The sequence below is a fragment of the Pseudomonas sp. GLN_2 genome (assembly GCF_043106005.1).
In the GTDB taxonomy this organism is placed as follows: domain Bacteria; phylum Pseudomonadota; class Gammaproteobacteria; order Pseudomonadales; family Pseudomonadaceae; genus Aquipseudomonas; species Aquipseudomonas alloputida.
In genome coordinates this window covers 55,690-110,640 of the sequence record NZ_JBICMC010000022.1, presented here as the reverse complement: position 1 = coordinate 110,640, position 54,951 = coordinate 55,690, and the positions used below count along the sequence as shown (strand labels likewise).

The window sequence follows — 54,951 nt, the reverse complement described above, 5'->3', positions numbered from 1 at the left end:
GCCCTTTCGCGACACAAGGCCGCTCCCACAAGCCGGTGTTCAGCCTCAGCCCAGCGCAGTGTCGAGAAACATCATCACCGCAAACCCGCCCATCAACCCTGGGTAATGGAGCCGGGTGCAGCGCTGGGCATCAAAGTCGAGCCGGCGCTGGAAGCCCTGAAAGTCGCCGTACACATCTGCAGCCTGGCGCAGTCCTTGTGGGAGCGGCCTTGCGTCGCGAAAGGGCCGCAAAGCGGCCCCAAAACCTCAAGGCTTGCGCTTGCGCGGCCCACCATTGAAGCTCGGCACCTTGCGTACAGCCTTCACCGCCGGTTCCGCGCTGCCGGCTTCAGTGCTGTCCATCCAGCGCCCCAGCCCGCGCTTGGCGCTGTTTTCTTTCGGCTTCTTGGGCTTCTTCGGTTTCTTGATAACCTGCCCACTGGCATCGGTCATCGGCACCCGGTGCTCGGGGATGAAATCTGGCTCTTCGTGACGCGGCAGGGTCTGCCGGGTCAGCACCTCGATAGCCGCCAGCAGTTGCACTTCATCCGCACACACCAGCGAAATCGCCTCGCCCTTGTTGCCCGCCCGCCCGGTACGCCCGATGCGGTGCACGTAGTCTTCGGCAACGATCGGCAGGTCGAGGTTGACGACCAGCGGCAAGTCATCGATATCCAGGCCACGGGCCGCCACATCGGTCGCCACCAACACTTGCACCTCACGGGCCTTGAAGCTGTCCAGCGCACGCTGGCGGGTTGCCTGTGGGCGATCACCGTGGATGCCGTCGGCATTCACACCTTCGGCCAGCAAGCGCTCCACCAGCTGATCGACGCCATTGCGGGTCTTGGCGAACACCAGCACCTGCTTCCAGCGCTGCTTGCGCAGCAGGTGGCAGAACAAGTCGGCCTTGCGCTTCTTGTCCACAGGCACCAGCCACTGCTTGACGCTGGTGGCCGTGGCGTTGCGCGGGCTCACTTCGATACTGAGCGGGTCATTCAGCGCCAGCCCCGCCAGCATGCGAATCTGATCGGAGAAGGTGGCGGAAAACAGCAGCGTCTGGCGCTTGCGCGGCAGTGCCGCATACACCGACTGCAGCTCTTCGGCAAAGCCCAGGTCCAGCATGCGGTCGGCTTCATCCAGCACCAGGGTCTGCACCTGGTTGAACTTCACGGCGTTCTGCCGGAACAGGTCGAGCAAGCGGCCAGGGGTAGCCACCAACAGGTCGACACCCCGGCGCAGGCGCATCATCTGTGGGTTGATACTGACCCCGCCATACACCGCGTAAGTACTCAGCGGCAGGTTCTCGGCGTATTCGCGCACGTTGTTATGCACCTGCTCGGCCAGCTCGCGAGTGGGCACCAGCACCAAGGCGCGGATCGAGTTGCTGGCCACCTTCTCGCCCTCCAGCGCCAGGCGCTGCAGCACAGGCAGGGCAAAGCCTGCGGTCTTGCCGGTACCGGTCTGGGCTGCGGCCATCAGGTCGCGGCCGGCCAGCACGGCGGGGATGGCTTTGGCCTGCACCGGGGTCGGGGTGGTGTAGTCCAGTTGCTGCAGCGTGCGCAGCAGCGGTTCGATCAGGCCGAGTTTGGCGAAATTCATGGCAATACCGTCAGGGGGTTCAGCGAAGGCGGCAAGTTTACCGCATCGCCCCTGCCTACTTGCAGATTTCACCTTTCAACGGTGGCACAGGTTCAGGCGCCTTGCGCCACTGCGGCAGGCCGATCAGCACCACCGCGCCGATGATCACTGCCATCGCCACACACTCCTCCGCGCCAATCTGCTCACCGGCAAAGACGATCCCCAGCAGCACCGCCACCGCCGGGTTGACGTAGGCGTAGCTGGTGGCCGCTGCCGGGCGCACGTGCTTGAGCAGGTACATGTAGGCACTGAACGCCAGGATCGAACCGAAGAACACCAGGTAGGCCAGCGCCCCCCAGCCAGCGGCGGTCGGCAGCTGTGTCATGCGTTCGCCCGATAGCACACTGCCCAGCAACAGCACCGCCCCCCCGACCAGCATTTCCGCTGCGCTGGCCATCGGCCCCTGGGGCAGCGGCAAGGTCTTGCTCCACACCGAGCCAAACGCCCAGGACGCCGCCGCGAAGATGATCAGCGCTGCACCTATCGGGCTTGCCTGCAGGTTGGAGCCCAGGTTCAGCAGGCCGATGCCCACCAGCCCAAGGGCTATCCCCGCCCACTCCAGCTTCGAATTGCGGTGCCCGAACAACAGGCCGAACAGCAAGGTGAACAGCGGCACCGTCGCCACCGCCAAAGCCGCCACGCCCGAAGCCACGCCGGCATGCTCGGCCACGGTCACCCCGCCGTTGCCGCAGCTGAGCAACAAGAAACCGATCGCCCCTGCCGCCCGCCATTGTGGCCAGGTAGGTGCCGGCACGCCGCGCCAACGCAGGAAGCCGTACAGCAGGCCACCGGCGATCAGGAAGCGCACACCGGCCATGAGCATCGGAGGCCAGCTCTCGACGCCGATGCGAATGAACAGGTAAGTGGAACCCCAGACCAGATAAAGGGCCAGGAAGGCGCCAATCAGCAACAGCGGGAAACGACGGGAGGCAGGCATGGGGAAAACTCGAAATCCGTTTACGGGTGCCTCAGTTTAACGGCCTGCCTGGGTGAAGGTACGTTACAGAACGGGTGCAAATGAGCGGCACAATTCTGGTGCATCCGGTGTGGCTGGCTTATCGCCTGGGACGATCACCTGCCAGCCCCTGACTGTACTTGGCCAGCGCTTCGCGCACTTTCGCAGCCGGCGTCTTCTGCAGCCGGCAAAGCAGCTCGTGCGACAGTTGCTGAACTCCGTGGTCCTGGTGCAACACACCCGCCAGATGCTGCAGCAGGTTGGCGGCCATTTCGGCATCGGCCATGGCCCGGTGCGCGGTCCCCGTGTCTGGCAACCCAGCCCAGCGTGTCAAAGTGCCCAGCTTGTGGTTCGGCGCGGCGGGCAGCAGGCGCCGTGACAGCAACAAGGAACACGCGAAAGGCTGGCTGCGGCTGCGGCCAATACGGCTCAGCTCGTAGTCCCAGAACTTCTGGTCGAAAGCAGCGTTGTGCGCCAACAATGGGGTGCCGCCGACGAACTCGGCCACCTCGTTCATCACCTTGTCCACCGGCGGCGCACTGCGCAGCATGGCGGTGGTGATGCCGGTCAGCCCTGCGACGAAGGCCGGCACCGGCACGCCTGCATTCATCAGGCTCTGGTAGCGCTCGACAATGCGCCCACCCTCGAGCATTACCACCGCCACCTCGGTGGCACGGCAGCCGGTACCGGGGGAAATGCCGGTGGTTTCAAAGTCGATGACAGCGATACGTTCCATGAAAAGACCTTAGTGTTTGAGCAACAGCGCGCCTTCGATGGGCACGTAGCGGGTGGCAGCCCGGATCAGTGACAACGCCGTCAGCCCCGGCACGCCATACACCACCGCTTCGGTGCCATGGCGCTGGATGACCCGTTCCAGCAGCAGGTCGAAATCACCGTCGCCGGAGGCCAGCACCACCTGGTCGACCCGGCTGGCCGCGTCGATCACATCCAGGGTAATGCCCACATCCCAGTCACCTTTGGCCGAGCCATCGCTGCGCTGGATGAACGGTTTGAGGCGAACCTCGAAACCGAGGTTGCGCAAGATCTGCTGGAACTGCTGCTGTTTGCTGTCGCCACGGTCGATGGCATAAGCCACGGCCTCGACGATCTGGCCTTCGCGGCTGACATCGGCCCACAGGGCGGTGTAGTTGAAGTGGCAGCCGTGAGCCTGGCGCACGGTGTAGTAGAGGTTCTGCACATCGGCGAACAACGCGATCTTTTTCACCTGGGAACCTCATTTTTGGCCTGGAGTGCTGCGGGGGCTGCTGCGCAGCCCTTCGCGGGCACGCCCGCCCCCACAGGTCTCGCGCGTACACCTGTGGGAGCGGGCGTGCCCGCGAAGGGGCGCAAGCAAAGCGCCCCCGGAAATGCCAGCAGTATGCCAGACCTGTCAGACGTAAGAATCGTCGTCCGAGAAGAACCCGCCGTCATCGCTGCCGAAACCACCCTCGGCGTATCCACCCTGGTCACTGCCCCAGCCACCGTTGTCAGCGACTTGCTCCTGCCCGCCCTGGTCGTTCCAGCCGCCACTGTCGCTGGCTGGCGCCGGTTCTTCCTTGATGACCTCGACCACTTCTTCCGGTTGCGAGTTGTGGTTGAACAGGCTGCTGATCCCCTGCGCCAGCAGCACACCACCGGCTACACCGGCGGCGGTCTGCATGGCCCCGCCAAGGAAGCTGCTGGCCCCGCTGCGCGCAGGCGCCGCACCATAGCCAGGCTGCGGCGCCTGAGGTTGGCCAAAACCAGGTGCCGACGGCTCGCGCCAGCCACCACCGGATGCTACAGGGGGCGCCGAAGGACGCTGTGGCTGCACCGCCGGGGCTGCGTTGCGCCCACCCGAACCAAAGATGCTGGACAAGAAACCACCCCCGCCATTGCTCGGCGCACTGCTGGCGGCTTGTGCCGCCTGAGCCTGGGCACGGGCCTGCTGCAGCTCGGCTTGCAGCTGCTTGTTCTGTTCGTCGAGGCGCTTGATCGCGGCCTCCTGCACCAAAATCGCCTGGGCCATGTAGTAAGGCGCCGCCGGTTGCTGACGCACGTGCTGCTCGATGCACGCCTGGGCTTGCGCGTCACGCGGCTGGCTCGGGTCTTCGGCTTGCTTGAGGCGGCCGAACAGGCCGTCGATCAGGGTTTGTTCTTCAGTGTTCATGGGGCGACCTCGTGGGGTAGCGGGACATCGGACAGCGTCAAAGATGGGGCGTACAGGCGCGGGATTCAATCACTGCTGCGGTGAAACTTTTTTCAGCAAGTGACAGCCCCAGGCCTGCTTTGGGCTAAAGTTAGGCCCCTGTTTTTACTGCCATGCGATGTTGACTGATGAATCCGCTGAGCGTTTTGCGCGACTCCTTGTACTTCTTCCGCCGTCACCTGCCAAACATCCTGCAGCTGTGCCTGCCGCTGGTGGTGGTGGAAGCCCTGGTCACCCAATTGCTGTACCGGCAGTTGGGCGACCAGGCATCACCGGCCTACGGCATGCTGGTCAGCCTGTTGTTCTACCCGCTGTACAGCGCAGCCCTGATCCTGTATCTGGACACGCGCAGCAACGGCCAGGAAATCGCCAAGCGCGACCTGTTCGCCCGCGCCCTGCAGCTGTGGCCGCAACTGGCCCTGCTGATCCTGATCAGCTCGTTACTGATCATGGCCGGCCTGGCGCTGTTCATCTTCCCGGGGGTGTGGATCATGATCAACCTGGTGTTTGCCGAGTACCTGCTGGTGCTGCGCGGCCGGCCGGTGGTGCAGGCGATGCGCGAAAGCGCAAGCATGACCACCGGGCATTTCATGCGCATCATGATCTGCGTGGTCGGCGTGCTGGCACCGATCTGGCTCATCGACGGGCTGCTTTTGATGGCCTTCCCCGAGCCATCACCTGGGATGGAACTGGCCATGGACAGCCTCAGCGGCTTCCTGCAGCTGTTCAGCACCGTGGTGCTGTACCGCCTGTTCATGTTGCTGGAAGGTGAAGCCAGCACCTGAGGCCACCGGGGGCGGCCTGCCACACTCAGTGTTGTGCATCAGCTCCCTCTCGGCTTGGCCCTCGCCGTAGCCTCGGCCACCAGAGGGTCGTCCGGCCAGTAATGCTTCGGATAGCGCCCTTTCAGGTCTTTCTTCACCTCGGCATAGGTCGTGCGCCAGAAGCTGGCCAGGTCCTGGGTCACCTGCACCGGCCGACGTGCCGGTGACAGCAGGTGCAGCTTGACCTGCTGCCGGCCGTTGGCGATGCGCGGGGTATCGGCAAGGCCGAACAGTTCTTGCAGACGCACGGCGAGAATCGGCGGGGTTTCGCTGTAATCCAGGCGGATGTTCGAGCCGGACGGTACGGCCAGATGCGCCGGGGCCTGTTCTTCCAGGCGTTGCGGCAGCGGCCAGGGCAGCAGGTTGCGCAGCATCGACGGCAAGTCCAGCGCGGCAAAGTGGCTGAGGCGCGATACTTTGCTCAGGTAAGGCTGTAACCAGTCTTCCAGGCTGGCCAGCAGGGCCTCGTCCCCCAGGTCAGGCCATTCGCTGTGGCCATCCTTCTGCAGGTCGAGCTGACGCAACAGCGCCACACGTGCCTGCCATTGCCGCAGTTCCGGCGTCCAGGTCAGCAGGTTCAAACCTTTGCGCCGGACCAGGCCAAGCAGCGCTCGGGCCCTGGCTTCATCATCCAGCCCGGGCAGCGGCTCGCGGCTGAGGACCAGTTCGCCAACTTTCACCTGGCGCTCAGCGCGCAACACCTGCTCGCGCTCGTCCCAATCAAGGATATCGACCCGCTCGACCTGTTCGGCCAGCACACCCTCGAGCAACGCCGGATCGAATTCGGCTGCCAGATAGATCCGCTCCTCACGCTGCCCCTGGCGGCTACCCAGGTCGGCGATCACCAGCCATGGGCACTTCATCAATGCATCGACTTCGCCAAACAGGGCCGCACGGCCGTTGGCGAGCCGATACTCCGCCCCGCCCGCCCGGCGCTGCTGGGCGACCCGGTCGGGGTAGGCCAGCGCCAACAGGGCGCCCAGCCAGCGTGGGTGGTCCGGGTCGGCAACCGGTGCACCGACCTTGCCACGCAACAGGCCACGGTATTGCCGGGCCAGCTGACGAGCACGCTGCACACCCCCCTGGCCGCCACGCGCAGCCTTGCTCTCACCGCTGACCAGCGCAAGCCGGCTGTGCAAGTCGGCACCACCGCCACGCTGGATGTCCCGCTCCCCCAGCAGTGCAGCCACATCGCAGGCCATCTGTGCCAGGCCCAGGTCCTGGCCGCGCAGCAACAAGTGCGCGATGCGTGGGTGAGCCGGCAGTTCGGCCATGGCCTGGCCATGTTCGCTGAGGGTGTCGCGGCTGCCCGGCCGGAAGGCGCTGAGTCGCGCCAACAGGTCCTGTGCCTGGGCGTACGCTGCAGCTGGCGGCTGGTCGAGCCAGCGCAACTGCTCGGGGGTTACACCCCAGCGCGCCAACTGCAGGGCCAGCCCGGCCAGGTCGGCCTGGAGAATCTCGGCACTGCCATGGGCGGCCAGCTGGTCATGCTGGGCCTCGGACCAAAGGCGGTAGCACACGCCGGGTTCCAGGCGGCCGGCACGCCCAGCGCGCTGGGTGGCACTGGCGCGGGAAATGCGCTGAGTGTCCAGGCGGGTCATGCCGCTGCCGGGGTCGAAGCGCGGCACTCGGGCCAGGCCTGCGTCGATCACCACGCGCACGCCATCGATGGTCAGGCTGGTCTCAGCGATGTTGGTGGCCAGCACCACCTTGCGCGATCCCTTGGGCGGCGGATCGATAGCGGCACGCTGGGCATTGAGGTCGAGTTCGCCATGCAGCGGGCACAGCAGAATCTCGGGGCGCGCGCCCAGTACCTCCTGAAGGCTTTGGTGAACCCGGCGGATCTCGGCTTGCCCAGGCAGGAACACCAGCACGCTGCCGGCCTGGTCAGCCAGCGCATGCAGCACGCTGTCCACCACCCGTGGCTCGATGAACTCGCCTGGCTGGAACGGCCGCCCCCAGCGGATATCCACCGGATGCATGCGGCCTTCGCTGCTGACCACCGGGGCATCGTGCAGCAACCGCGACAGGCGCTCGCCTTCCAGGGTCGCGGACATCAGCAGAATCTTCAGTGGCGGGTCGTCACGCAGCAACTCGCGGCCGTTAAGGCTCAGCGCAAGTGCGAGATCGGCATCCAGGCTGCGTTCGTGATATTCGTCGAAAATCAGCAGGCCCACCCCTTCCAGCGCCGGGTCGGCTTGCAGGCGGCGTGTGAGGATGCCTTCGGTCACCACTTCAATACGGGTTTTCGGGCCGACCTTGCTGTCCAGACGGATGCGGTAACCCACTGTTTCCCCAACCTGCTCGCCCAGCTCGCTGGCCAGCCGTTCGGCCGCTGCCCGCGCAGCCAGGCGCCGTGGCTCGAGCATGAGGATGCTCTGCCCGGCCAGCCACGGTTCGTGCAGCAGCGCCAGTGGCACGCGGGTGGTCTTGCCAGCGCCAGGCGGCGCTTCAAGCACCACTTCGTCACGGTTTTCCAGAGCCTGGCGCAGGGCGGGCAAGGCAGCATCAATGGGTAATGAAATCATGGTGGTCCTCGAACAGTCTCGCGAGTATAACGGCGAACCCAGCCTGCTCTATCATGGTCTTAACATCAGGTGCAGGCGCTTCGCTTGTCCTGCTGAACACCTTTTCGGAGATTTACATGCGCATCTCGACCCGCGTCATCGGTGGCGCCCTCATCGCCACCCTGCTGACCCAACTGACGGCCTGCGGCACCATTTTCTACCCGGACCGGCGCGGCCAGATCGGCGGCAAGATCGACCCTGTGGTTGCCGCCATGGATGCCATTGGCATCCTGTTCTATGTAATCCCGGGGCTGATTGCCTTCGGTATCGACTTTGCCACCGGCGCCATCTACTACCCAGGTGGCCGCACTGCCCAGGTTGACCCGGCCAAACTGCAAGAAGCCGTCAGCCCGGATGGCAAGGTCGACAACCTGAAGCTGCAAGCCATTCTGGAAAGCGAACTGGGCCAGCGCCTGCCGCTGAACGACCCACGGCTGATCCAGCACCGCGGCAGCATCGAACAACTGGCCAGTATGGGCCTGGTACCGGCAGCCTGAGCCACACGGACGCTGACCACGGATGATCACTACTCCGGCTGAACACCAGCGCCTGCTCCGCCTGGCCACGCGCGCGTCACTGGCGGTGGCCAGCATCCTGGTGCTGAGCAAGGCGCTGGCCTGGTGGCTGAGCGGTTCGGTGAGCCTGCTGGCCGGGCTGACCGACTCGGCACTGGACGCCGTGGCCTCGTTCCTCAACCTGCTGGCGGTGCACTACGCCCTGCGCCCTGCCGACGATGATCACCGGTTCGGCCATGGCAAGGCCGAGGCCTTGGCCGGTATGGCGCAGGCGCTGTTCATCGGTGGCAGTGCGGTGCTGATCGGGGTGCAGGCGGTCGAGCGTCTGTCCACCCCGCAACCGCTGGGTGATACCTCAATCGGTATCGCGGTGATGCTGCTGTCGCTGGTGCTGACGGTCGCCCTGCTGGCGCTGCAGTACAAGGTCATCCGGCTCACCGGCTCTACTGCGGTACGGGCAGATTCCCTGCACTACCGTTCTGACTTGTTGCTCAACGGCAGCATTCTGCTGGCCCTGTTGCTGGCGCGTTTTGGCTGGCCGCAGCTGGATGCGCTGTTCGGCCTGGGCATCGCCTTTTACATCCTCTGGAGCGCGCTGCAAATTGCCCGCGAAAGTACGGCGATCCTGATGGACAAAGCGTTACCCGGCGACGTTGGCGAGGACATGGCTGCGCTGGTGCTGGCCGTTGCAGGCGTGAAAGGCGTTCATGACCTGCGCACGCGCGTGTCGGGCAACCAGTGGTTTGTGCAACTGCACCTGGAACTGCCGGGGCAACTGCCGCTGCATGAGGCGCACAGCTTGTGCGTGGAGGCCTCGCGGGTGATCCGCCAGCGTTACCCACAGGCGGACGTGATGGTGCATGCCGACCCGGTATGAGGTAACCCCCATGCCCCACCGATTACGCAATCCCTTGTAGGCGCGGGTTCATCGCGAAAGGGCCGGGCCGGCTGGCCAATTTCCACCTGCCGATCACCGTTGCCGCCGCTACCGTATTCGCGGGTCAACCCGCCCCTACACAGTTCCGTGCAGGGTTCAGTTGATGCTGTAACCTCGACCACTGAAGCAAGCCCCCAGCGCCCGCTGGTAGTGGCTGAGCACAGTGGCCGCCGGTGCGTACGTCGCCGTCGCCGGGTCGAAGCCTGACTGGCTCACCGCCCAGCGATGGCACTGGTAGCGGTCCTGCTCCTGCTGTTCCTGACCCTGGCCATACATCGGATAGGCCTCCACGTCATACCCGCCATTTGCCGGGGCCACCGGCACGGGCGACGGCACGCCGACCGGCGGATTGACCACCACATATTCCTGGCTGTCTGCCAGGTACTGGTAATAGGTATCGGCCACCAGAAAGAACAGCGCACCACCCAACCACACTTCCCGCGCATAAGGCGGCAGGTAATTGACCCGCACGCCGTACGGCGGGGTCACCACGATGTAACTGCCCCCGTGCGGGCGGTACCAGTACCCCCCCGAGTAGAAATAATCAGCGCCCCGGTAGGGCACTTTCCAGTAGCGGTCAGAAAAATGGTCCACCGTGTGCCCCGGGCGATACTGCGGCCCAGGCCCCCAGCCATTGCCGTGGCCATCCGGGCGCCCGTGCCAGTCGCCACCGGGCCGTTGCCCCGGGCCACCGGCTTGCCAGTGGTGATCATCACCGTGGCGGCGGGGAATGTCCTGGTAATACCCCTGGCGCGGCGGTTGGGTCTGGCGCACTTCGTCGCGCGAGTTGAGCGAGCGCCCCGGTCCACCCTCACCTTGCACCTGCTGGCCACGTTCACCGGGCCCTTCGCCGGGCCCTTCAGCCAAGGCCCCAAGGCTGATGCTCAAACCCAGCAAACCAACACCTGCCAACTGCCAGATGCGCGACGTCATGGTGTTCCTCTCGGTAGAAAAAACTGCAACCAACGCCAGTCTACCGCGCCCACCACACAGGCCAATTAAAATTCCCGACATGAAAAAAGGGAGGCCACAGGGCCCCCCTTCAGGAATTGTCGTCCGTGCTCGGCACTTGTGGCGCCGGCTCACCTCACACCGTCTTCTGGAAGGTGTGTAGCCCGGGGGCCTGCAGATCCTGTTGGATGGCTGGCCGCGACCGCCCGCCTAGGGCGCGTCGCCGTGGACTGATGTCCGGGCAGTGATTCTGGTGATAAAGATACCGGACGGGTTGCGACAGAGGATTGCGAAGATTGCTCAGATAAATAGCACTTGCGCAATTTTTCACCCTGGATTGATAATTCGCAGCAATCCGAACAGAAAAGGCAAATGCCATGAGCAAACTTGACCGCTACGACCTGAGCATCCTCGCCGAATTGCAGCGCGATGCGCGCATTTCCAACCAGGAATTGGCCGAACGCATCGGCCTGTCGCCATCGCCATGCTCGCGTCGGGTCAAGCAACTGGAGGACGACGGCTACATTTCGCGCCAGGTGGCCCTGCTCGACCGCAAGAAGCTGGGCCTGAGCCTCACCGCCTATGTGTTGATAGGTATGGACCGCCACACCCCGGAGCGCTTTGAAACATTCGAGGCCGCCATCCGCAACCTGCCACAGGTGCTCGAATGCAGCCTGGTCACCGGCATGGATGCCGACTATCAGTTGAAAGTGGTGGTGCCGGACATGGACCACTACCAGAAACTGCTTCTAGGCAGCCTGACCCGCATCGAAGGCGTCACCAGCGTGCGTTCGAGCTTCGTGCTCAACCAGGTGTTGGCCAGCACCGAGCTGCCATTGACCCACCTGCGTTAATTGCTTACCCAGCCGACGTATAATCGGACGCTCAACCCGCCTGGAGAACACCGATGGATCCCGCCGTATTCGAAGAATGGATGATGATCATTCTGGTCACCGTGTTGATCGGGTTCATGGGCTTCATCGTCTGGGACCTGGCGAAAAAGTCCAAGGCAGGCAAGTTCGGCACGCTGATCCTGTTCTTTGTGCTGGGGCTTGGGGTGCTGGCCTTTATCATCAAGAGCGTGGTGGTGGGCTTTCTGGAAGGCGTATAAAACATTTCAGGGCCATTCGCGGGCCCTGACCTGAACTAAAGCTTGGCAGGGACCTCCCGCCAGCAACCCTGCCCCAGCCCATCCAGCGCCCAGTCACCGATGCGCACGCGCACCAGGCGCAAGGTCGGCAAGCCCACTGCTGCCGTCATCCGCCGCACCTGACGGTTACGCCCTTCGCGAATCACCAGCTCCAGCCAGCCGGTCGGCACGCTCTTGCGAAAGCGTACCGGCGGGTTACGCGGCCACAGCTCGGGTTCTTCCAGGCGCCGCGCCTCAGCCGGCAAGGTCGGCCCATCATTCAGCGCCACACCATCGCGCAAACGCTGCAACTGCTCGTCACTCGGTTCGCCTTCCACCTGGACCCAGTAGGTCTTGGCCAGCTTGTGCTTCGGGTCGGCAATCCGTGCCTGCAACCCGCCATCGTTGGTCAGCAACAGCAAGCCTTCACTGTCACGGTCCAGCCGCCCGGCCGGGTACACGCCCGGGATGTCGATGAAGTCCTTGAGCGTCGCGCGCCCTTCACCGTCGCTGAACTGGGTCAGCACGTCGAACGGTTTGTTGAACAGGATCAGGCGAGGCTCGGCAGGTGGCGCCTTGGCCTGGCGACGTGGGCCGGCGGCAGGCCGCGCCTGGGGGCGGCGCGGCTTGTTACGGGGTGGCAGTGACATGGATCCTCAGCGGAACGGCGGCTCATCGAAGCTGCGCAGTTTACGCGAGTGCAGCGAGTTCAGCTCGGTGCGCAGCAGGTCGAGGGCGGCAATGCCGATCTTCAGGTGCTGGCTGACCGCCCGGTTATAGAAGGCGTTGGCCGAACCTGGCAGTTTGATCTCGCTGTGCAGCGGCTTGTCGGACACACACAGCAAGGTGCCGTAAGGCACGCGCAAACGGTAGCCCTGGGCAGCAATGGTGCCGCTTTCCATGTCCACCGCCACGGCACGCGACAGGTTGATCAGCGGGCGTTCCTGGGCCCAGCGCAGCTCCCAATTGCGGTCGTCGTAGGTCAGCACCGTGCCGGTGCGCAGGCGCTTTTTCAACTGCTCGCCACGCTCGCCAGTGACCTGAGCGGCGGCCTCCTGCAAGGCCATCTGCACTTCGGCCAGGGCCGGGATCGGGATATTCGGCGGCACGACCCGGTCGAGAATGCCGTCACGGCGCATATAGGCGTGTGCCAGCACGTAGTCGCCGATGGTTTGCGACTGCCGCAGGCCGCCGCAGTGGCCGATCATCAGCCAGCAATGCGGGCGCAGCACGGCCAGGTGATCGGTGATGTTCTTGGCGTTGGACGGGCCGACACCAATGTTGACCAAGGTAACGCCATTGCCGTCGGCGGCGATCAGGTGGTAGGCCGGCATCTGGAAGCGGTGCCAGACCACGCTGGCCACCAGAGCCTGGGTTTCGCCATGGTCCATGCCCTTTTCGATCACGACGTTGCCCGGCAGCACCATACGCACGAAGCGCGAGTCGTCACGCAGCTGTTCCAGGCCATGGCTGATGAACTGGTCAACATAGCGGTGGTAGTTGGTCAGCAGGATCCACGGCTGTACATGGCGCCAGTCGCTGCCGGTGTAGTGCACCAGGCGGCGCAGCGAGAAGTCGACCCGCGCGGCATCGAACAATGCCAGTGGCATGATTTCAGCATGGTCCCAGTCGTACAGGCCATCGGCGATGTTGTCGGTGGCCGCCGACAGGTCGGTGCTGGGGAACACCCGCGCCAACTGCGCAGCGGTAATGCCGCTGCCGGCCAATTCGTCGCCCTGGTCGACCACATAGGGGTAAGGGATGTTCTGCTCGCTGACGCCGACTTCTACCGTAACGGTGTAGTCATGCATCAGCGGGCGCAGTTGCTCCAGCAGGTAGCCACGGAACGCAGCGGGCTGGGTGACGGTGACGCTGTAGGTGCCGGCAACCTGGACCTTGGCATAAGCGCGGGTGGTGGCGGCGACTTCGCCATGGCTATAGTAGGTCAGGCGCAGAGCCGGGTAGCGGAACAGGTCGCGCTCATCGGTATCGGGCTCGGTACGGTCCTTCAGGTAACGCTTGAGGGCCTTACTCAGGGCACCTGTGGCCTGTTCATGCAAGGCCGCCAGACGGTCGACGGCCTGTTCGGGGGTATCAACGACTACAAAAGCGTGGCTCACACTGTGCTTCCTGTCTGGACATGCATGTGATCCATCTTGCCTGCCTTCTTGGTTAAATACACCCCCATTGATCGGTGTTGGGTGCATTCGCGGGCAAGCCCGCTGCTACAGCGGCCAGGCTGGTGTAGCCCTTGATACCAATGCCGCCACATCCACACCTCGCGGCAGCGCCCCATACACCCGGCCACCACCGGCCAAGCGGCTGCCGATAAACGCATCACTGACCTCCGTATTCCCCGCCTCCAGCAGCAGCTTGGCCTGCAATGCCAGGGCAATATCCTCGGTCAGTTGCCGCGCGCGGTACTGCATGTCACCGGTGTCGGCAAACGCACCCTTGAGGTTGCCGATATGCGCCGCCAGGCGCGGGTCGCCATGCCCGTCACCCAGCTCGACAAACAGTGCATCGAGTACGCCCGGCTCCTTGGACAAGGCCCGCAGCACATCCAGGCACTGCACGTTGCCCGAGCCCTCCCAGGTCGAGTTGACCGGTGCCTCGCGGTACAGCCGTGGCAGAATGCTGTCTTCCACATAACCCGCGCCACCCAGGCATTCGGCGGCCTCGTTGATCATGGCCGGCGCACGTTTGCAGATCCAGTACTTGCCCACCGCCGTGACCAGCCGGGCGAAATGCGCCTGCTGCGGGTCGTCCAGTTGCTCCAGCGCCTGGCCCATGCGCAAGCTCAGGGCAAGCGCAGCCTCGCTTTCCAGGGCCAGGTCGGCCAGCACGTTCTGCATCAATGGCTGCTCGTTCAGCACCCGCCCGCCGACCTTGCGATGCGCGCAATGGTGGGCCGCCTGCGTCAACGCCTGGCGCATCAGTGCGCTGGAGCCGACCATGCAGTCGAACCGGGTCATGGCGACCATCTCGATGATGGTCGGCACGCCGCGGCCCTCTTCGCCAATCATCCACGCCAGCGCACCGCGGAACTCCACCTCGCTGGAGGCATTGGAGCTGTTGCCCAGCTTGTTCTTCAGACGCTGGATATAGAACTGGTTGCGGTTGTCATCGGGGCGGTGGCGCGGCAGCAGGAAGCAGCTCAGGCCTTTTTCGGTTTGCGCCAAGGTCAGGAAAGCGTCGCACATCGGCGCCGAGCAGAACCACTTGTGACCAACCAGTTCATAGGCCTGCCCCGGGCCCGGCGCACCGACCGGATAGGCCCGGGTAGTGTTGGCGCGCACATCGGTGCCGCCCTGCTTTTCGGTCATGGCCATGCCCAGGGTGACCCCGGCCTTGTGCCGGTCGCCAATGTTGCGCGGGTCATATTCGCAGGCAAGGACCTTCGGCAGCCAGTATTCAGCCAGCTCAGGCTGCAGGCGCAATGCCGGCACGGCGGCAAAGGTCATGGTCAGCGGGCAGCCGGTACCGGCCTCGGCCTGGCTGTGCAGGTAGGTCATCGACGCCCGTGCAACATGGGCGCCAGCACGGGGTTCGGCCCATGGCAAAGAAGGCAGGCCATGTTCGACGGCGGTACGCATCAGCTCATGGTAGGCCGGGTGGAACTCCACCAGGTCGATGCGATGGCCATAGCGGTCGTGGCTGCTGAACTCGGGTTTGTGCGCGTTGGCCAGGAAGCCTGCCTGCATCAGCGGGCCGCCGGCCAGGGCACCATAGGCGTCGATCCGCGACTCGGCCCACCCCGCGCCAAAACGCCTTGACCATTCTTGCAATGGCAGGTCGAGGCGGTACAGGTTGGCGCCGTCGAGCGGCGGCGGCTGGTTGGTGACTTCGTGGGTTTCAGCGTACTGGTGCAGGCTCATCGGGGGGCTCCTGGATCCGGGTAGGCTTGAAAGACCCAGTGAAGCACTGCTTGCGGGGTAGTCAAAGGGGTATTAATGACGAAACGTGTGGTTGCTGGCGTGCGCGCGCGTAGGAGCGGGTTTACCCGCGAATACGGTGGCGGCGGCAACGACGAACGGCGGGTGGAAATTGGCCAGCAGGCCCGGCCCTTTCGCGGGTGAACCCGCTCCTACAGCGAGCGCCGCACCTGCAGCAGGTTCGGGCTCATCTGCACCTGCGAAATCGCTACATTCAAACTCAACTCGAAGCGGCTACCCAGCCCGCGCGTCGATTCATGCGCCAATCTGGCCCCCAGCAACTCCCCCATCTGCCGGCAAATCGACAACCCAATCCCCAAACCGCCATACCGCCGGGTCATCGAACCGTCGACCTGGAAGAACCGCTGGTACAGGATCGACTGCTCCAGATCATCGAAACCGATACCGCTGTCGCTGACGGTAAAGGTCAACGCCAGATCATCCGGGCCCACCCGGCGGCCGCGCACCTGGATCATCACACCGCCCTGATGGGTGAACTTCAAACCGTTGTCCACCAGGCAACCCAGGCAGTGCGCCAGTTTCTGCCCGTCACCGAGCAACCCGTCCGGCAGGTCGGCCGGAATATCCAGGCTCAGGTACAAGCCTTTGCCCAGCGCCTGTCCGGCATAACCGGCGCGCAAGCCTTGCAACAGGGCGCGCAGGCTGAACGGTGCCGGCTGCGCCCGCAGGCGGCCGGCCTGCAGTTCGGACAGGGTAAGAATGGCATCGACCATATCCATCATGCCTTGGGCAGACCCCACTGCCGTGTGATGGTACTGAGCCATTTCGGCATCCATCGGCAGGGTGTGCATCAGCTCGAGCGAGCCAATCACTCCGTTCATCGGGGTACGCAGCTCATGCGTCACGCTGGCGAGGAATTCGTCCTTCAGGCGATTGCTCCTGGCCAGTTGCAAGTTCAGTTGCTCCAGCGTACGCCCAGTGTCACGCAAGGTCTGTGCCTGCTGCTCGCGCAGGCTGTTGATGCGGTCGGCCAGCGCCAGCGACAGCAAAGCCACTTCCAAGGCCGAACCGAGCTGGCTGGCATACATGGTGATGAACACGTTCGGCAGGTAGCCCAGCACCATCAAGGTGTTGACCAGGCCACCAAGCAGGAACGCCGTCCAGGCGATGATGAACCAGCGCGCCACTCGAAAGCCGCGCCACCAGGCATAAAGGCCGGCGCTGAAAACGCTTATGGTGAACAGCAGCGCCAGCAGCGTGGCCATGCGCAGCGCAATGCCGTAGGGCATGCTCACCGCCAGTACCATGACCAGCGCGCCACCCAGCATCAGCAGTTGCAACAGGCGGTCGAAACCACGGCTGATGCTGCCCAATTGCAGGAAGTGCCGGGCGAACTGGCAACCGAACAGGCCGGCTGCACCGATGAACAAAGGCGTGGAGGCATTCGCCCACCAAGGGCTGTCTGGCCAGAAATAGGCTACACCGGCGCCATTCACCGAGACCTGGTAAAGGCCGAACGAAGCGATGTAAAGGATGTAATAGAGGTAGCTGACGTCACGCACGCTGAGGTAGATGAACAGGTTGTACACCAGCATCACCAGCAACACGCCGTAGATCATCCCCAGCACATACAGGCGCGTGGGCTGCTCTTCCAGATAGGCGTCAGGGGACCATAGTGCCAGCGGCGCTTGCACCGAACCCTGGCTTTGCAGCCGCAGGTACGCGGTGGTCACCTTGCCAGGTGGCAGTTGCAGTTCGAACAAGTAGTGGTTCTGCCGGATCTGCCGGCTGTCGTAGGGCAAGGCATCGCCCGTGCGCTGCGCCAGGCGGTACAAGCCGCTGCTGTCAGGCAGATACAGTTCGAGGTGATCCAGCGGCGGGTAGGCCAGCTCCAGCAGCCATTGTCGCGGGGCTGCGCTGGGCACGGCAACGGGGCGCAGCTCGACCTTGAGCCAGAACACCGAGGTGGAGTAACCGGCGTTCAGCACATCCTCACGGTGGGGCTGAAAGTATTTGGCAAACCCGGGGGCACTCACCTGAGCGATGCTGGCATTGCCATCGGGGTCTTCATAAACCTGCATGGCCTTGCCCAGTGGGAGATGCCGGGTAGCGTCGTCGAAATCGACCGCTCCGGCCAGCACGGGCAGCAAACCCATAAGCACAATCAGCAAATAGCGCATACAGCCCCAGCATGGCCTGCCCGGTCGCGTCGCGGTAGCCTCCCATCCGTTTGAGACGACGTGATCCTGCAGCACCCGTTTGTCGAGTTATCCGAGCACTCTAGCATAGCCTCACAACCTGGCAATCGGCCACATAAAAACACAAAGAAAAGGCTCTAAATCAATGCTTTCAAAAGAAAACCAATCAGTAACCTGACCGATCGATCAGTAAAACTCGTTTGTCGGACGATCCGCCCAAACAGGTTTGGTGGTAAGCTCGCCGACCATGAATACCTACAGCTCCCGCCCCGTTGTCCTCTGTCTCTCCGGCCACGACCCCAGTGGCGGCGCCGGCTTGCAGGCAGATATCGAAGCCCTGATCGCCCAAGGCTGCCACGCTGCACCTGCAGTGACCGCCCTGACCGTGCAGGATACCGTCAACGTTTCCGACTTCCGCGTGCTCGACCGCGAGTGGGTGCTGGCCCAGGCCAACGCCGTGCTGGCCGACTCCACGGTGGCCGCCGTCAAGTTGGGCATGCTCGGCTCGATCGAGATGGTCGACACCGTCGCCGAACTGCTGGCCGCCCACCCCCACCTGCCGCTGGTCTGCGACCCGGTGCTGCGTGCCGGTGGCGGTGGCCGCCTGGGCAAGGACGAAGTGGGCTACGCCCTGCGCGAACGCCTGCTGCCGCTGGCGACCATCGCCACGCCGAACCTGCCCGAAGCACGCATCCTCGCCGAACTGCCCGAAGGCACCGCTGACGAATGTGCCGAGAAACTGTTGCCGTTCTGTAGACACCTGCTGATTACCGGCGGTCACGGCGACGAAGACGAAATCCACAACCGCCTGTACACCCAGGAAGGCCAGCACTTCACCTGGACTTGCCAGCGCCTGCCAGGCAGCTACCACGGCTCGGGCTGCACCCTGGCCAGCGCCCTGGCCGGCCGCCTGGCGCTCGGCGAGCAGCTGGAAAGCGCCGTGCGCACCGCCCTGGACTACACCTGGCGCACCCTGCGTGACGCCGAGCAACTGGGCAAGGGCCAGTACGTGCCGCGCCGCCTGCCCCTGGACTTCTGCTCCTGATACGAGGCCTTCAATGAAGCTACGCGGTCTGTACGCCATCACCGACAGCCAGCTGCTCGCCGGCCGTTTCCTGTCCCATGTCGAGGCGGCCCTGGAAGGCGGCGTGTGCCTTCTGCAGTACCGCGACAAGAGCGACGATGCAGCGCGCCGCCTGCGTGAAGCCGAAGGGCTGATGAAGCTCTGCGAGCGTTACGGCACCCAGTTGCTGATCAACGATGACGCCGAACTGGCCGCCCGCCTGGGTGTCGGCGTGCACCTGGGCCAGACCGACGGCCCGCTGACCCCGGCCCGCGCACTGCTCGGCCGTCAGGCAATCATCGGCTCCACCTGCCACGCCAGCCTCGAACTGGCCGCCCAGGCTGCCAGCGAAGGCGCCAGCTACGTGGCCTTTGGCCGCTTCTTCAATTCTGTCACCAAGCCGGGCGCGCCCGCTGCCAATTTCGGCCTGCTTGAGCAGGCCCGCGCCCAGGTGAAACTGCCGATCGCCGTGATCGGTGGCATCACCCTCGACAACGCCGCCCCGCTGGTCGCCCACGGTGCCGACCTGCTGGCGGTGATCCACGGCTTGTTCGGTGCCGACAGCGCGCAGGAAGTCACCCGCCGCGCCCGCGCCTTCAACGCCTTGTTCGCATCCTGATTCGAGAGATACTTCCATGTCCCGTTCCGAAGCCCTGTTCGCCCAAGCCCAGAAGCACATCCCTGGCGGTGTCAACTCGCCAGTCCGCGCTTTCAAGAGCGTTGGCGGCACGCCGCTGTTCTTCAAGCATGCCGAAGGCGCCTATGTCGTTGACGAGGACGACAAACGCTACGTCGACTACGTCGGCTCCTGGGGCCCGATGATTCTCGGCCACGGCCACCCGGACGTGCTGGACTCGGTACGCAGGCAGCTGGAGCACGGCCTGTCCTACGGCGCGCCGACCGCCATGGAAACCGAGATGGCCGACCTGGTCTGCTCGATCGTACCGTCGATGGAAATGGTGCGCATGGTCAGCTCGGGCACTGAAGCCACCATGAGTGCCATCCGCCTGGCCCGTGGCTACACTGGCCGTGATGCCATCATCAAGTTCGAAGGCTGCTACCACGGCCACTCCGACAGCCTGCTGGTAAAAGCCGGCTCCGGCTTGCTGACCCAAGGCGTGCCAAGCTCGGCAGGCGTGCCAGCGGACTTCGCCAAGCACACCCTGACCCTGCCGTTCAACGACATCGCCGCCGTCGAGAAGACCCTGGCCGACGTTGGCCAGACCGTGGCCTGCATCATCGTGGAGCCGGTGGCCGGCAACATGAACTGCGTACCACCGGCACCGGGTTTCCTCGAGGGCCTGCGCGAGCAATGCGACAAGCATGGCGTGGTGCTGATCTTCGACGAAGTGATGACCGGTTTCCGCGTCTCGCTCGGCGGCGCCCAGGGCCATTACGGCATCAAGCCGGACCTGTCGACCTTCGGCAAGATCGTCGGTGGCGGCATGCCGGTCGGCTGTTTCGGCGGCAAGCGTGAAATCATGGGCTGCATCGCCCCGCTCGGCCCGGTCTACCAGGCCGGCACCCTGTCGGGCAATCCGCTGGCCATGGCCGCCGGCCTGACCACCCTCAAGCTGATCAGCCGCCCAGGTTTCCACGCCGAGCTGACCGACTACACCAGCCGCATGCTTGACGGCCTGCAGCAACGCGCCGATGCCGCTGGCGTGCCATTCGTCACCACCCAGGCCGGGGCCATGTTCGGCCTGTACTTCAGCGGCGCCGACGATATCGTCACCTTCGAAGACGTGATGGCCAGCGATGCCGAGCGCTTCAAGCGCTTCTTCCACCTGATGCTCGACGGTGGTGTATACCTGGCACCGAGCGCATTCGAGGCGGGCTTCACCTCCATCGCCCATGGCGACAAGGAGCTGCAGATCACCCTGGATGCGGCTGAGAAAGCCTTTGCTGCCCTGAAGTGATGGCCAGCCTGTACCGGCCTCTTCGCGAGCAACCCCACGCCTACACTCATGAAAGCGACACCCCCTTGTAGGCGCGGGTTCACCCGCGAAGAGGCCGGCACAGGCAATAAATACGCACGCACAATCAGCTGACTTCCCCAACCAAGCAGAAATTCGAGTAAAACTTTGTAAGGTTGGCGCTGCTTATCCCATAATGTGCCACCAGAGACATTGGCCGCAGCTTTGCAGAGGTAAGTCGATCCCCATGAACCGCACCGGCCGCGCCCTGACCCTGGGCTGCCTGTTGCTTCTTCAGCCCCTGCTGGCCCTGGCGGAGGGCGGTAACTCGTTGCTGATTCCGGCGACGGGCCGCTGCACCTTGAACGTTCAGCCTGAAGACCTGGCAAACGCCCTCAAGGCCTGCGAGCAGACGGCGACTGCGGGGGATGCCCAGGCGCAATTCGAACTGGGCGAGTATTACTACACGCAAACGCCAAAAAACCTGGGCAAAGCCCTGGACTGGTTCCAGAAGGCATCGCTGCAAGGCCAAGCCGACGCCCAATACCGTCTGGGTGCCATGTTCTTCCATGGCGAAGGGGTCAAGGCCAACAACGTGCAGGCCTACATCCTGCTGAAAATGGCTGCGGTCAACGGCGCCGAAGATGCGCTGGACATGGCCGACGAAGTGACCGAGCAAATGCCCCGTGACGAACTGGAGCATGCCACCCAGGTGCTCGGCCAGATTTTCCGCAAGTACCTGCTCGAACTGCAGAACGCCGAAGGACGCACGCCGTTCTCGCCGCTTCCCTGAAGGTCACTTTTCCGGCATTGGCATCGGGAACGGCATCACATTGCCGCCGCCCTTGGCCTCGCTGATCTTCGCCGTGCCCAGGCGCTCCACCTCATCGATGCGCACAATCGAGTGCATCGGCACGAAACTGCGGACCACTCCGTCGAACTGGCTCTTGAGCTTCTCCTCACTCGGGTCCACTACCAGTTGCGACCGCTCTCCGAACACGAACTCCTCGATTTCCAGAAAACCCCACAGGTCACTCTGGTAGATCTGCTTGGCGTACATCTCGAAGACCTGACCCTGGTTCAGGAAGATCACTTTATAGATGGCGGGTTCGCGTTTGCTCATGTTCGGCCAGATAACACATGCGTAAGAAAAGGTGGGCATGATACCTGTTCTGGCCTGTTCACGGGTGAACCCGCGCCCACAGGATCCCCACCGTCCTTGCCGGAGCGGGTTGACCCGCGGGGAGGCCAGAACAGCCCGTACATACCGTTGAACGTTTCAGTGCTTTCGCCACTGCCATTCAAGGGTTATTCTTGAGTTCAACTCCATTGCCGTCGAGCGGCTAAAAACGACCTTGAACGCACCCATAGAACCCCATCGTTTCATCCTCGAACCCTTCGAGGCCCACCGTTTCGCCAACTTGTGCGGCCAGTTCGACGAGCACCTGCGCCTGATCGAACAGCGCCTGGCCATCGAGATCCGCAACCGCGGCAATCAGTTCGAACTGATCGGCGAACCCAGGACCACCTCCGCTGCCGAACAGCTGCTGCGCCGTCTCTATCGCGAGACCAAGGCCACCGACCTGTCACCGGAAACCGTGCACCTGTACCTGCAGGAATCGGCTGTCGAGAACATCGACAACCCGGCCGTCAACGAGGTCAGCGTGTCGCTGCGCACGCGCAAGGGCAATATCCGCCCGCGCGGGCTCAACCAGCAGCGCTACGTCAAGGAAATCCTGGCCAACGACATCAATTTCGGCATCGGCCCGGCCGGTACCGGCAAGACCTACCTGGCCGTAGCCTGCGCCGTGGACGCGCTGGAGCGCGAACAGGTGCGCCGCATCCTGCTGGTGCGCCCGGCGGTCGAGGCGGGTGAAAAGCTCGGTTTCCTGCCCGGCGACCTGGCACAGAAAATCGACCCGTACCTGCGCCCGCTTTACGACGCCCTGTACGAAATGCTCGGCTTCGAACACGTGGCCAAGCTGATCGAACGCCAGGTGATCGAAATCGCCCCTCTGGCCTATATGCGTGGCCGCACCCTGAACAACAGTTTCATCATCCTCGACGAAAGCCAGAACACCACGCTTGAGCAGATGAAGATGTTCCTGACCCGCATCGGCTTCGGCTCTACCGCGGTGATCACCGGTGACATCACCCAGGTCGACCTGCCCCGTGGCACCAAGTCGGGCCTGGCGCACGTCATCGAGGTGCTGAAGGACGTCCCGGGGATCAGCTTTACCCATTTCCAACCCAAGGATGTGGTTCGTCACCCACTGGTTCAGCGTATCGTCGAAGCCTACGACCGCTTCGAAGCCCGCCAGTCCAAGCCCGAGGCGCCCGGCAAAGATGCTTGAACTTGATATCCAACGGGCCACGGATGCTGCCACTCCAGAAGACGCCGCCTTGCGCCGCTGGTGTGAATTGGCGTTGCGCCAGCGCAGCGCCGACTCGGAAATGACCATTCGCCTGGTCGACGAAGCCGAAGGCCGCGAGCTGAACCACACCTACCGGCACAAGGACTACGCGACCAATGTGTTGTCGTTCCCGGCCGATGTGCCCGATGAGCTGCTCGATATCCCGCTGCTGGGCGACCTGGTGATCTGTGTAGCGGTGGTCGAGCGCGAAGCGGCCGAACAAGGCAAATCGCTGGAAGCGCACTGGGCGCATCTGGTCATCCACGGTTGCCTGCACTTGCTCGGCTATGACCACATCGAGGATGAGGAGGCCGAGGAAATGGAAAGCCTGGAACGGGAATTGCTGGCAGAACTGGGTCACCCTGACCCGTATGCCGATGATGAAACCGACTCAATCACACACTGATACACGAAGGATCACGAGAACCGCCATGAGCGAAGATCGATCGAGCAACGGGCAGAAGTCCTGGCTGGGTAAACTGACCCAGGCTTTTGCCCATGAGCCGAAAAACCGCCAGGAGCTGCTTGAGCTGCTGCGCGAAGCCCATCAGAACAAATTGCTGGACAGCGAAGCGCTGACCATCGTCGAAGGCGCCATTCAGGTCGCCGACCTGCAGGTTCGCGACATCATGGTGCCGCGCTCGCAGATGAACAGCATCAAGGCCGGCCAGTCGCCTCGCGAGTTCCTGCCGGCGGTGATCGACGCCGCGCACTCGCGCTACCCGGTAATCGGCGAAAGCCATGACGATGTGCTCGGGATCCTGCTCGCCAAAGACTTGCTGCCGTTGATCCTCAAGGAGAACGGCGACAGCTTCAACATCAAGGACCTGCTGCGCCCGGCCACCTTCGTACCCGAGTCCAAGCGCCTGAACGTGTTGCTGCGTGAATTCCGCGCCAACCACAACCACATGGCCATCGTCATCGACGAATATGGCGGCGTGGCGGGCCTGGTCACCATCGAGGACGTGCTGGAACAGATCGTCGGCGATATCGAAGACGAGCACGACGTCGAGGAAGACAGCTACATCAAACCACTGCCCAGCGGTGATTTCCTGGTCAAAGCGCTTACCCCGATCGAGAACTTCAACGAGTTCTTCGACAGCGAGTTCTCCGATGACGAGTTCGACACGGTCGGCGGCCTGGTGATGAGCGCCTTTGGCCACCTGCCCAAGCGCAACGAAACCACTGAGATCGGGTCTTACAAGTTCCGTATTCTCAACGCCGACAGCCGGCGGATACACTTGCTGCGCCTGACCCCGATCACCCGTTAAGGACAAACATGCGTTGGATCACCCGCCCCGGCTGGCCCGGTAACCTGCTGGCCCTGGCGGCCGGTGCTTCCACCCTCCTGGCCCTGGCGCCGTTCGACATCTGGCCGTTGGCGGTGTTGTCCATCGCGGTGCTCTACCTTGGCCTGCGCGAGCTCAGCCCGCGCCAGGCCATGTGGCGTGGCTGGTGGTTTGGGTTCGGCCTGTATGGCGCCGGCACCTGGTGGATCTACGTCAGCATGAACACCTACGGCGGCGCCTCGCCGCTGTTGGCAATCGTGTTGCTGCTGGCGTTCTTCGCCGCACTGGCCTGGTTCTTCGCCCTGCCCACCTGGCTATGGGCGCGCTGGCTACGCCGCAACGAAGCACCACTGGCCGACGCCCTGTGCTTCGCCGCCCTCTGGTTACTGCAAGAGGCCTTCCGCGGCTGGTTCCTGACCGGCTTCCCCTGGCTCTACGCCGGCTATAGCCAACTGGACGGCCCGTTGGCCGGCCTTGCGCCGCTGGGCGGGGTATGGCTGATTTCCTTCACCCTCGCCCTCACCGCCGCCCTGCTGTGCAACCTGCACCGCCTGCGCACCCGCCCCTCGTTCCTGGCCGTGGCCAGTGTGCTGTTGCTGGCCCCCTGGGGGCTGGGCCTGGCGCTCAAGGGCCATGCCTGGACCATTCCGGCAGGCGAGCCGCTGAAAGTGGCTGCGATCCAGGGCAACGTCGAGCAGGACCTGAAATGGGACCCCGCGCACATCGACGCGCAACTGGCGCTATACCGCGACCTGAGCTTCAGCTCCAGGCCGGTGGACCTGCTGGTGTGGCCGGAAACCGCCGTTCCGGTGCTCAAGGACCAGGCCCAGGGCTACATCGACGTGATGGGCCGCTTCGCTGCCGAGCGCCATTCGGCGCTGATCACGGGCGTACCGGTGCGTGAAGTAGTGCACCACCAGCGCCGCTACTACAACGGCATCACCGTCACTGGCGAAGGCGATGGCACCTACCTCAAGCAGAAGCTGGTGCCATTTGGCGAGTATGTGCCGCTGCAAGACGTGCTGCGTGGGGCCATCGAGTTCTTCAACCTGCCCATGTCCGACTTCGCCCGCGGCCCGGAAGACCAGCCGCTGCTGCAGGCCAAGGGCTACCAGATTGCCCCTTACATCTGCTACGAGGTGGTCTACCCCGAGTTCGCCGCCGGCCTGGCTGCGCGTAGCGACCTGCTGCTGACCATCAGCAACGACACCTGGTTCGGCAAATCGATCGGCCCCTTGCAGCACCTGCAGATGGCGCAGATGCGCGCGCTGGAAGCCGGCCGCTGGATGATCCGCGCCACCAACAACGGCGTGACCGCGCTGATCGACCCGTTTGGCCGCATTACCACGCAGATTCCGCAGTTCCAGCAGGCCGTGCTGTATGGCGAGGTGGTGCCGATGCAGCAGCTGACGCCTTACCTGCAATGGCGCTCATGGCCGCTGGCGATTGTCTGTGCATTGCTGCTGGGCTGGGCGTTGCTGGCAGGGCGTATTGCAAAAACCGTCTGATTGGCGATACGCGGCCACTGTAGGAGCGGGTTTACCCGCGAATACGGTAGTCGCGGCAACGGTGAACGGCGGGTGGAGATTGGCCGGCAGGGCAGGCCCTTTCGCGGGCAAGCCCGGTCCTACAGGGGATTATGTAAGCCGGTGAATCAGTAGAACACCCGATACCCCACCAACCCCACCACTTCATTAAGCAGTTGCCCGCTCTGCCACATCGCCCGGCTCTCTGGCAGCAGACCGCCAAACGGCCGCGCATGATCGCGCCCAAGGAACCCCACTGGCGCCGGCACCACCTCGAACCCCGCCTGTTCAAAACTCCAGCGTGAGCGCTGCATGTGCCAGGCCTGGGTCACCAGCACCACCCGGCGAAACCCCAAAGGCTGCAGCACCTTGGCCGTCAGCTGAGCATTTTCCCAGGTCGTGCGGCTGGCCTCTTCGCGCCATTTCACCTCGACAGCGAAATCTTCATGCAGGCGTTCCGCCATCAGCCTCGCCTCGCTGGGCGGCGTGCCGTAATGCAACCCACCACTGGTCAACACTGGCAGGCCCGAGGCCTTGGCCAGCCGCGCGGCAAAGCGCATACGTTCCAGTGCCGTGGCCGTGGGCTGGTCACTGCCACCCCAGGCCGGGTCCCCGCGCTCGCGCCCGGCGCCCAGCACCACAATGGCATCCGCCCGGTTCGCCAGGCCGGCCCAGTCGCTCACGGCCAGCGGCGGCTCACTTTCCAGCACTCGGGCGGTTTCCTGCACCACCAGCGGCAGGCTCATCAACCACAGGCCACCCAGCCCTACGCTAAAGCAAAGCGCCGCCAACCGTGGCCGCCGGGTTCGCAGCCACCATGCCGCAAGCAGCAGCAAGAACAGCACGCCCGGCGGCATCAGCCATTGTTTGATGAAGAATCGGATCGGCATCGGCCACACCTCCTTGGCAGGCGTGCAGCCTAGAAGGATCGACGCCGGTCAACAAGTGCGTACCGGCGTCGATCTTGAGTTGTGTAATAGTGAAGAACCGGCGCGCGATAGCCTGCGCCTGGCGTCCTGAACGGCTAGCGATGTGGCAGCGTCCTGGATCTCGCCGTACTGGCGGGGCGTTTCTTGTCCTTGAGCCAGATGATCTTGGCCGATGTCGGCTCCGCTTGTGGGTAACTGCCGACAGGGGCATTGTGGCGCTCCGGAAGGGATTCCAGATAGGCCTTGATCACTTCGAACTCTGCGTGGCTCAGGCCACGCAACTCAAGCTCAGCTGGCATCTCGTCGCGCAATCGCACCGAGGTCCTGGCCGTTTCCAGTGCCAGGCCAAGCCGGTCGATCAGGCGCTCGTAAAGCTCCGGTCTGATTGCGGGTAGCTGCGTCTCTCCCATCCGTTCACCTCATTGAAGGTAAGAATATCTCCCCCCACACCTGAGCTTAGCGTCGCTGCAAAAAGCAGCCGTGCGCCGCGACCAGCGGGCATTCGCAACGAAGGTTTCCCACGATGCGCGGCGCTGCTGTATGCTACGGCGTTCACTCTAAACGACACCGGAGTGCCGGACGCAGCGAGGTTCCGCTGCCTGGAACAAGGTCTCTTCTCTCTCAGCCAAAAGTAGCCATGCACGAACAATACACGCCCCGTGATATCGAAGCCGCCGCCCAGAAGTTCTGGGACGAGCAACAATCGTTCGCTGTTACCGAACAGCCAGGCAAAGACACCTACTATTGCCTATCGATGTTCCCGTACCCGAGCGGCAAGCTACACATGGGCCACGTGCGCAACTACACCATCGGTGACGTGATTGCCCGCTACCAGCGCATGCTGGGCAAGAACGTCCTGCAGCCGATGGGCTGGGACGCTTTCGGCATGCCCGCGGAAAACGCGGCGATGAAAAACAACGTCGCCCCGGCCAAGTGGACGTACGAAAACATCGACTACATGAAGACCCAGCTCAAGAGCCTGGGCCTGGCCATCGACTGGGCACGTGAAGTCACTACCTGCAAACCCGACTACTACCGTTGGGAGCAGTGGCTGTTCACCCGCCTGTTCGAAAAAGGCATCATCTACCGCAAGAACGGTACCGTGAACTGGGACCCGGCGGACCAGACCGTACTGGCCAACGAACAAGTCATCGACGGCCGTGGCTGGCGTTCGGGCGCGCTGATCGAGAAGCGCGAAATCCCGATGTACTACTTCCGCATCACCGATTACGCCGACGAGCTGCTGGAGAGCCTCGACGAGCTGCCGGGCTGGCCTGAGCAGGTCAAAACCATGCAGCGCAACTGGATCGGCAAATCGCGCGGCATGGAAGTCCAGTTCCCGTACGACCAGGCCAGCATCGGCCACGAAGGCACCCTCAAGGTCTTCACCACCCGTCCGGACACGCTGATGGGCGCCACCTACGTCGCCGTCGCCGCCGAGCACCCGCTGGCCACCCAGGCTGCGCAGGGCAACCCGGCGCTGCAGGCGTTCATCGATGAGTGCAAGAGCGGCAGCGTTGCCGAAGCCGACATGGCCACCCAGGAGAAGAAAGGCATGGCCACTTCCCTGCTGGTCGAGCACCCGCTGACTGGCGAGAAGCTGCCAGTATGGGTCGCCAACTACGTGCTGATGCACTACGGTGATGGCGCGGTCATGGCCGTGCCGGCCCACGACGAGCGCGACTTCGAGTTCGCCCACAAGTACAACCTGCCGGTCAAGGCCGTGGTGCGCACCAGCGCTGGCGATGAAGTCGGCAGCGAGTGGCAGGCCGCCTATGGCGAGCACGGCCAGCTGATCAACTCCGCCGAGTTCGACGGCCTGGACTTTGCTGGCGCCTTCGACGCCATCGAAGCGGCCCTGATCCGCAAGGAACTGGGTAAATCGCGTACCCAGTTCCGCCTGCGCGACTGGGGTATCAGCCGCCAGCGCTACTGGGGCTGCCCGATCCCGATCATCCACTGCCCGTCCTGCGGCGACGTCCCGGTGCCGGAAGACCAGCTGCCGGTCACCCTGCCGGAGAACGTGGTGCCGGACGGCGCCGGTTCGCCACTGGCGCGCATGCCTGAATTCTACGAATGCAGCTGCCCGAAATGCGGTGCTGCGGCCAAGCGCGAAACCGACACCATGGACACCTTCGTCGAGTCTTCCTGGTACTTCGCCCGCTACGCCTCGCCAAACTACGACAAAGGCCTGGTCGACCCCAAAGCCGCCAACCACTGGCTGCCGGTAGATCAGTACATCGGCGGTATCGAACACGCGATCCTGCACCTGCTGTACGCGCGCTTCTTCCACAAGCTGATGCGTGACGAAGGCCTGGTCACCTCGAACGAGCCATTCAAGAACCTGCTGACTCAGGGCATGGTGGTCGCCGAAACCTACTACCGCGTTGCCAGCAACGGCGGCAAGGACTGGTTCAATCCGGCCGATGTCGAAATCGAGCGTGATGCCAAAGCCAAGATCATTGGCGCCCGCCTGAAGACCGACGGCCTGCCGGTGGAAATCGGTGGCACCGAGAAGATGTCGAAGTCGAAAAACAACGGCGTCGACCCGCAGTCCATGATCGAAGCCTACGGTGCCGACACCTGCCGCCTGTTCATGATGTTCGCCTCGCCGCCCGACATGAGCCTGGAATGGTCCGACTCCGGCGTCGAAGGTGCCAGCCGCTTCCTGCGCCGTGTCTGGCGCCTGGCTCAGGCTCACGTCAGCCGGGGCCTGCCAGGCAAGCTGGATGTTGCCGCCCTGGACGACGCGCAAAAGGTCATCCGCCGCGCCATTCATGCGGCCATCAAGCAGGCCAGCACCGATGTGGGCCAGTTCCACAAGTTCAATACCGCCATCGCCCAGGTGATGACCGTGATGAACGTGCTGGAAAAGGCCCCGCAAGCCACCGAACAGGACCGCGCCCTGCTGCAGGAAGGCCTGGAAGCCGTCACCCTGCTGTTGGCGCCGATCACTCCGCACATCTCTCACGCGCTGTGGCAGCACCTTGGCCACGCAGGCTCGGTGATCGATGCCGCCTGGCCAAGCGTCGACGAACAGGCGCTGGTGCAGGACTCCATTACCTTGGTGGTTCAGGTCAACGGTAAACTGCGCGGCCAGGTCGAGATGCCTGCCGCTGCCAGCCGCGAAGAAGTCGAAGCCGCTGCCCGCAGCAACGAGAATGTCCTGCGCTTCATCGATGGCCTGACCATCCGCAAGGTCATCGTGGTACCGGGCAAGCTGGTCAACATCGTCGCCAACTGATGAAAACGCCCACGCGCATTGGCTGCGGGTGGGCGGAACAGGCCCAAAAGGGAGCAACAACATGATCAAACGCAATTTGCTGGTAATCGGCCTGGCGGTCATGCTCAGCGCCTGCGGTTTCCAGCTGCGCGGCACCGGCGCCACCGAGCTGAGCGTAAAGGAAATGGACGTCAGCGCGCGCAATGCCTATGGCCCGACCGTGCTCCAGCTGCGTGAAGTGCTGGAACGTAGCGGCGTCAACGTGCACGCCGGCGCACCGTATCGCCTGGTGCTGACCAACGAACAGGAGCGCGAGCGCTCGGCGACCTACAACAGCGGCAACCGTACCGCCGAGTACGAGCTGACCACCAAGCTGGACTACAGCATTCTGGGCCTGAACAACCTGGAGCTGATGAGCGACAAGCTGGAGGTGCGCAAGGTCTACGTGCGTGACGGCTCGAACATCACCGGCTCCGAGCAGGAAGCCAAACGCGCCCGCGAAGAAATGCGCCGCGACCTGGTCAACGCCATGGTCGTACGTTTGCAAATGCTGTCCCCATCCCAGCTGGATGAGCTGCAGCGTAAAGCCGACGAGCGCGCCAAAGCCGAAGCTGCCGCGCTGGAGGCTGCCCGCCGCCAGCAAGCCGAGACGCCTCAGCAATCGCCACTGGAAGTACCGGGCAACTAAGCCCGCGAGGGGCGCCCTCGGGCGCCCCACCTGTTCCCCATGAAACTTGCCCCCGCCCAACTCAACAAGCACCTGCAAGGCGCCTTGGCACCGGTCTACGTGGTCAGCGGCGACGATCCGCTGCTGTGCCAGGAAGCCGCCGACGCCATCCGCAATGCCGCGCGTCAGCAAGGTTTCGATGAACGCCAGGTATTCAGTGCCGACGCCAACTTCGACTGGGGCACCCTGCTCCAGGCCGGTGCAAGCCTGTCACTGTTCGCCCAGCGCCGCCTGCTGGAGCTGCGCCTGCCATCGGGCAAGCCCGGTGACAAGGGTGCCGCTGCGCTGATGGAATACTGCGCCAACCCCGCCGAAGATACGCTGCTGCTGATCAGCCTGCCCAAGCTCGACAGCAGTGCGCAGAAGACCAAGTGGGGCAAGGCATTGATCGAAGGCGCCCATTGCCAGTTCATCCAGATCTGGCCGGTGGATGTGCACCAACTCCCGCAGTGGATCAACCAGCGTCTGCAACAGGCCGGCCTGTCAGCCCAGCGTGATGCCATCGACCTGATTGCCGCGCGCGTGGAAGGCAACCTGCTGGCAGCCGCGCAGGAAATCGAAAAACTCAAGCTACTGGCCGAAGGCAGCCAGATCACCGTGGAAACCGTGCAGGCTGCCGTCGCCGACAGCGCCCGCTTCGATGTCTTCGGCCTGGTCGATGCTATCCTCAACGGCGAGGCTGCGCATGCCCTGCGTATGCTCGAAGGCTTGCGCGGTGAAGGTGTGGAGCCGCCAGTCATCCTCTGGGCCTTGGCCCGTGAGCTGCGCCAACTGGCGGGGCTAGCCCAGCAGTTCAGCCAAGGCGTGCCATTGGACAAAGCGTTCAGCCAGGCCCGCCCGCCCATCTGGGACAAACGCCGACCGCTGGTCAGCAAGGCCCTGCAGCGCCTCTCGGCGCAACGCTGGGCGCAACTGCTGCAGGATGCCCAGCGAATCGATGCGCAGATCAAAGGGCAGGCTGAAGGTTCGCCGTGGATTGGCCTGGCGCGGCTGTCGCTGTTGATGGCTGGCCAGCGCCTGACCCTCCCTCCCGAGTAACCGCACCCACTGGTAGGAGCGGGTTTACCCGCGAAGAGGCCGGACCTGCCGGACAATCTCCACCCGCCGTTCACCGTTGCCGCCGCCACCGTATTCGCGGGTAAACCCGCTCCTACACCTAGGCACCAGCGCCTCGACCATATACACAATCAATTGGCCCCCATCCCTCGGGGAGCCTACAGTGCGCCCGAAACTCACCCAACCCGGGAAGCCCACCATGAGCAAAAAGCCGAAAAAGCACGGCCCCAACAAGGCCAAGTCCATCGTTGCCCAGCCACTGTTCCGCTGCCGCCAGGAACAACCGAACAAGGGCAAAGGCAGCTACCGCCGCGAAGCCTTCCAATCGAGAGATTGGGAGGCTTCCTACTTTTTGGCTGCATGAAAGCATCGCAAGCGCAGGCATGGTATGGTCGTCACCTGACCTGCAACTCTGGATCTGTGCATGCTCTTCCGTCTTATCCCCCGCTGGGAAACCCGCCAGCTGATCGCGGCCTCCAGCTTCATTCTGCTCGTGGCCTGTGCGGAAAAGCCCACCGCCGCCGACGCGCTGCCGCTGGCCCCTGCCCAACCCAATCCCGTGGTGACCGTGCCCGGCGCAACGCCCGACGTCAGCACTGACATCCAGCCCCTGCAAACCTTCGCCCAATGGCAAGCGGGCTTCCGCGAGCAGGCACTGCAAGCCGGCATTTCGCCGAGCACCTTCGACCGTGCCTTCCTCGGTGTCACCCCCGACCTGGACGTGATCAAGGCAGACCGAAGCCAGCCAGAGTTCACCCGCCCGGTGTGGGAATACCTCGAAGGCGCCCTGTCGCCCCTGCGTGTGCGCAACGGCAAAAAGCTGCTGGAGCAGAACGCCGAGCTGCTGACTCGCCTTGAGCAACGCTATGGCGTGGACCGCCAGGTGCTGGTCGCGGTGTGGGGCATGGAAAGCAACTTCGGCCAGTTCCAGGGCAGCAAGTCGGTGATCCGCTCGCTGGCCACTTTGGCCTATGAGGGCCGCCGCCCACAGTTCGCCCAGGACCAGCTGATTGCCGCGCTGCAGATCATCCAGCATGGTGACATCCAGCCTGAAGCCATGCGTGGCTCGTGGGCCGGTGCCATGGGCCAGACCCAGTTCATCCCGACCACCTACAACACCCATGCCGTGGACTTCGACGGCGATGGCCGCCGCGACATCTGGAACAGCACACCAGACGCCCTGGCCTCAACAGCGCACTACCTGCAGAGTTCGGGCTGGAAACGCGGCCAACCGTGGGGCTTCGAGGTACAGGTGCCGGCGGGCTTCGACTTCTGGCAGGCCGATGGTGCACTGCGCAAACCGGTGAGTGAATGGCTGGCGATGGGCGTGAAACTGCCAGCGGGTACCCAGCTGCCGGCAGGTAGCAACCAGCTGTCTGCCGCCCTGCTGCTGCCGGCCGGTGCACGCGGCCCGGCGTTCCTGGTGCTGGACAACTTCCGCGCCATCCTCAAGTACAACAACTCGTCGTCCTATGCCCTGGCGGTGAGCCTGCTCGGGGATCGGTTCAGCGGCTGGGGCTTCATTGCCGGCAGCTGGCCGAAAGAGGACCTGCCGCTCAGTCGCAGCGAGCGCATGGAGTTGCAGAACTTGCTGAACAGCCGCGGGCATGATGCAGGTAATGCCGATGGCATTATCGGGGCCAATACCCGCAAGGCAATCCGCAATGCCCAGCAAGGGCTGGGATGGCCGGCGGATGGCTACCCGACCCATAAGCTGCTTGAGAGCCTGCGGCAGCAGTGAGCATTTCGGGGCCGCAGCGCGGCCCCGGTAATCTCACGCCCTGAACAGATCCTGCTCCAGCACCAGTGTTTGCTGAACACTGTCCAGCCTCACCCGAGCCCCCAGGGGCAAGCAGACATTCGGGTCACAGTGCCCGCTGCGCCAACCCGCCAGCACCGGCACACCCAACGGTGCAAACGTATCCTCCAGCAACGGCGTCAGCGCCGCTGTGGTAATCCCGGCAAAGTCGCCCACCAACACGCCTTTGATCCCCTCCAGCTTGCCTGCCAGGCGTAACTGGGTCAGCAGCCGATCCACCCTGTACAACGGCTCGTTGACGTCCTCGATGAACAGGATGCAGCCCTGGGTATCCAGCTCGGCAAGGGTGCCCATGGTCGCCCCCAGCATCGACAGGTTGCCACCCAGCAGCGGTCCGCTGGCCACCCCCGGCAGCACGCAGTCCAATGCGAAGCCCGCCGGGTGCGCGACCTGCTCGCCTGCCCTCACATGCCCACCCAGTTGCGCCAGCAACGACGACTCGGTCGGTGGCAACTTGGCCCCCAACAGGTCGGCATTGAGCATCCCCCCATGGAAGGTCAGCAGCCCGGCATGCCGGTAGATCGCCGTATGCAACGCGGTGATGTCGCTGTAGCCGATCAGCGGCTTAGGGTTGCGTCGGACCAGTTCAAAGTCGAGCTGGTCAAGCAGGCGCATGCTGCCGTAGCCCCCACGCATGCACAGGATGGCGTCCATGGCCGGATCGGCAAACGCTGCATGCAAGTCCTGCAGGCGCTGCTGGTCCGGCCCCGCCAGGTAGCCCTGCGCCTGCAGGGCACCCGGGTAGATACGGCACCGGTAGCCGCGGTCAACGAACCACTGGCTGACCTTCTGCGCATCAAGCCGCGCCGCGCCCGCCGGGGCGACAATGGCAAAACATGCGTTGGCCGGCAGCGCGGCTGGCAGGGTGGGTTGGAAGGTTTTGGCGCAATACATCGCGACTCCTTGCAGCGCATGGGACACAAACAAAAATGCCGATGCCGCCCTTGGGCGCGCATCGGCATCTGTGGCTCTGCTCTAGGCTAGCGCATAGCTCAGAGCTTGATCTTGGCTTCGTGGGCCTGCTGGTCGGCGTGGTACGAAGAACGCACCAGCGGGCCAGAAGCAACGTTCTTGAAGCCCATCTTGTAACCTTCCTCGGCGAACCAGGCAAAGGTGTCCGGGTGAACGAAACGCTGCACCGGCAAGTGGCTACGCGACGGCTGCAGGTACTGGCCAAGGGTGAGCATGTCGATGTCATGCTCGCGCATGCGATGCATCACTTCGATCACTTCCTCGTCGGTTTCGCCCAGGCCGAGCATCAGGCCCGACTTGGTCGGTACGTGTGGCACCAGCTGCTTGAATTTCTGCAGCAAGTCCAGCGACCAGTCATAGTCCGAGCCCGGGCGCGCGGCCTTGTACAGGCGCGGTACGGTCTCGAGGTTGTGGTTGAACACATCCGGTGGCTCTTGCGCGGTGATTTCCAGGGCAACGTCCATACGGCCACGGTAGTCCGGCACCAAGGTCTCCAACTGCACGCCCGGCGACAGCGCGCGGATTTCCCGGATGCAGTCAGCAAAGTGCTGGGCACCGCCGTCACGCAGGTCGTCGCGGTCCACCGAGGTGATCACCACATACTTCAGGCGCAGGTCGGCAATGGCAACCGCCAGGTTTTTCGGCTCGTCCAGATCCAGCGGCTTCGGTCGGCCATGGCCAACGTCGCAGAACGGGCAACGACGGGTGCAGATATCACCCATGATCATGAAGGTGGCGGTACCACCCGAGAAGCACTCGCCCAGGTTCGGGCAGGAGGCCTCTTCGCACACGCTGTGCAGTTTGTGCTTGCGCAGCAGTTGTTTGATGCGGTCTACCTCGGGCGACACCGGGATACGCACGCGAATCCAGTCGGGCTTCTTTGGCAGCTCATCGGTAGGGATGATCTTCACCGGGATGCGCGCGACTTTGTCGGCACCACGCAGCTTGACCCCAGCTTCCACCTTCTTCGGCGCTGGGCGCGGGGTGGCATCCTGGGTAGGTATCAGGTTCGGCACGGCTTCTTGCACAGTTGTCATATTCAGTCGATTCCGCCCGTGAGGGTCGTCTGCTCAGCGTAGTCGAGGTGCTTGACCAGCTGTCCGCGCAGCCTTGTCCTGACCTCGTCGAGTTCGATCGGACCTGCCAGGTCGCGCAGCTGGGTCATCGCCAGCCCCGCATAGCCGCAGGGGTTGATTCGGCGGAATGGCGCAAGGTCCATGTCCACGTTCAGGGCAAGGCCGTGAAACGAACGGCCGTTGCGAATTCGCAGGCCGAGGGAGGCGATTTTCGCTCCGTCGACATAGACACCCGGGGCATCGGGCTTGGCAGACGCCTGAACAGCATAGCTGGCGAGCAGGTCGATGAGGGCCAGCTCGATACGGCTGACCAGCTCACGCACGCCAAAGCCCAGCCGGCGCACATCCAGCAGCAGGTAGGCCACCAGCTGCCCGGGGCCATGGTAAGTGACCTGGCCGCCGCGGTCGGTCTGCACCACCGGGATGTCGCCCGGCACCAGCAGGTGCTCGGCCTTGCCGGCCTGCCCCTGGGTGAAGACCGCAGGGTGCTCGACCAGCCAGATTTCATCCTGGCTGTCCGGGCTGCGCTGCTCGGTAAAACGACGCATGGCCTCCAGCACCGGTTCATAGGGCTGCAGGCCAAGCTCGCGAAAACCGAGGCAGGCGGACATCAAAGCACCATTTTCACGATGCCGGTAGCGCGCAGGGCGCTGTTGATATCGTGCAACTGGTTCTCGCTTTCGGCAACGATGTGCAATTGCACGGTGGTGTACTTGCCTTCCTTGCTCTGGCGTTCGGCCAGGGTGGAAAGGTCGACTTTGGCGTGCTTGCTGAGAATCTCGATGACCGTGTCCTTGAAACCGACAACGGTGTCACCGATGACCTTGATCGGGTAATCGTCGCAAGGGAATTCGATCTTGTGCGACTTGACGTCTGGTTCGCTCATGGCGGAAACGGCCTCGTAAGCCGTGGCAACAACAACACCCCCGCGGTATGCGCGGGGGCATGCAGGTCACGTATCAGTTGAACAACCCGTAGAAGAATAGACGGATGCTATCCCACATACGGCGGAAGAAACCACCTTCCTCGACGCCATCAAGGGCAATCAGGTCGGCGCTGTGAACCACTTTCTCGTCCAGTTTGACTTCCACTTTGCCGATCACGTCACCTTTGGCGATCGGTGCGGTGAGCTGCGGGTTCATGGTCATCGAAGCCTGCAGGCGCTTCAATTGGCCTTTAGGCATAGTCATGGTCAGGTCGTCAGCCAGGCCAGCCTTGATCTGGCTGGTAGCGCCCTTCCAGACCGGGGCCTGGGTCAGCTCGGTGCCCTTCTGGTAGAAGGTCTGGGTTTCGAAGAAGCGGAAACCGTAGGTCAGCAGTTTCTGGGTTTCGGCAGCACGCGATTGTTCGCTGTTGGTACCGAACACCACGGCGATCAGGCGCTGGCCGTCACGAACGGCCGACGCCACCATGCAGTAGCCGGCTTCGTCGGTGTGACCGGTTTTCAGGCCATCGACGGTCTTGTCACGCCACAGCAGCAGGTTGCGGTTAGGCTGCTTGATGTTGTTCCAGAAGAACTCTTTCTGCGAGTAGATGGCGTAGTGGGCCGGGTCGACGTTGATGATCGCACGGGCCAGGGTTGCCATGTCGTGCGCCGACGAGTAGTGCTCGGGGTTCGGCAGGCCGGTCGGGTTCATGAAGTGGCTGTTGGTCATGCCCAGGTCGGCAGCCGTCTTGTTCATCATGTCGGCAAAGGCGTCTTCGCTGCCGGCGATGTGCTCGGCCAAGGCGACCGAGGCGTCGTTACCGGACTGGATGATGATGCCGTGCAGCAGGTCGCTGACCGTGACCTGGCTGCCAACCTTGATGAACATGCGCGAACCGCCGGTACGCCATGCGTTTTCGCTGACGGTAACCGGGTCGCTTTCACCGATCTGGCCGCGGCGGATGTCCAGGGTGGCGATGTAGGCGGTCATCAGCTTGGTCAGGCTGGCTGGCGGCAGGCGCTCGTCACCGTTGTTCTCGACCAGCACGTTGCCGCTGGACGCGTCCATGAGTACGTAGGACTTGGCTGCCAGTTGCGGAGGCGCAGGCGTCATCTGCTCCGCCGCGAAGGCGGCAGGCGTGATCAGCAGCAGTACAGGCAGGCAAAGTCGTTTGGCAAGGTTGGTGATGTTCATCCGTCTCTCGAAAATCGCTAATGGTCTGAGATGTTCCCTGGGCAAGATCATGTGCCCAGCGCCAGTCAGTCTAGTTTTATGGCCGTTGGCCTGGCCCGCGAACGTGCGGCTTTATGTCGCTGCGGGCAAAAGCGGTCATTGTACATGGCCGCGACCCGCAATTCATGACAAAACCGATAGTTTGGTGTTGCCGTCTTCGCAGGCGCGCCCGCCCCCACAGTCAGTCTGCTGTGACCAGCTTTGCCTGCCCCAAGTTCGCCAGGCGAATGCTGTCCTGTGCTTGCTGGATCTCGCCCTGGCTGCCGATCGGCCCCAGACGCACGCGGTGCAGGGTCTGCTGGTTGCGTACGATCGAGCTGATGAACACGGGTGCATTGACCATGGTGCTGAGCTTGGCGCGCAGCAACTCGGCAGCGTCCGGGTTGGCGAACGCGCCTACCTGCAAGAAACTGCCACCGCTACCGCCGGGCACGTTGTTGCCACCCACCTGGACGGGTACCACGGGCGCGGCGTGCTGCTGTGGCGGCGGGGTCCATTGCTCGACACGCCCGGTACTGGCCGGTATTGCCTGGGTCTGGGCCACTTGCGGCTCTTTCAGCACCATAGGTGGGGTCTGGCCACGCTGGGCCCACCACTGCTGCGGGTCGATGCCCTCGACGCGCACGTGCGCGGTACCGATCTCGGCATAACCGAGCTTTTTGGCCGCAGCGTAGGACAAATCGATGATGCGGTCGGAATAGAACGGGCCACGGTCGTTGACCCGCAGGATCACGCTGCGGTTATTGGCGAGGTTGGTCACCTTGACGTAGGCCGGCAGAGGCAGGGTCTTGTGAGCCGCGCTCATGCCATACAGGTCGTACAGTTCGCCATTGGCGGTGTTCTGCCCATGGAACTTGGTGCCGTACCACGACGCCGTACCCTCGGCGCGGTAGTTGCGCGAGTCCTGCATCGGGTAGTAGGTCTTGCCAAGCACCGTGTACGGGTTGGCCTTGTAGTTACCGGTGTGCACGGTCGGGGTGGCATCGGGGATCTTGTTCACATCCACGTCCCACCACGGTGCGCCGTCCTTGTGCGCCCGGTTGATGTCCAGGCCCGGCTGGCTGCGCACGACGTTACCACTGCTTTTCGGGGCCGGGCGGTTGGAAGAGCAGCTGGCCAGCGCCACACCGACGGCGAGGCAGGTGAGCAGCTTGAAAGCGTTGCCAGAGATGATTGCGCGCATTACTTGACGCCCCGTACTTGAACCAGCTGTTCCGCAAGCTGATGTACCGCCATGGCATACATCACGCTGCGGTTGTAGCGAGTGATCGCGTAGAAGTTCTTCAGGCCCATCCAGTACTCGGGGCCGCTCTCGCCCTCGAGACGGAAGGCGGTAACCGGCAGATCATCGCGCAGCGAATCATGAACCGACCAGCCAAGCGTACGCAACTCCCCCACCGTTTTCACCGGCTCGATGCCGGTGGTCAGGCCTTCGTCGGCGCGCATGCCTTCCACCCAGGCGCGGCTGACCACACCCTCGCCGGCCACCCAGCCATGGCGCTTGAAGTAGCTGGCCACACTGCCGATGGCATCGTCAGGGTTGTTCCAGATATTGATGTGGCCGTCCCCGTCGAAGTCCACCGCGTAGTTGCGGAAGCTGCTTGGCATGAACTGCGGCAGCCCCATGGCGCCAGCGTACGAGCCCTTGAGCGTCAAGGGGTCGAGCTGCTCATCCCGGGCCAGCAGCAGGAACTCACGCAGCTCCTTGCGGAAGAACTCGGCCCGTGGCGGGTAGTCGAAGCCCAGCGTCGACAGGGCGTCGATCACCCGGTAGTTGCCGGTATTGCGGCCAAAAAAGGTTTCCACGCCGATGATCGCGACAATGTACTGCGCAGGTACGCCGTACTCCTGCTCGGCACGTGCCAATACAGCCTCGTGCTGACGCCAGAAATCCACACCGCGAGCGATACGTGCATCGGTGATGAACATCGGCCGATAGTCCTTCCACGGTTTGACCCGCTCGGCCGGGCGCGATATGGCGTCGAGGATCGACTGCTTGCGCTGTACCTCACGGAACACACCCATCAGTTGCTCAGGCGCAAAACCATAGTCGCGGCTCATTTCGCCAACGAACGCGGCTACCTGGGGCGAGCCGTCGTATTCGCCGGCATGGGCCAGCTGTACAGCGCCGAACAGGCCCACCGCACCGATCCAAGGCGCACAACGGGCAGCCCAGTTACGCACTGCTTGCATGAAATTGTTCACCTTATTCAAACCTGCGCGATCCATTTGCGGTGCGTATGGATCGACATCAAAACGCCAAACGCTGACAGCAGCGTCACCAACGATGTTCCGCCATAGCTGATGAAAGGTAGCGGCACGCCCACCACGGGCAGAAGGCCACTTACCATTCCGATATTGACGAACACGTATACAAAAAAAGTCATGGTCAGGCTGCCCGCAAGCAGCTTGCCGAACAGGGTCTGCGCCTGGGCGGTGATCACCAGACCACGGCCGATCAGCAGCAGGTAGACAATCAGCAGCAGGCAGATGCCAACCAGGCCGAACTCCTCGCCGAGCACGGCGATGATGAAGTCGGTGTGGCTTTCCGGCAAAAAGTCCAGGTGCGACTGCGTGCCCAGCAGCCAGCCTTTGCCAAATACCCCACCCGAGCCGATCGCCGCCTTGGACTGGATGATGTTCCAACCGGTGCCCAACGGGTCGCTTTCAGGGTCGAGGAAGGTCAATACCCGCTGCTTCTGGTAGTCGTGCATGACGAAGAACCACATGGCCACCGCGACGGGCACGGCTGCCGCCAGCACGCTGAGGATCCAGCGCCAGCGCAAGCCGCCCATGAACAGCACGAAGGCACCGGAGGCCAGGATCAGCAGCGCAGTCCCCAGGTCAGGCTGACGTACGATCAGCATGAACGGCACGCCGATCAGCACCAGGCTGATCGCCACGTGCTTCAAATGGGGCGGCAAGGTGCGCTTGGACAGGTACCAGGCGATGGTCGCCGGCATGATGATCTTCATGAATTCCGAGGGCTGGAAGCGGATCACCCCCGGAATGTTGATCCAGCGCGTGGCACCCATGGCGTTGTGGCCCATCACGTCCACCACTACTAGCAACAGCACCCCGGCCAGGTAGGCCAGCGGCACCCAACGCGCCATGAAGCGCGGCTCCAGCTGGGCGATGACGAACATCGACACCAGACCGATGCCAAACGAGGTGGCTTGCTTGAGCAGCAGGTCCCAGTTCTTGCCACTGGCCGAATACAGTACGAACAGGCTGCCGGCCGCAAGGGTCAGCAGAATGATCAGCAAGGGGCCGTCGATATGAATGCGTTGCAGAAAGCTCGCACGCCGACGCATCACATCCTCGCTGGAGAGCATGCGATCGAAATTGTTCATCACAGGGCCGATTCCTGGGTAACGGTGGCGGGCGCGAACTCGGGTTTGAGCCGGCCGTTTTCGTCGAGCAGCCAGGCGTCCATGATCTGGCGAACCACCGGAGCGGCGACACCCGAGCCGGACTCACCGTTCTCGACCATCACCGAAACCACGATTTTCGGGGCTTCGGCTGGGGCAAACGCGACGAACAAGGCATGGTCGCGGTGGCGCTCCTGGAGTTTGTTGCGGTCATACTTCTCGCCCTGCTTGATCGCCACCACCTGGGCGGTGCCGCTCTTGCCGGCAATGCGGTACTGGGCACCGGCTGCTGCCTTGCGCGCGGTACCGCGGGCGTTGTGCATCACCTGTTCCATGCCATGGGTGACCTTGGCCCAGTCGGACTTGTCACGCAGCACGATGTCTTCCATGGGGTTGTCGTCCACCGGCGGCAGGCCTTCGATGGTCTTGGCCAGGTGCGGGCGGTTCCACACACCTTTGTTGGCGATCAGTGCAGTGGCCTGGGCCAGCTGCAGCGGCGTGGCCTGCATGTAACCCTGGCCAATGCCGAGAATCAGGGTTTCGCCGGGGAACCAGGCCTGGCGGCGAGTGGCGCGCTTCCATTCGCGCGACGGCATCAACCCGGCAGATTCCTCGAACATATCGAGGGATACCCGCTGGCCGATACCGAACTTGTTCATGTAGCTGGACAACCGATCGATGCCCATCTTGTGCGCAAGGTCATAGAAGTAGGTGTCGTTCGAGCGCATGATGGCGGTGTCCAGGTCGACCCAGCCATCACCGGAGCGGTTCCAGTTACGGTATTTATGGTCGTAGTTGGGCAACTGGTAGTAGCCAGGGTCGAACACCCTGCTGCTGGCATTCACGACGCCACTGTCCAGACCGGCAATAGCCACCGCCGGCTTGATGGTCGACCCCGGCGGGTACAGGCCACGCAGCACGCGGTTGAACAGCGGCCGATCGATCGAATCGCGCAATTCGGCATAGGCCTTGAAGCTGATGCCGGTGACGAACAGGTTGGGGTCGAAACTAGGCTGACTCACCATCGCCAGTACCTCGCCGGTGCGCGGGTCGAGCGCAACCACTGCACCACGCCGGCCTCCCAGGGCGGCTTCAGCGGCCTCCTGCAGCTTGATGTCCAGGCTCAGCACAATGTCCTTGCCGGGCTTCGGGTCGGTGCGCTTGAGCACCCGCAGCACACGGCCACGGGCGTTGGTCTCGACTTCCTCGTAACCCACCTGACCGTGCAGGGCGGCCTCGTAGAAGCGCTCGATGCCGGTCTTGCCGATATGGTGGGTACCGCTGTAGTTCACCGGGTCGAGCGTTTTCAGCTCTTTCTCGTTGATCCGCCCTACATAACCCACCGAATGGGCGAAATGCGCACCCTGCGGGTAATGCCGCACCAGCTGGGCCACCACCTCGACACCCGGCAGGCGGAACTGGTTTACCGCCACGCGGGCAATCTGCTCTTCGTTGAGCTCGAACAGGATCGGCACCGGCTCGAATGGCCGGCGGCCCTGGCGCATGCGCTTCTCGAACAGGGCACGGTCGTCAGCGGTGAGATCAAGCACTTCGACGATGGTATCCAGCACTTCCTGCCAGTTGCCCGCACGTTCGCGGGTCATCGACAGGCTGAAGCTGGGCCGGTTGTCGGCAACGATCACCCCGTTGCGGTCGAAGATCAACCCGCGGGTCGGCGGGATCGGCTGCACATGCACCCGGTTGTTCTCCGACAGCGTGGAGTGGTAGTCGTACTGGATGATCTGCAGGTAGTACAGCCGTGCGATCAACACGCACACAAGCAGCATGATCGCGACTGCGCCGACTACGACGCGGTTGCGCACCAGGCGGGCGTCTTTCTCGTGGTCCTTGAGACGGATCGGCTGCGACATCGGGCTGCTTACAGGCTCATTTGTGGTAAGGGTGCCCGGACAACACGGTCCAGGCGCGGTAGATCTGCTCGCCGATGAGTATCCTTACCAACGGGTGCGGCAAAGTCAGCGGCGACAGCGACCAACGTTGCTCGGCGCGCGCGCAAACCTCAGGCGCCAGGCCCTCCGGGCCGCCCACCATCAAATTCACCGTGCGCGCATCCAGGCGCCAGCGGTCCAGCTCGGTGGCCAGCTGTTCGGTACTCCAGGGCTTGCCATGGACCTCGAGGGTGACAATGCGTTCCCCAGGCTGCACCTTGCTCAGCATGGCTTCGCCCTCCTGACGGATCAGGCGGGCGACGTCGGCATTCTTGCCACGGGTGTTCAGCGGGATTTCCACCAGCTCCAGCGACAGCTCGGCGGGCAGGCGCTTGGCATATTCATGCCAGCCTTCCTCGACCCACTTCGGCATGCGCGAGCCGACCGCAATCAGGCGCAGACGCACAGCGCTTTCCTTATTCGCGGTCTTTGAGCTTGTCGGAGTACTCGTGGGCATGGTCCGGGCTGTGGTGCTTGCCATCGGCGGCACGGCTTTGCTCGGCACCCTGCCACAGGCGCTCAAGGTCGTAGAACTGGCGGGCAGCGGCGGTCATCATGTGCACGATGACGTCGTTCAGGTCCAGCAGCACCCAGTCGCTGTCGCCCTTGCCTTCTTCACCCAGTGGCTGGGCGCCCTTGGCCTTGACGGCTTCACGGACCTTTTCGGCCATCGCGTTGATCTGGCGGTTGGAGGTACCGGTGGCAATGATCATGTAGTCGGTCAGGCTGTGCTTCTCGCGCACGTCGATGACCTGGATGTCCTGGGCCTTGACGTCTTCCAGCGCTGCCTTGGTCACTGCGACCAGTTCTTCGCCGTAAATTTTCTGCTTGGTCATATAAAACTCGTTCAACTCGTTGGATGAGGCGCCAGAGGCACCGTCAGTTGGGCGCACGATACAGTTCGTGCGCCTCGATATAGGCCAGTACGGCGTCCGGCACCAGGAACCTCACCGATTTGCCGCTGGCCAGCAGCTGTCGGATCTGTGTAGCCGACACCGCAAGCGGCGTCTGCCAGACGAACGAAATATTTCCCGCCGGGCCGGACATGGCGGTGGGATCGCTCTCCGAGCGCGCAGCCAACAGGTTGCGCAACTCGTCAGGGGGTTCTACGTCGGCATCCGGACGTTGCAGTACCAGGATGTGACAGTGTTGCAGCAATTCTTCCCAGCGATGCCAGGCGGGCAGGCCACAGAAGGCATCCCAACCCAGCACCAGGAACAGCTGGTCGTGGCCGGACAGCTCGGCGCGGATCGATTCCAGCGTATCGATGGTGTACGACGGCTTGTCACGTTCCAGCTCGCGGGCATCGACGCTCAGGCAAGCGACGCCCTGCACCGCTTCACGGACCATGGCCAGGCGATCCTGCGCGGCCACCTGTGGCGTGTCGCGGTGCGGCGGCCGGGCATTGGGCAACAGGCGTAGCTCATCGAGCCCCATGAACTCGGCCACTTCCAGCGCGCTGCGCAAGTGGCCGATATGCACGGGGTCGAAGGTACCACCTAGAATGCCGATACGCCGGACTGCCTGGGCCTTGCTCAACTCAGCAGGACCCCTGGCCGCGCAACTGGCCATCGCCGATCACTACATACTTCTCGCAGGTCAGGCCTTCCAGGCCGACAGGGCCGCGGGCATGCAGCTTGTCGGTGGAAATACCGATTTCCGCACCCAGGCCGTACTCGAAGCCATCGGCAAAGCAGGTCGGGGTGTTGAGCATGACCGACGCCGAATCGACCTCAGCCATGAACTGACGGGCTTCACCCTGGTGTTCGCTGATGATCGAGTCGGTGTGGTGCGAGCCATAGTGGTTGATGTGCTCGATGGCCTGGTTCAGGCCGTCGACCACGCGAATCGACAGGATCGCATCGAGGTATTCCGTGTGCCAGTCGGCTTCGGTGGCCGGTTTGGCGCTGATGATAGCCTGGGTACGCTCGCAACCGCGCAGCTCCACACCCTTCTCCACGAAGCGGCGGGCCATTTCTGGCAAAAAGCGCTCAGCCACTTGTTGGTCGACCAGCAGCGTTTCCATGGCACCGCAGATGCCGTAGCGGTAGGTTTTGGCGTTGAAAGCCACATTCCAGGCCTTGTCCAGGTCGGCATGCTGGCTGACATAGATGTGGCAGATGCCGTCCAGGTGCTTGATCACCGGCACGCGGGCATCGCGGCTGATGCGCTCGATCAGGCCACGGCCTCCGCGCGGCACGATGACATCGACGAATTCCGGCATGCTGATCAGCGCGCCCACGGCTTCGCGGTCGGTGGTTTCGACCACCTGCACCACCGCCGCCGGCAGGCCGGCTTCGGCCAGGCCACGCTGAATGCAGGTGGCAATGGCGCGGTTGGAGTGTATGGCTTCGGAACCGCCCCGCAGGATGGTTGCATTGCCCGACTTGAGGCACAGGCTGGCGGCATCAATGGTCACGTTCGGACGCGATTCATAGATGATCCCGATTACCCCCAGCGGGGTACGCATCTTGCCTACCTGAATGCCCGATGGACGGTAGCTCATGTCGCGAATGGCACCGACCGGGTCCGGCAGGCTGGCCACCTGGCGCAAGCCGGTGATCATGCCGTCGATACGCGCCGGGGTCAGCGCCAGACGGTCGAGCAGTGCGGGCTCCAGGCCACTGGCGCGGCCGGCAGCCAGGTCCAGTTCGTTGGCAGCGGCGAGTTCGGCACGGGCAGCGTCCAGCGCGTCGGCGGCGGCTTGCAGGGCGCGGTTCTTCTGCGCGGTGCTGGCACGGCCGATCACCCGGGAAGCCTCACGGGCAGCGCGACCCAGGCGGGTCATATAGTCAAGAACGGACTCAGTCATGGGTTCGGTGTCTTGGCGAAGGGGAAATCGGCTGATTATAACTGCCGCGCAGGTGTACGCCCAGCGGCGGGTGGCGGATGGTAGAAAATGGATGGGGCAATGTGTAGGAAAGATGTAACCGGGGTTATCGAGATTTCCATCGCCTGTTGCGGCCCTTTCGCGGATGAACCCGCGCCCACAGGCATTCCACAGGGCCTGACGCTATGCAATACCGGTGGGAGCGGGTTCACCCGCGAAGAGGCCGGCACCGCCAACATCAACATCCGATTCAGCCTCGATTAAGCCATTCATTGCTATCATCCCCGCCTCTCCAGCCACGAACTGCCCGCATGCCAGCCCTGCCCGACAGCTTTTTCGACCGCGACGCCCAGACCCTGGCCAAGGCCCTGCTGGGCAAGGTCATCCGTCACCGCCACGGCGACCTATGGCTGGCCGCGCGGATCATCGAGACCGAGGCCTACTACCTTTCCGACAAAGGTAGCCACGCTTCGCTCGGCTATACCGAAAAACGCAAGGCGCTGTTCCTGGATGGGGGGCATATCTACATGTACTACGCCCGCGGCGGCGACTCGCTGAACTTCAGCGCCCACGGGCCGGGCAACGCGGTGCTGATCAAGTCTGCCTATCCTTGGCAGGACACCCTCTCGGGGCCCGACAGCCTGGCGCAGATGCAACTGAACAACCCCGATGCAAGCGGCAATGTCCGCCCGCAAGAGCGTCTGTGCGCCGGCCAGACCCTGCTTTGCCGGGCCCTGGGCCTGAAAGTGCCGCATTGGGACGCCCAGCGTTTCGACGCCGAACGCCTGTACGTCGAGGACTGCGGCAACGCCGTGCCCCGGGTGATCCAGGCCGCTCGCCTGGGCATTCCGCACGGGCGCGACGAGCACCTGCCGTACCGCTTCGTCGATGCCGAGTACGCCCGTTTCTGCACACGGAACCCGTTACGTCGCGGCCAAGTCGAAGGCCGTGATTTCTTCATTCTCGAACAAGGAAGCTGAACATGGGCCAATGGCTCGACAGCCTGACCGGCTGGCTCAGCGCCAACCCGCAGTGGCTTGGCCTGGCGATTTTCCTGGTGGCCTGCATCGAATGCCTGGCCATCGCCGGCATTATCGTGCCGGGCACCGTACTGCTGTTCGCCGTTGCGGTACTGGCCGGCAGTGGCACGTTCAGCCTGGGCGAAACGCTGCTCCTCGGCTTTCTCGGCGGCCTGCTGGGCGACGCCTTGTCTTACGCAGTGGGCAAGTACTTCCACCAGAACATTCGCCGGCTGCCGCTGCTACGTCACCATCCGGAATGGATCGGCAGCGCCGAAAGCTACTTCCAGCGTTATGGCATCGCCAGCCTGCTGGTAGGCCGTTTCATCGGCCCGCTGCGGCCGATGCTGCCAATGGTCGCCGGCATGTTCGACATGCCCCTGCCGCGCTTCATCGCCGTCAGCCTGTTGGCGGGCGCCGGCTGGTCGGTCGCCTACCTACTGCCCGGCTGGGCCACCGGCGCCGCCATGCGCCTGCCCCTGCCGGAAGGCTTCTGGCTGGACGCCGGGATCATCGCCGGCGCCCTCGCGGTGCTGATCGGCCTGAGCCTGAATACCAGCCTGCGTGACCAGCGCCACGGCACCCGGCTGGTTGCCGCGCTCAGTTTCATCACCCTGGCCGGTGTATTCCTCGGCTGGCCCTACCTCCATGAGTTCGACCAAGGCGTGATGACACTGGTCCAGGAGCATCGCAGCCAGGCCATCGACAGCACCGTGGTGCTGGTGACACGGCTAGGCGATTTCCGCACCCAGTTGTTCCTCGGCGGCCTGCTGACCGGCCTGCTGCTGCTTGCCCGTCAGTGGCGACACGCATTTTTCGCGGCGGGCGCGTTGATGGGCACGGCGATCGCCAACGGCACACTGAAATGGTTATTTGCCCGGGCCAGGCCGGAAGTACTGACCGACCCACTGACCAGCTACAGCATGCCCAGCGGGCACAGCTCGGCATCGTTCGCGTTCTTCCTGGTCATGGCCGTGCTGGCAGGGCGTGGCCAGCCACCACGGATGCGCCTGACCTGGGTGATGCTGGGGTGCATTCCGGCACTGGCGATTGCCCTGTCGAGGGTGTACCTGGGGGCGCACTGGCCAACCGATATCCTGGCTGGGGCCCTGCTGGCCTGTTGCGTATGCGCACTCAGCCTGACATTGGTGCAACGCCAGCAGACCCTGCCAGCCCTGCCGCTGCGGGTGTGGTGGCTGGTGTTGCCGGCATGCGTGGCGCTGCTGGCGTTCTTCGCCATGCATGCGTTGCCGCAGGCGTTGGTCAGGTATCAGTATTGATGTTGCCTGTGCCGGCCTATTCGCGGGTGAGCCCGCTCCTACACTGGGTATCGCGCTTGTTGTAGGAGCGGGTTTACCCGCGAATAGGCCGGCACAGGCAATGCAGAACCATCAGGCGAACAACTCACCCTGAATCCGCTCCAGCAGCTTCTGGATTTCCCCCAGCCGCTGCTGCGGCGAATCGAGGGTCAGCAGGTCCAGCTTGTCCTCTTCCATGAACGGCAACAGATACGCCAGCTGATTGGCCAGCGCCTGACGCCCGTCCACCGGGCGCGGCATGCCCAGCGCTTCGACCATGGGGTGTTCACCCAGGGCCACCAGCAGCGCCAATAGGTCGTCATCGGCTTCCAGCAATGGGCTGTCTGCCTGCTCCGGCAGCCATTGCACCTGGCCCACCAGCAGCTGGTCCTTCTGCACCTCGGAGCTTTCCAGATTGAAGCGCCGCACGCCCTCGACGCGAATACCCAGCAAGCCGTTATCCTGCTGCACGAAGTCGCGGATCACCGCTTCACAGCCGATCGAGGCGACCACCGGCGGCGCCTTGCCGACTTGTTCGCCCTCAAGGATGCACACCACACCAAACCCTTCGCCCTGCTTCATGCAGCGCCCGATCATGTCCAGGTAGCGTGCCTCGAAAATCTGCAAATCGAGAAAGCAGCCAGGAAACAGCACGGTATTGAGCGGAAACAGCGGTAGCGTCATCACAATTCCTCAAGCCACCAGGCTGACTGCCAGCGGCAGGAACACCGCTGTAGCCACTCCCATCAGGCTCATCGCCAGCGCGGCAAAGGCGCCGCATTCGTCACTTTCCTGCAGGGCCACCGAAGTGCCGACTGCGTGTGCGGTCACGCCCAGCGACATGCCGCGCGCCTCAGGGCTGTGCACGCCGAAGCGGCTCAGCAACGCAGGGCCGAAGATCGCCCCGATCACCCCGGTAATCAACACGAACACTGCCGCCAGGGCCGCCACGCCGCCAATCTGCTCAGCCACCAGCATGGCGATCGGCGAGGTGACGGACTTCGGCGCCATGGTCATCAGGATCATGTGCTCGGCACCGAACCACCAGCCCAGCACAAGGCAGCAGAGCGTGGCGAACAGGCCTCCGACTACCAGCGTAGTAAATGTAGGCCAGAACAGCTGACGGATACGCCGCAGGTTGAGGTAGAGCGGCACAGCCAGGGCCACCGTAGCAGGCCCCAGCAGGATGTTCATGATTTCGGTGCTTTTGCGGTATTCGCTGTAATCGATGCCGCACAGCAGCAACACACCGATCACCAGCAGCATCGATACCAATACAGGTTGCAAGAAGATCCAGCGGGTTTTCTCGTAGGCTGCCAGCACTACCTGGTAGGCCCCCAGCGTGATGCCAATACCGAACAATGGGTGGTGAATGACTGCATCGAGTGCGCCCTGCCAGTCGAGCATCATGGCTGCTCCTCACGCTTGCCTTGGCGTTGGATGAGCTTTTGCATCAGCACACCGACGAACACAAGGGTCACCAGGCAGGAGATCAGCAAGGCCCCGACAATCGCCCAGAAGTCGGCGGCAATGTCCTTGGCATATACCATCACCCCGACTGCCGGCGGTACCAGCAGCAGCGGGAGATAGCGCAGCAAGCTGCTGGCGGCCTCGTTCAGCGGCTTGCCGACCTCACCGCGAGCCATGAGAAAGAGCAGCAGCAACAACAGGCCGATGATCGGCCCGGGCAAAAACGGCACAAACAGGTGATTGATCGCCGTCCCCAGCAGCTGGAACAGTACCAGCCAGGTCAAACCACGCAACAGCATAAGCATCTCCCTCGGGCATGGCCGCCATTATAAGCACGCACAGCTTCAGACCGATATTCGCCGAAAAGCGGGCAACTTGACTGAAACGGTTCGCCGTGCTGATCTTGTACTTTCGTACCAACTGACAACCCGGAGAGTCCGCGATGCCCCATGTACCGGTTACAGAGCTTTCGCAGTACGTTGGCAAGGAGCTGGGCCACTCGGAGTGGTTGAAGATCGACCAGCAGCGCATCAACCTGTTCGCCGAGGCGACCGGCGACTTCCAGTTCATCCATGTCGACCCTGAGAAGGCAGCAAAAACCCCGTTTGGCGGCACGATTGCCCATGGGTTCCTGACCTTGTCGCTGATCCCCAAGCTGATCGAGGACATCCTCGTTCTGCCACAAGGGCTGAAGATGGTGGTGAACTACGGGCTGGACAGCGTGCGCTTCATTCAGCCGGTCAAGGTCGACAGCCGGGTTCGGCTGAAGGTAACGCTGGGCGAGGTGACCGAGAAAAAACCGGGGCAGTGGCTACTCAAGGCGATTGCCACGCTGGAGATCGAGGGTGAAGAGAAGCCTGCTTATATAGCCGAGTCGCTGTCGCTCTGTTTTGTCTGATACATGCCCGGGGGCTGCAGTGCAGCCCCCGATCCACAAATCCCCCGCACTCGCGTAAACTGCCAGCCTTTGCGCAGCCTAGGGCTGCCCCTGTCGATTCATCAAAGGTGCCCGCCATGCCCTGGCTGCAAGTACGCCTGGCCATCAGCCCGGAACAAGCTGAAACCTATGAAGATGCGCTGCTTGAAGTAGGCGCCGTCTCGGTCACGTTCATGGATGCCGAAGATCAACCGATCTTCGAACCCGACCTCAACACCACTCCGCTGTGGTCGCACACTCACCTGCTGGCGCTGTTCGAGGCCGATGCCGACCCTGAACAGGTGTTCGCCCACCTGCGCCTGCTGACCGGCGCCGAGCTGCCCGAACACCAGGCCGAGGTGATAGAGGACCAGGACTGGGAGCGCAGCTGGATGGACAACTTCCAGCCGATGCGCTTCGGCCGCCGCCTGTGGATCGTGCCCAGCTGGCACGATGCCCCGGAAAAGGACGCCGTGAACCTGCTGCTCGACCCGGGCCTGGCCTTTGGCACCGGCACCCACCCCACCACGGCCCTGTGCCTGGAATGGCTCGACGGCCAGCAGCTTGAAGGCACCCAGGTGCTGGACTTTGGCTGCGGTTCGGGCATCCTGGCCATCGCTGCGCTGCTGCTGGGCGCCCGCGAAGCGGTAGGCACCGACATCGACGTGCAGGCCATCGAGGCTTCGCGCGACAACGCCCAACGCAACGGCATTGCCGACGAGAAACTGGCGCTGTACCTGCCCGAACACATGCCGGCGATGCAGGCCGACGTGCTGGTTGCCAACATCCTCGCCGGCCCGCTGGTGTCGCTGGCGCCACAGTTGTCCGGCCTGGTTCGCCCAGGTGGCCTGCTGGCGCTTTCGGGCATCCTCGCCGAGCAAGGTGAAGACGTGGCCGCCGCTTATGCCGCCGACTTTGAACTGGACCCGATCGTCGTGCGCGACGGCTGGGTGCGCATCAGTGGTCGGCGTCGCTAAGCGGGCCTAGAATACTTTTCTGCACAGCTCCCGGATCGCCGCATGACCGACAGTTTCGTCACCCAGTGCCCGCATTGCCAGACCAGCTTTCGCGTCACCCACCACCAGTTGGGCGTGGCGCGTGGCGTGGTGCGCTGCGGTCACTGCCTGCAGGTATTCAATGCCGCCAAGCAGCTGCTGGAGCAAAACCGCGCCGCTACCACCAGCGCCCCCGTGGTGCCGGCACCGGTACCTCCAGCGCCTGCCGCGCCGCTGGCCGAGCCGGCGCAAGAGCCCGCCGACAGCGTACGCGGCACCCCTCCTGACCAGGACTGGGCGCTGACTGCCCAGGCGCTGGACGAGCTCGACCTCGACAAGGAACTGGAGCGCCTGGAGCGTCGCGGCCAACCGGCCCCGGCCCACCCGGCCAGCCAGGTTGAGAAGCTGCAGGCCCGGCGCGATGAACTTCACCCGGACGAGCACGCAGAAGACCTTTTCGGCACGGCTACCGATGAGCCCTACGTGCCGCGGGAACCGGCAGAGCCTACCCCGGTGCTGCTGGAACCGGAACCTTTGGAGCTGGACCTGGAGCCTGCACCCGGCGAACGCACCGAGCCTACCCTGGGCAGCAACCTTGACCTGGACATCGATGGCGAGCCGCCCGTGCACCGTGCGGCCGAACGCGATGACCAGCCCGCATTCAACGAACCACTGCGCATCAGCGATGACGAATCCCCGGAAAAAGGCCTGAGCGCCCGCGACGACGAACCACTGGCGCTGCGCCTGTCGGCGCACGACGACGAACCCGTCGAGCCGTTGCCCGGAGAGCGCCTGGAACCAGGCTTTGCTGGCAAGCCCGAGCGCCCCTCGCGCAAGGAGCCGCTGGTCGACGTGGTCGACGATCCGCTTCAGCTAGGCTGGGAAAAACCCGCACCCAACTGGGGCAAGCGCCTGCTGTGGGGCTTTCTGACCCTGCTGGCTGCCGGCCTGCTGGCGTTCCAGTACGTGTGGTTCCATTTCGACGAAATGGCCCGACAGGACCAGTATCGGCCGATTTTCCAGCAGATCTGCCCGATGATCGGTTGCCAGGTGCCTACCCGCGTCGATATTGCACGCATCAAGAGCAGCAATCTGGTGGTGCGCAGCCACCCGGACTTCAAGGGCGCACTCATTGTCGACGCGATCATCTACAACCGCGCACCGTTCGCCCAGCCGTTCCCATTGCTGGAGCTGCGCTTCGCCGACCTCAATGGCCAACTGATTGCCAGCCGTCGCTTCAAGCCCAGCGAGTACCTGTCGGGGGAACTGGCAGGGCGTGGCGAAATGCCCAGCCAGACGCCAATCCACATTGCCCTGGACATCCTCGACCCTGGGCCGAAGGCCGTGAATTACAGCCTGAGCTTCCGTTCGCCGGAGTAGGCGACAAGCGGCCAGCAGCGAGCGACAAGACAAGAAGCCCCAACCGCGACCGCTTTTCGTCCTGTCGCTTGCTGCTTGAAGCGCAAAGGCATAAGCCGACAACTGTTCAGATTTTATCCAAATCCATCTTTATCCAGTCATCGAGAGCGGGTATCATGCCAACCCTTTTTCGAACTCCAAGATTCGGCCCCACAACAGGGATCACCTATGTCGGCGGTACGCATCGGCCAATACACACTACGTAACAACCTGATCCTCGCGCCCATGGCCGGGGTCACGGACCAGCCTTTCCGTACACTTTGCCAGCGCCTGGGCGCCGGCATGGTGGTGTCGGAAATGGTAAGCAGCGACATGAGCCTGTGGAACAGCCGCAAGTCGAGCCTGCGCCGCATCCATGAAGGTGATCCCGAGCCACGCTCGGTGCAGATCGCCGGCGGTGATGCGCAGATGATGGCAGCGGCGGCAAAGGCCAATGTCGAAGCGGGTGCCCAGATCATCGACATCAACATGGGCTGTCCGGCAAAAAAAGTCTGCAACAAAGCCGCAGGCTCTGCTTTATTGAGAGATGAAGCCTTGGTCAGCGAGATCCTCCACGCCGTGGTCAGCGCTGTGGACGTACCGGTGACCCTGAAAATCCGCACCGGCTGGGACCGGGCGAACAAGAACGGCCTGAACGTGGCGAAGATCGCCGAACAGGCTGGCATCCAGGCGCTGGCGGTGCATGGCCGCACACGTGCCGATCTGTACACCGGCGAAGCCGAATACGACACCATCGCTGCCATCAAGCAGGCGGTGTCAATCCCGGTTTTTGCCAACGGCGATATCACCTCGCCAGAAAAGGCCCGGGAGGTGCTGGAAACCACCGGGGTCGATGGCCTGTTGATCGGCCGGGCTGCCCAAGGGCGGCCATGGATCTTTCGCGAGATCGAGCATTACCTGCGCACTGGCGAACATCTGCCAGCGCCGCAACTGGACGAAGTGGAACGCATCCTGCTGGAGCATCTGGCCGCGCTGCATGCCTTCTATGGCGATGTGATGGGCGTACGTATCGCCCGCAAGCACGTTGGCTGGTACCTGGCAACACGACCCGGCGGCAAGGAGTTTCGCGCCCGGTTCAACGCTTTGGAAGACACACAAGCGCAGTGCGCCAACGTTCGCGCGTTTTTCAGCGAACGTCGACAGAGCCTTGAGACAGAGGACGGACAAGGGGTGGCCGCATGACGATGATGACCGAGACATTTGTGAGTGGAACAACGCCCGTGAGCGACAACGCCAACCTGAAACAGCACCTCAACACGCCGAGCGAAGAGGGCCAGACCCTTCGCGACAGCGTCGAGAAGGCGCTGCACAACTACTTCGCCCACCTGGAAGGCGCGACCGTGACGGACGTGTACAACCTGGTGCTCTCCGAAGTCGAGGCGCCCCTGCTTGAAAGCGTGATGAACTACGTGAAGGGCAACCAGACCAAGGCCAGCGAGATGCTCGGGCTGAACCGAGGCACCCTGCGCAAGAAGCTCAAGCAGTACGACTTGTTGTAAGCCAGAATCCCATCCAGAAAAGGCGACTCCCTGAACAGAGGCGCCTTTTTTGCTGACTCCACCGCGTTATTGGAACCCGAAATGACCGACCAGACTACCCGCCTGCCAGTCCGCCGCGCCCTGATCAGCGTCTCCGACAAGACCGGTATCCTCGAATTCGCCCGTGAGCTGCAGCAGCTCGGTGTCGAGATCCTGTCCACCGGCGGCACCTACAAGCTGCTCAAGGACAACGGCGTAAA

General features: G+C 63.5%; 58 protein-coding genes (1 of these 58 only partly in view). 27 read left to right on the top strand and 31 right to left on the bottom strand.

Translation table 11 applies throughout. The features are described 5' to 3' along the window. Positions 1-45 precede the first annotated feature (45 nt). From ACF8Q6_RS06555 to ACF8Q6_RS06530, 6 genes are all read right to left on the bottom strand, one after another. A complete protein-coding gene (locus ACF8Q6_RS06555) occupies positions 46-174 on the bottom strand; it encodes a hypothetical protein (protein ID WP_392498519.1) in 129 nt (42 codons plus the stop codon). A gap of 72 nt (positions 175-246) precedes the next feature. Continuing rightward, positions 247-1,578, bottom strand: coding sequence for a DEAD/DEAH box helicase (locus tag ACF8Q6_RS06550; protein ID WP_012053786.1), 1,332 nt, complete (start codon positions 1,576-1,578; stop codon positions 247-249). 55 nt (positions 1,579-1,633) lie between these two features. Continuing rightward, positions 1,634-2,554: a drug/metabolite exporter YedA gene (gene yedA / locus ACF8Q6_RS06545; RefSeq protein ID WP_014592487.1), complete on the bottom strand. Its 921-nt coding sequence runs from the start codon at positions 2,552-2,554 to the stop codon at positions 1,634-1,636. Between the two features lie 118 nt (positions 2,555-2,672). Continuing rightward, positions 2,673-3,308 (bottom strand): PolC-type DNA polymerase III, encoded by a 636-nt coding sequence (locus ACF8Q6_RS06540; RefSeq protein ID WP_392492809.1) that lies wholly within the window; start codon positions 3,306-3,308, stop codon positions 2,673-2,675. Between the two features lie 9 nt (positions 3,309-3,317). After that, positions 3,318-3,797 carry an NYN domain-containing protein gene (locus ACF8Q6_RS06535; protein ID WP_010955394.1) on the bottom strand — a complete coding sequence of 160 codons (480 nt, stop codon included), beginning with the start codon at positions 3,795-3,797 and terminating at the stop codon, positions 3,318-3,320. Positions 3,798-3,962: 165 nt separating this feature from the next. Beyond that, on the bottom strand, positions 3,963-4,721 hold the full coding sequence (locus tag ACF8Q6_RS06530; protein WP_392492502.1) for a DUF2076 domain-containing protein: 759 nt from the start codon (positions 4,719-4,721) through the stop codon (positions 3,963-3,965). A 167-nt stretch (positions 4,722-4,888) separates the two neighbouring features. Between ACF8Q6_RS06530 and ACF8Q6_RS06525 the strand changes: the two genes are divergently transcribed. Continuing rightward, positions 4,889-5,545 (top strand): YciC family protein, encoded by a 657-nt coding sequence (locus ACF8Q6_RS06525; protein WP_392492504.1) that lies wholly within the window; start codon positions 4,889-4,891, stop codon positions 5,543-5,545. Between the two features lie 38 nt (positions 5,546-5,583). Here the strand turns inward: ACF8Q6_RS06525 and hrpB are convergent, their stop codons facing one another. Next, a complete protein-coding gene (gene hrpB / locus ACF8Q6_RS06520) occupies positions 5,584-8,112 on the bottom strand; it encodes an ATP-dependent helicase HrpB (RefSeq protein WP_392492506.1) in 2,529 nt (842 codons plus the stop codon). A 116-nt stretch (positions 8,113-8,228) separates the two neighbouring features. Here hrpB and ACF8Q6_RS06515 point away from each other — a divergent pair, with 116 nt between their 5' ends. Both ACF8Q6_RS06515 and ACF8Q6_RS06510 read left to right on the top strand, forming a co-directional pair. Further along, positions 8,229-8,648, top strand: a complete 420-nt coding sequence (locus tag ACF8Q6_RS06515; protein ID WP_003249801.1) for a hypothetical protein — start codon at positions 8,229-8,231, stop codon at positions 8,646-8,648. Between the two features lie 22 nt (positions 8,649-8,670). After that, on the top strand, positions 8,671-9,543 hold the full coding sequence (locus ACF8Q6_RS06510) for a cation diffusion facilitator family transporter (RefSeq protein WP_003249799.1): 873 nt from the start codon (positions 8,671-8,673) through the stop codon (positions 9,541-9,543). Between the two features lie 156 nt (positions 9,544-9,699). Here the strand turns inward: ACF8Q6_RS06510 and ACF8Q6_RS06505 are convergent, their stop codons facing one another. Continuing rightward, positions 9,700-10,536: a DUF6515 family protein gene (locus ACF8Q6_RS06505; RefSeq protein ID WP_041168533.1), complete on the bottom strand. Its 837-nt coding sequence runs from the start codon at positions 10,534-10,536 to the stop codon at positions 9,700-9,702. 395 nt (positions 10,537-10,931) lie between these two features. On the opposite strand from ACF8Q6_RS06505, the gene ACF8Q6_RS06500 reads away from it, so the two are divergent. Both ACF8Q6_RS06500 and ACF8Q6_RS06495 read left to right on the top strand, forming a co-directional pair. Continuing rightward, a complete protein-coding gene (locus tag ACF8Q6_RS06500) occupies positions 10,932-11,408 on the top strand; it encodes an Lrp/AsnC family transcriptional regulator (RefSeq protein ID WP_003249795.1) in 477 nt (158 codons plus the stop codon). Between the two features lie 53 nt (positions 11,409-11,461). Next, entirely contained in the window at positions 11,462-11,665 is a 204-nt protein-coding gene (locus ACF8Q6_RS06495) for a DUF2788 domain-containing protein (RefSeq protein WP_003249787.1), read from the top strand. Between the two features lie 35 nt (positions 11,666-11,700). Here the strand turns inward: ACF8Q6_RS06495 and ACF8Q6_RS06490 are convergent, their stop codons facing one another. From ACF8Q6_RS06490 to ACF8Q6_RS06480, 3 genes are all read right to left on the bottom strand, one after another. Next, positions 11,701-12,333, bottom strand: a complete 633-nt coding sequence (locus ACF8Q6_RS06490) for a pseudouridine synthase (protein ID WP_392492509.1) — start codon at positions 12,331-12,333, stop codon at positions 11,701-11,703. A 6-nt stretch (positions 12,334-12,339) separates the two neighbouring features. Beyond that, complete coding sequence (gene amn / locus ACF8Q6_RS06485; RefSeq protein ID WP_161775120.1) at positions 12,340-13,803, bottom strand: AMP nucleosidase; 1,464 nt, start codon at positions 13,801-13,803, stop codon at positions 12,340-12,342. 105 nt (positions 13,804-13,908) lie between these two features. Beyond that, entirely contained in the window at positions 13,909-15,561 is a 1,653-nt protein-coding gene (locus ACF8Q6_RS06480) for an acyl-CoA dehydrogenase family protein (protein WP_088513256.1), read from the bottom strand. Positions 15,562-15,636: 75 nt separating this feature from the next. Between ACF8Q6_RS06480 and ACF8Q6_RS06475 the strand changes: the two genes are divergently transcribed. Further along, the gene (locus ACF8Q6_RS06475) at positions 15,637-15,762 is read left to right on the top strand and encodes a diguanylate phosphodiesterase (protein WP_392498512.1); all 126 of its coding nucleotides are present in this window, start codon (positions 15,637-15,639) and stop codon (positions 15,760-15,762) included. Positions 15,763-15,770: 8 nt separating this feature from the next. Here ACF8Q6_RS06475 and ACF8Q6_RS06470 read toward each other — a convergent pair whose 3' ends face one another. Further along, positions 15,771-17,759, bottom strand: coding sequence for a sensor histidine kinase (locus tag ACF8Q6_RS06470; RefSeq protein WP_392489456.1), 1,989 nt, complete (start codon positions 17,757-17,759; stop codon positions 15,771-15,773). A 265-nt stretch (positions 17,760-18,024) separates the two neighbouring features. Here ACF8Q6_RS06470 and ACF8Q6_RS06465 point away from each other — a divergent pair, with 265 nt between their 5' ends. The 4 genes from ACF8Q6_RS06465 (at position 18,025) to ACF8Q6_RS06450 (ending at position 21,549) form a co-directional block, all read left to right on the top strand. Beyond that, positions 18,025-18,822 (top strand): hydroxymethylpyrimidine/phosphomethylpyrimidine kinase, encoded by a 798-nt coding sequence (locus tag ACF8Q6_RS06465; RefSeq protein ID WP_129971907.1) that lies wholly within the window; start codon positions 18,025-18,027, stop codon positions 18,820-18,822. A gap of 13 nt (positions 18,823-18,835) precedes the next feature. Further along, complete coding sequence (gene thiE / locus ACF8Q6_RS06460) at positions 18,836-19,459, top strand: thiamine phosphate synthase (RefSeq protein WP_392489457.1); 624 nt, start codon at positions 18,836-18,838, stop codon at positions 19,457-19,459. Positions 19,460-19,475: 16 nt separating this feature from the next. Further along, positions 19,476-20,759, top strand: a complete 1,284-nt coding sequence (gene hemL / locus ACF8Q6_RS06455; protein WP_392489458.1) for a glutamate-1-semialdehyde 2,1-aminomutase — start codon at positions 19,476-19,478, stop codon at positions 20,757-20,759. 244 nt (positions 20,760-21,003) lie between these two features. Continuing rightward, entirely contained in the window at positions 21,004-21,549 is a 546-nt protein-coding gene (locus ACF8Q6_RS06450) for a tetratricopeptide repeat protein (RefSeq protein ID WP_004576914.1), read from the top strand. Between the two features lie 3 nt (positions 21,550-21,552). Here ACF8Q6_RS06450 and ACF8Q6_RS06445 read toward each other — a convergent pair whose 3' ends face one another. After that, positions 21,553-21,879: a DUF1820 family protein gene (locus tag ACF8Q6_RS06445; RefSeq protein ID WP_003249769.1), complete on the bottom strand. Its 327-nt coding sequence runs from the start codon at positions 21,877-21,879 to the stop codon at positions 21,553-21,555. A gap of 232 nt (positions 21,880-22,111) precedes the next feature. Here ACF8Q6_RS06445 and ACF8Q6_RS06440 point away from each other — a divergent pair, with 232 nt between their 5' ends. From ACF8Q6_RS06440 to lnt, 4 genes are read left to right on the top strand one after another with little or no spacing between them, the layout of a single operon-like run. After that, the gene (locus tag ACF8Q6_RS06440) at positions 22,112-23,110 is read left to right on the top strand and encodes a PhoH family protein (RefSeq protein WP_004576915.1); all 999 of its coding nucleotides are present in this window, start codon (positions 22,112-22,114) and stop codon (positions 23,108-23,110) included. After that, the gene (ybeY, locus tag ACF8Q6_RS06435; RefSeq protein ID WP_003249763.1) at positions 23,103-23,576 is read left to right on the top strand and encodes an rRNA maturation RNase YbeY; all 474 of its coding nucleotides are present in this window, start codon (positions 23,103-23,105) and stop codon (positions 23,574-23,576) included. The genes ACF8Q6_RS06440 and ybeY overlap by 8 nt, the downstream gene beginning before the upstream one ends. Before the next feature lie 25 nt (positions 23,577-23,601). Further along, positions 23,602-24,441 carry an HlyC/CorC family transporter gene (locus ACF8Q6_RS06430; RefSeq protein ID WP_003249762.1) on the top strand — a complete coding sequence of 280 codons (840 nt, stop codon included), beginning with the start codon at positions 23,602-23,604 and terminating at the stop codon, positions 24,439-24,441. A gap of 8 nt (positions 24,442-24,449) precedes the next feature. Continuing rightward, the gene (gene lnt, locus ACF8Q6_RS06425; RefSeq protein WP_012053800.1) at positions 24,450-25,967 is read left to right on the top strand and encodes an apolipoprotein N-acyltransferase; all 1,518 of its coding nucleotides are present in this window, start codon (positions 24,450-24,452) and stop codon (positions 25,965-25,967) included. 146 nt (positions 25,968-26,113) lie between these two features. Here lnt and ACF8Q6_RS06420 read toward each other — a convergent pair whose 3' ends face one another. Together ACF8Q6_RS06420 and ACF8Q6_RS06415 are read right to left on the bottom strand one after the other, a co-directional pair. Beyond that, positions 26,114-26,875: a YdcF family protein gene (locus ACF8Q6_RS06420; protein ID WP_392490504.1), complete on the bottom strand. Its 762-nt coding sequence runs from the start codon at positions 26,873-26,875 to the stop codon at positions 26,114-26,116. A 134-nt stretch (positions 26,876-27,009) separates the two neighbouring features. After that, entirely contained in the window at positions 27,010-27,324 is a 315-nt protein-coding gene (locus ACF8Q6_RS06415; RefSeq protein ID WP_010955411.1) for a hypothetical protein, read from the bottom strand. Between the two features lie 227 nt (positions 27,325-27,551). Here ACF8Q6_RS06415 and leuS point away from each other — a divergent pair, with 227 nt between their 5' ends. The 5 genes from leuS to ACF8Q6_RS06390 all read left to right on the top strand — a co-directional run bounded on the left by leuS (position 27,552) and on the right by ACF8Q6_RS06390 (position 33,661). Continuing rightward, complete coding sequence (gene leuS / locus ACF8Q6_RS06410) at positions 27,552-30,158, top strand: leucine--tRNA ligase (protein WP_392498506.1); 2,607 nt, start codon at positions 27,552-27,554, stop codon at positions 30,156-30,158. Between the two features lie 61 nt (positions 30,159-30,219). After that, a complete protein-coding gene (gene lptE, locus ACF8Q6_RS06405; protein WP_185279943.1) occupies positions 30,220-30,825 on the top strand; it encodes an LPS assembly lipoprotein LptE in 606 nt (201 codons plus the stop codon). A 39-nt stretch (positions 30,826-30,864) separates the two neighbouring features. After that, the gene (gene holA / locus ACF8Q6_RS06400) at positions 30,865-31,902 is read left to right on the top strand and encodes a DNA polymerase III subunit delta (RefSeq protein ID WP_392493974.1); all 1,038 of its coding nucleotides are present in this window, start codon (positions 30,865-30,867) and stop codon (positions 31,900-31,902) included. Positions 31,903-32,119: 217 nt separating this feature from the next. Then, on the top strand, positions 32,120-32,284 hold the full coding sequence (gene arfA / locus ACF8Q6_RS06395) for an alternative ribosome rescue factor ArfA (protein ID WP_003249747.1): 165 nt from the start codon (positions 32,120-32,122) through the stop codon (positions 32,282-32,284). Between the two features lie 60 nt (positions 32,285-32,344). Beyond that, complete coding sequence (locus ACF8Q6_RS06390) at positions 32,345-33,661, top strand: lytic murein transglycosylase (protein WP_014592532.1); 1,317 nt, start codon at positions 32,345-32,347, stop codon at positions 33,659-33,661. A gap of 33 nt (positions 33,662-33,694) precedes the next feature. On the opposite strand, the gene ACF8Q6_RS06385 is transcribed toward ACF8Q6_RS06390, so the two are convergent. From ACF8Q6_RS06385 to ACF8Q6_RS06325, 13 genes are all read right to left on the bottom strand, one after another. Beyond that, positions 33,695-34,633, bottom strand: coding sequence for an LD-carboxypeptidase (locus ACF8Q6_RS06385; protein ID WP_392492707.1), 939 nt, complete (start codon positions 34,631-34,633; stop codon positions 33,695-33,697). 98 nt (positions 34,634-34,731) lie between these two features. Then, positions 34,732-35,748 carry a lipoyl synthase gene (gene lipA, locus ACF8Q6_RS06380; RefSeq protein ID WP_003249742.1) on the bottom strand — a complete coding sequence of 339 codons (1,017 nt, stop codon included), beginning with the start codon at positions 35,746-35,748 and terminating at the stop codon, positions 34,732-34,734. Between the two features lie 2 nt (positions 35,749-35,750). Continuing rightward, positions 35,751-36,398 carry a lipoyl(octanoyl) transferase LipB gene (gene lipB / locus ACF8Q6_RS06375; RefSeq protein WP_003249738.1) on the bottom strand — a complete coding sequence of 216 codons (648 nt, stop codon included), beginning with the start codon at positions 36,396-36,398 and terminating at the stop codon, positions 35,751-35,753. Next, on the bottom strand, positions 36,398-36,673 hold the full coding sequence (locus ACF8Q6_RS06370) for a DUF493 domain-containing protein (RefSeq protein ID WP_003249736.1): 276 nt from the start codon (positions 36,671-36,673) through the stop codon (positions 36,398-36,400). Before ACF8Q6_RS06370 ends, lipB begins: the two co-directional genes overlap by 1 nt. Before the next feature lie 73 nt (positions 36,674-36,746). Further along, positions 36,747-37,907: a D-alanyl-D-alanine carboxypeptidase family protein gene (locus tag ACF8Q6_RS06365; RefSeq protein WP_003249733.1), complete on the bottom strand. Its 1,161-nt coding sequence runs from the start codon at positions 37,905-37,907 to the stop codon at positions 36,747-36,749. A 220-nt stretch (positions 37,908-38,127) separates the two neighbouring features. Next, complete coding sequence (locus tag ACF8Q6_RS06360) at positions 38,128-39,129, bottom strand: septal ring lytic transglycosylase RlpA family protein (protein WP_003249731.1); 1,002 nt, start codon at positions 39,127-39,129, stop codon at positions 38,128-38,130. Next, positions 39,129-40,139 carry a lytic murein transglycosylase B gene (gene mltB, locus ACF8Q6_RS06355; protein WP_003249729.1) on the bottom strand — a complete coding sequence of 337 codons (1,011 nt, stop codon included), beginning with the start codon at positions 40,137-40,139 and terminating at the stop codon, positions 39,129-39,131. The genes ACF8Q6_RS06360 and mltB overlap by 1 nt, the downstream gene beginning before the upstream one ends. A 17-nt stretch (positions 40,140-40,156) precedes the next feature. Then, on the bottom strand, positions 40,157-41,260 hold the full coding sequence (gene rodA / locus ACF8Q6_RS06350; RefSeq protein WP_003249727.1) for a rod shape-determining protein RodA: 1,104 nt from the start codon (positions 41,258-41,260) through the stop codon (positions 40,157-40,159). A gap of 38 nt (positions 41,261-41,298) precedes the next feature. Beyond that, positions 41,299-43,188: a penicillin-binding protein 2 gene (gene mrdA, locus ACF8Q6_RS06345; RefSeq protein WP_019437047.1), complete on the bottom strand. Its 1,890-nt coding sequence runs from the start codon at positions 43,186-43,188 to the stop codon at positions 41,299-41,301. A 16-nt stretch (positions 43,189-43,204) separates the two neighbouring features. Further along, positions 43,205-43,672, bottom strand: a complete 468-nt coding sequence (rlmH, locus tag ACF8Q6_RS06340; protein WP_003249722.1) for a 23S rRNA (pseudouridine(1915)-N(3))-methyltransferase RlmH — start codon at positions 43,670-43,672, stop codon at positions 43,205-43,207. A 10-nt stretch (positions 43,673-43,682) separates the two neighbouring features. Beyond that, positions 43,683-44,102 carry a ribosome silencing factor gene (rsfS, locus tag ACF8Q6_RS06335; protein ID WP_009685825.1) on the bottom strand — a complete coding sequence of 140 codons (420 nt, stop codon included), beginning with the start codon at positions 44,100-44,102 and terminating at the stop codon, positions 43,683-43,685. 43 nt (positions 44,103-44,145) lie between these two features. Next, positions 44,146-44,838, bottom strand: coding sequence for a nicotinate-nucleotide adenylyltransferase (gene nadD, locus ACF8Q6_RS06330; RefSeq protein WP_010955423.1), 693 nt, complete (start codon positions 44,836-44,838; stop codon positions 44,146-44,148). Beyond that, the gene (locus tag ACF8Q6_RS06325) at positions 44,807-46,078 is read right to left on the bottom strand and encodes a glutamate-5-semialdehyde dehydrogenase (RefSeq protein ID WP_014754574.1); all 1,272 of its coding nucleotides are present in this window, start codon (positions 46,076-46,078) and stop codon (positions 44,807-44,809) included. The genes nadD and ACF8Q6_RS06325 overlap by 32 nt, the downstream gene beginning before the upstream one ends. A 329-nt stretch (positions 46,079-46,407) precedes the next feature. On the opposite strand from ACF8Q6_RS06325, the gene ACF8Q6_RS06320 reads away from it, so the two are divergent. Then, positions 46,408-47,076, top strand: a complete 669-nt coding sequence (locus ACF8Q6_RS06320; RefSeq protein WP_392492709.1) for a DNA-3-methyladenine glycosylase — start codon at positions 46,408-46,410, stop codon at positions 47,074-47,076. A 2-nt stretch (positions 47,077-47,078) separates the two neighbouring features. After that, positions 47,079-48,395 carry a bifunctional DedA family/phosphatase PAP2 family protein gene (locus tag ACF8Q6_RS06315; protein ID WP_088513262.1) on the top strand — a complete coding sequence of 439 codons (1,317 nt, stop codon included), beginning with the start codon at positions 47,079-47,081 and terminating at the stop codon, positions 48,393-48,395. 111 nt (positions 48,396-48,506) lie between these two features. On the opposite strand, the gene ACF8Q6_RS06310 is transcribed toward ACF8Q6_RS06315, so the two are convergent. From ACF8Q6_RS06310 to ACF8Q6_RS06300, 3 genes are read right to left on the bottom strand one after another with little or no spacing between them, the layout of a single operon-like run. Continuing rightward, positions 48,507-49,097: an LON peptidase substrate-binding domain-containing protein gene (locus ACF8Q6_RS06310; protein WP_003249708.1), complete on the bottom strand. Its 591-nt coding sequence runs from the start codon at positions 49,095-49,097 to the stop codon at positions 48,507-48,509. 9 nt (positions 49,098-49,106) lie between these two features. Beyond that, positions 49,107-49,823 (bottom strand): LrgB family protein, encoded by a 717-nt coding sequence (locus ACF8Q6_RS06305; RefSeq protein ID WP_004576852.1) that lies wholly within the window; start codon positions 49,821-49,823, stop codon positions 49,107-49,109. Further along, complete coding sequence (locus ACF8Q6_RS06300) at positions 49,820-50,182, bottom strand: CidA/LrgA family protein (RefSeq protein ID WP_012053815.1); 363 nt, start codon at positions 50,180-50,182, stop codon at positions 49,820-49,822. The genes ACF8Q6_RS06305 and ACF8Q6_RS06300 overlap by 4 nt, the downstream gene beginning before the upstream one ends. Before the next feature lie 143 nt (positions 50,183-50,325). On the opposite strand from ACF8Q6_RS06300, the gene ACF8Q6_RS06295 reads away from it, so the two are divergent. From ACF8Q6_RS06295 to purH, 6 genes are all read left to right on the top strand, one after another. Continuing rightward, positions 50,326-50,781 (top strand): MaoC family dehydratase, encoded by a 456-nt coding sequence (locus ACF8Q6_RS06295; RefSeq protein ID WP_392492710.1) that lies wholly within the window; start codon positions 50,326-50,328, stop codon positions 50,779-50,781. 116 nt (positions 50,782-50,897) lie between these two features. Beyond that, a complete protein-coding gene (prmA, locus tag ACF8Q6_RS06290) occupies positions 50,898-51,776 on the top strand; it encodes a 50S ribosomal protein L11 methyltransferase (RefSeq protein ID WP_003249700.1) in 879 nt (292 codons plus the stop codon). 42 nt (positions 51,777-51,818) lie between these two features. Continuing rightward, positions 51,819-53,174, top strand: coding sequence for a DUF3426 domain-containing protein (locus tag ACF8Q6_RS06285; RefSeq protein WP_392492711.1), 1,356 nt, complete (start codon positions 51,819-51,821; stop codon positions 53,172-53,174). 207 nt (positions 53,175-53,381) lie between these two features. After that, complete coding sequence (dusB, locus tag ACF8Q6_RS06280; protein WP_392492713.1) at positions 53,382-54,395, top strand: tRNA dihydrouridine synthase DusB; 1,014 nt, start codon at positions 53,382-53,384, stop codon at positions 54,393-54,395. Beyond that, the gene (gene fis / locus ACF8Q6_RS06275; RefSeq protein WP_012274390.1) at positions 54,392-54,712 is read left to right on the top strand and encodes a DNA-binding transcriptional regulator Fis; all 321 of its coding nucleotides are present in this window, start codon (positions 54,392-54,394) and stop codon (positions 54,710-54,712) included. Before dusB ends, fis begins: the two co-directional genes overlap by 4 nt. An 81-nt stretch (positions 54,713-54,793) precedes the next feature. Continuing rightward, positions 54,794-54,951: the beginning of a bifunctional phosphoribosylaminoimidazolecarboxamide formyltransferase/IMP cyclohydrolase gene (gene purH / locus ACF8Q6_RS06270; RefSeq protein WP_003249687.1), read on the top strand. 1,450 nt of this gene lie beyond the right edge of the window; the window shows 158 of its 1,608 coding nt (coding positions 1-158); the start codon lies at positions 54,794-54,796; the stop codon falls past the right edge of the window.

Coding starts and splice junctions, on each gene's coding strand:
- ACF8Q6_RS06550 (WP_012053786.1), bottom strand. CDS start 1,578: ATGAATTTCGCCAAACTCGGCCTGATCGAACCGCTGCTGCGCACGCTG.
- yedA (WP_014592487.1), bottom strand. CDS start 2,554: ATGCCTGCCTCCCGTCGTTTCCCGCTGTTGCTGATTGGCGCCTTCCTG.
- ACF8Q6_RS06540 (WP_392492809.1), bottom strand. CDS start 3,308: ATGGAACGTATCGCTGTCATCGACTTTGAAACCACCGGCATTTCCCCC.
- ACF8Q6_RS06530 (WP_392492502.1), bottom strand. CDS start 4,721: ATGAACACTGAAGAACAAACCCTGATCGACGGCCTGTTCGGCCGCCTC.
- ACF8Q6_RS06525 (WP_392492504.1), top strand. CDS start 4,889: ATGAATCCGCTGAGCGTTTTGCGCGACTCCTTGTACTTCTTCCGCCGT.
- hrpB (WP_392492506.1), bottom strand. CDS start 8,112: ATGATTTCATTACCCATTGATGCTGCCTTGCCCGCCCTGCGCCAGGCT.
- ACF8Q6_RS06515 (WP_003249801.1), top strand. CDS start 8,229: ATGCGCATCTCGACCCGCGTCATCGGTGGCGCCCTCATCGCCACCCTG.
- ACF8Q6_RS06510 (WP_003249799.1), top strand. CDS start 8,671: ATGATCACTACTCCGGCTGAACACCAGCGCCTGCTCCGCCTGGCCACG.
- ACF8Q6_RS06505 (WP_041168533.1), bottom strand. CDS start 10,536: ATGACGTCGCGCATCTGGCAGTTGGCAGGTGTTGGTTTGCTGGGTTTG.
- ACF8Q6_RS06500 (WP_003249795.1), top strand. CDS start 10,932: ATGAGCAAACTTGACCGCTACGACCTGAGCATCCTCGCCGAATTGCAG.
- ACF8Q6_RS06495 (WP_003249787.1), top strand. CDS start 11,462: ATGGATCCCGCCGTATTCGAAGAATGGATGATGATCATTCTGGTCACC.
- ACF8Q6_RS06490 (WP_392492509.1), bottom strand. CDS start 12,333: ATGTCACTGCCACCCCGTAACAAGCCGCGCCGCCCCCAGGCGCGGCCT.
- ACF8Q6_RS06480 (WP_088513256.1), bottom strand. CDS start 15,561: ATGAGCCTGCACCAGTACGCTGAAACCCACGAAGTCACCAACCAGCCG.
- ACF8Q6_RS06475 (WP_392498512.1), top strand. CDS start 15,637: ATGACGAAACGTGTGGTTGCTGGCGTGCGCGCGCGTAGGAGCGGGTTT.
- ACF8Q6_RS06470 (WP_392489456.1), bottom strand. CDS start 17,759: ATGCGCTATTTGCTGATTGTGCTTATGGGTTTGCTGCCCGTGCTGGCC.
- ACF8Q6_RS06465 (WP_129971907.1), top strand. CDS start 18,025: ATGAATACCTACAGCTCCCGCCCCGTTGTCCTCTGTCTCTCCGGCCAC.
- thiE (WP_392489457.1), top strand. CDS start 18,836: ATGAAGCTACGCGGTCTGTACGCCATCACCGACAGCCAGCTGCTCGCC.
- hemL (WP_392489458.1), top strand. CDS start 19,476: ATGTCCCGTTCCGAAGCCCTGTTCGCCCAAGCCCAGAAGCACATCCCT.
- ACF8Q6_RS06450 (WP_004576914.1), top strand. CDS start 21,004: ATGAACCGCACCGGCCGCGCCCTGACCCTGGGCTGCCTGTTGCTTCTT.
- ACF8Q6_RS06445 (WP_003249769.1), bottom strand. CDS start 21,879: ATGAGCAAACGCGAACCCGCCATCTATAAAGTGATCTTCCTGAACCAG.
- ybeY (WP_003249763.1), top strand. CDS start 23,103: ATGCTTGAACTTGATATCCAACGGGCCACGGATGCTGCCACTCCAGAA.
- ACF8Q6_RS06430 (WP_003249762.1), top strand. CDS start 23,602: ATGAGCGAAGATCGATCGAGCAACGGGCAGAAGTCCTGGCTGGGTAAA.
- lnt (WP_012053800.1), top strand. CDS start 24,450: ATGCGTTGGATCACCCGCCCCGGCTGGCCCGGTAACCTGCTGGCCCTG.
- ACF8Q6_RS06420 (WP_392490504.1), bottom strand. CDS start 26,875: ATGCCGATCCGATTCTTCATCAAACAATGGCTGATGCCGCCGGGCGTG.
- ACF8Q6_RS06415 (WP_010955411.1), bottom strand. CDS start 27,324: ATGGGAGAGACGCAGCTACCCGCAATCAGACCGGAGCTTTACGAGCGC.
- leuS (WP_392498506.1), top strand. CDS start 27,552: ATGCACGAACAATACACGCCCCGTGATATCGAAGCCGCCGCCCAGAAG.
- lptE (WP_185279943.1), top strand. CDS start 30,220: ATGATCAAACGCAATTTGCTGGTAATCGGCCTGGCGGTCATGCTCAGC.
- holA (WP_392493974.1), top strand. CDS start 30,865: ATGAAACTTGCCCCCGCCCAACTCAACAAGCACCTGCAAGGCGCCTTG.
- arfA (WP_003249747.1), top strand. CDS start 32,120: ATGAGCAAAAAGCCGAAAAAGCACGGCCCCAACAAGGCCAAGTCCATC.
- ACF8Q6_RS06390 (WP_014592532.1), top strand. CDS start 32,345: ATGCTCTTCCGTCTTATCCCCCGCTGGGAAACCCGCCAGCTGATCGCG.
- ACF8Q6_RS06385 (WP_392492707.1), bottom strand. CDS start 34,633: ATGTATTGCGCCAAAACCTTCCAACCCACCCTGCCAGCCGCGCTGCCG.
- lipA (WP_003249742.1), bottom strand. CDS start 35,748: ATGACAACTGTGCAAGAAGCCGTGCCGAACCTGATACCTACCCAGGAT.
- lipB (WP_003249738.1), bottom strand. CDS start 36,398: ATGTCCGCCTGCCTCGGTTTTCGCGAGCTTGGCCTGCAGCCCTATGAA.
- ACF8Q6_RS06370 (WP_003249736.1), bottom strand. CDS start 36,673: ATGAGCGAACCAGACGTCAAGTCGCACAAGATCGAATTCCCTTGCGAC.
- ACF8Q6_RS06365 (WP_003249733.1), bottom strand. CDS start 37,907: ATGAACATCACCAACCTTGCCAAACGACTTTGCCTGCCTGTACTGCTG.
- ACF8Q6_RS06360 (WP_003249731.1), bottom strand. CDS start 39,129: ATGCGCGCAATCATCTCTGGCAACGCTTTCAAGCTGCTCACCTGCCTC.
- mltB (WP_003249729.1), bottom strand. CDS start 40,139: ATGCAAGCAGTGCGTAACTGGGCTGCCCGTTGTGCGCCTTGGATCGGT.
- rodA (WP_003249727.1), bottom strand. CDS start 41,260: ATGCGTCGGCGTGCGAGCTTTCTGCAACGCATTCATATCGACGGCCCC.
- mrdA (WP_019437047.1), bottom strand. CDS start 43,188: ATGTCGCAGCCGATCCGTCTCAAGGACCACGAGAAAGACGCCCGCCTG.
- rsfS (WP_009685825.1), bottom strand. CDS start 44,102: ATGACCAAGCAGAAAATTTACGGCGAAGAACTGGTCGCAGTGACCAAG.
- nadD (WP_010955423.1), bottom strand. CDS start 44,838: ATGGCCAGTTGCGCGGCCAGGGGTCCTGCTGAGTTGAGCAAGGCCCAG.
- ACF8Q6_RS06325 (WP_014754574.1), bottom strand. CDS start 46,078: ATGACTGAGTCCGTTCTTGACTATATGACCCGCCTGGGTCGCGCTGCC.
- ACF8Q6_RS06320 (WP_392492709.1), top strand. CDS start 46,408: ATGCCAGCCCTGCCCGACAGCTTTTTCGACCGCGACGCCCAGACCCTG.
- ACF8Q6_RS06315 (WP_088513262.1), top strand. CDS start 47,079: ATGGGCCAATGGCTCGACAGCCTGACCGGCTGGCTCAGCGCCAACCCG.
- ACF8Q6_RS06310 (WP_003249708.1), bottom strand. CDS start 49,097: ATGACGCTACCGCTGTTTCCGCTCAATACCGTGCTGTTTCCTGGCTGC.
- ACF8Q6_RS06305 (WP_004576852.1), bottom strand. CDS start 49,823: ATGATGCTCGACTGGCAGGGCGCACTCGATGCAGTCATTCACCACCCA.
- ACF8Q6_RS06300 (WP_012053815.1), bottom strand. CDS start 50,182: ATGCTGTTGCGTGGTTTGACCTGGCTGGTACTGTTCCAGCTGCTGGGG.
- ACF8Q6_RS06295 (WP_392492710.1), top strand. CDS start 50,326: ATGCCCCATGTACCGGTTACAGAGCTTTCGCAGTACGTTGGCAAGGAG.
- prmA (WP_003249700.1), top strand. CDS start 50,898: ATGCCCTGGCTGCAAGTACGCCTGGCCATCAGCCCGGAACAAGCTGAA.
- ACF8Q6_RS06285 (WP_392492711.1), top strand. CDS start 51,819: ATGACCGACAGTTTCGTCACCCAGTGCCCGCATTGCCAGACCAGCTTT.
- dusB (WP_392492713.1), top strand. CDS start 53,382: ATGTCGGCGGTACGCATCGGCCAATACACACTACGTAACAACCTGATC.
- fis (WP_012274390.1), top strand. CDS start 54,392: ATGACGATGATGACCGAGACATTTGTGAGTGGAACAACGCCCGTGAGC.